52 protein-coding genes and 3 pseudogenes (2 of these 55 only partly in view) are annotated in these 57,671 nt (G+C 35.7%); 35 read left to right on the top strand and 20 right to left on the bottom strand.

What is annotated here, in order from left to right; genetic code table 11:
- Together AC3CAU_RS01355 and brnQ are read right to left on the bottom strand one after the other, a co-directional pair.
- Positions 1–162 carry the 5' portion of a hypothetical protein gene (locus AC3CAU_RS01355; RefSeq protein ID WP_131218468.1) on the bottom strand. 81 nt of this gene lie to the left of the window's left edge, so only the first 162 of its 243 coding nucleotides appear in the window; the start codon lies at positions 160–162; its stop codon lies off the left edge, out of view.
- A 484-nt stretch (positions 163–646) separates the two neighbouring features.
- A complete protein-coding gene (gene brnQ, locus AC3CAU_RS01350) occupies positions 647–1,933 on the bottom strand; it encodes a branched-chain amino acid transport system II carrier protein (protein ID WP_447053131.1) in 1,287 nt (428 codons plus the stop codon).
- A gap of 360 nt (positions 1,934–2,293) precedes the next feature.
- On the opposite strand from brnQ, the gene map reads away from it, so the two are divergent.
- On the top strand, positions 2,294–3,088 hold the full coding sequence (map, locus tag AC3CAU_RS01345; RefSeq protein ID WP_447053130.1) for a type I methionyl aminopeptidase: 795 nt from the start codon (positions 2,294–2,296) through the stop codon (positions 3,086–3,088).
- A gap of 408 nt (positions 3,089–3,496) precedes the next feature.
- On the opposite strand, the gene AC3CAU_RS01340 is transcribed toward map, so the two are convergent.
- Positions 3,497–4,396 (bottom strand): LysR family transcriptional regulator, encoded by a 900-nt coding sequence (locus tag AC3CAU_RS01340; protein WP_447053129.1) that lies wholly within the window; start codon positions 4,394–4,396, stop codon positions 3,497–3,499.
- 253 nt (positions 4,397–4,649) lie between these two features.
- Between AC3CAU_RS01340 and AC3CAU_RS01335 the strand changes: the two genes are divergently transcribed.
- Complete coding sequence (locus tag AC3CAU_RS01335) at positions 4,650–5,564, top strand: LysR substrate-binding domain-containing protein (protein WP_424622225.1); 915 nt, start codon at positions 4,650–4,652, stop codon at positions 5,562–5,564.
- Positions 5,565–5,582: 18 nt separating this feature from the next.
- Here AC3CAU_RS01335 and AC3CAU_RS01330 read toward each other — a convergent pair whose 3' ends face one another.
- Positions 5,583–6,485, bottom strand: coding sequence for an alpha/beta fold hydrolase (locus AC3CAU_RS01330; RefSeq protein ID WP_447053128.1), 903 nt, complete (start codon positions 6,483–6,485; stop codon positions 5,583–5,585).
- 18 nt (positions 6,486–6,503) lie between these two features.
- A complete protein-coding gene (locus AC3CAU_RS01325) occupies positions 6,504–7,052 on the bottom strand; it encodes a PadR family transcriptional regulator (RefSeq protein WP_447053127.1) in 549 nt (182 codons plus the stop codon).
- A gap of 137 nt (positions 7,053–7,189) precedes the next feature.
- Between AC3CAU_RS01325 and AC3CAU_RS01320 the strand changes: the two genes are divergently transcribed.
- The 7 genes from AC3CAU_RS01320 (at position 7,190) to AC3CAU_RS01290 (ending at position 13,693) form a co-directional block, all read left to right on the top strand.
- Positions 7,190–9,214: an FAD-dependent oxidoreductase gene (locus AC3CAU_RS01320; protein WP_447053126.1), complete on the top strand. Its 2,025-nt coding sequence runs from the start codon at positions 7,190–7,192 to the stop codon at positions 9,212–9,214.
- A gap of 124 nt (positions 9,215–9,338) precedes the next feature.
- The gene (locus AC3CAU_RS01315) at positions 9,339–9,749 is read left to right on the top strand and encodes a nuclear transport factor 2 family protein (protein ID WP_447053125.1); all 411 of its coding nucleotides are present in this window, start codon (positions 9,339–9,341) and stop codon (positions 9,747–9,749) included.
- Positions 9,750–9,832: 83 nt separating this feature from the next.
- Positions 9,833–10,924: a YheT family hydrolase gene (locus tag AC3CAU_RS01310; RefSeq protein WP_447053124.1), complete on the top strand. Its 1,092-nt coding sequence runs from the start codon at positions 9,833–9,835 to the stop codon at positions 10,922–10,924.
- A gap of 254 nt (positions 10,925–11,178) precedes the next feature.
- Positions 11,179–11,409 carry a hypothetical protein gene (locus tag AC3CAU_RS01305; protein WP_131218448.1) on the top strand — a complete coding sequence of 77 codons (231 nt, stop codon included), beginning with the start codon at positions 11,179–11,181 and terminating at the stop codon, positions 11,407–11,409.
- 1,377 nt (positions 11,410–12,786) lie between these two features.
- Complete coding sequence (locus AC3CAU_RS01300; protein WP_447053123.1) at positions 12,787–13,008, top strand: hypothetical protein; 222 nt, start codon at positions 12,787–12,789, stop codon at positions 13,006–13,008.
- 14 nt (positions 13,009–13,022) lie between these two features.
- Positions 13,023–13,232 (top strand): hypothetical protein, encoded by a 210-nt coding sequence (locus AC3CAU_RS01295; RefSeq protein ID WP_250697880.1) that lies wholly within the window; start codon positions 13,023–13,025, stop codon positions 13,230–13,232.
- 230 nt (positions 13,233–13,462) lie between these two features.
- Positions 13,463–13,693: a hypothetical protein gene (locus AC3CAU_RS01290; RefSeq protein WP_447053122.1), complete on the top strand. Its 231-nt coding sequence runs from the start codon at positions 13,463–13,465 to the stop codon at positions 13,691–13,693.
- A gap of 454 nt (positions 13,694–14,147) precedes the next feature.
- On the opposite strand, the gene AC3CAU_RS01285 is transcribed toward AC3CAU_RS01290, so the two are convergent.
- Positions 14,148–14,762 carry an SOS response-associated peptidase gene (locus AC3CAU_RS01285; RefSeq protein ID WP_447053121.1) on the bottom strand — a complete coding sequence of 205 codons (615 nt, stop codon included), beginning with the start codon at positions 14,760–14,762 and terminating at the stop codon, positions 14,148–14,150.
- Positions 14,763–15,799: 1,037 nt separating this feature from the next.
- On the opposite strand from AC3CAU_RS01285, the gene AC3CAU_RS01280 reads away from it, so the two are divergent.
- A complete protein-coding gene (locus AC3CAU_RS01280) occupies positions 15,800–15,928 on the top strand; it encodes a hypothetical protein (protein WP_447053120.1) in 129 nt (42 codons plus the stop codon).
- 122 nt (positions 15,929–16,050) lie between these two features.
- Positions 16,051–16,305 carry a hypothetical protein gene (locus AC3CAU_RS01275; RefSeq protein ID WP_131218205.1) on the top strand — a complete coding sequence of 85 codons (255 nt, stop codon included), beginning with the start codon at positions 16,051–16,053 and terminating at the stop codon, positions 16,303–16,305.
- Between the two features lie 64 nt (positions 16,306–16,369).
- Here the strand turns inward: AC3CAU_RS01275 and AC3CAU_RS01270 are convergent, their stop codons facing one another.
- A complete protein-coding gene (locus AC3CAU_RS01270; RefSeq protein ID WP_131218203.1) occupies positions 16,370–16,606 on the bottom strand; it encodes a hypothetical protein in 237 nt (78 codons plus the stop codon).
- A gap of 238 nt (positions 16,607–16,844) precedes the next feature.
- Entirely contained in the window at positions 16,845–17,015 is a 171-nt protein-coding gene (locus AC3CAU_RS01265) for a hypothetical protein (RefSeq protein ID WP_165494065.1), read from the bottom strand.
- A 661-nt stretch (positions 17,016–17,676) separates the two neighbouring features.
- Here AC3CAU_RS01265 and AC3CAU_RS01260 point away from each other — a divergent pair.
- Both AC3CAU_RS01260 and AC3CAU_RS01255 read left to right on the top strand, forming a co-directional pair.
- Positions 17,677–17,817: a hypothetical protein gene (locus AC3CAU_RS01260; protein ID WP_165494064.1), complete on the top strand. Its 141-nt coding sequence runs from the start codon at positions 17,677–17,679 to the stop codon at positions 17,815–17,817.
- A gap of 628 nt (positions 17,818–18,445) precedes the next feature.
- Positions 18,446–19,603 (top strand): MFS transporter, encoded by a 1,158-nt coding sequence (locus AC3CAU_RS01255; RefSeq protein ID WP_131218201.1) that lies wholly within the window; start codon positions 18,446–18,448, stop codon positions 19,601–19,603.
- 15 nt (positions 19,604–19,618) lie between these two features.
- Here the strand turns inward: AC3CAU_RS01255 and AC3CAU_RS01250 are convergent, their stop codons facing one another.
- The gene (locus AC3CAU_RS01250) at positions 19,619–21,109 is read right to left on the bottom strand and encodes an amidase (protein WP_447053119.1); all 1,491 of its coding nucleotides are present in this window, start codon (positions 21,107–21,109) and stop codon (positions 19,619–19,621) included.
- Positions 21,110–21,548: 439 nt separating this feature from the next.
- Here AC3CAU_RS01250 and AC3CAU_RS01245 point away from each other — a divergent pair, with 439 nt between their 5' ends.
- A complete protein-coding gene (locus AC3CAU_RS01245; protein ID WP_131218198.1) occupies positions 21,549–22,031 on the top strand; it encodes a hypothetical protein in 483 nt (160 codons plus the stop codon).
- 78 nt (positions 22,032–22,109) lie between these two features.
- On the opposite strand, the gene accC is transcribed toward AC3CAU_RS01245, so the two are convergent.
- The 4 genes and pseudogenes from accC to AC3CAU_RS01225 form a co-directional block, all read right to left on the bottom strand.
- Entirely contained in the window at positions 22,110–23,477 is a 1,368-nt protein-coding gene (gene accC, locus AC3CAU_RS01240) for an acetyl-CoA carboxylase biotin carboxylase subunit (protein WP_131218196.1), read from the bottom strand.
- Positions 23,478–23,495: 18 nt separating this feature from the next.
- A complete protein-coding gene (locus tag AC3CAU_RS01235) occupies positions 23,496–23,909 on the bottom strand; it encodes an acetyl-CoA carboxylase biotin carboxyl carrier protein (protein WP_447053118.1) in 414 nt (137 codons plus the stop codon).
- 16 nt (positions 23,910–23,925) lie between these two features.
- On the bottom strand, positions 23,926–24,381 hold the full coding sequence (gene aroQ / locus AC3CAU_RS01230; RefSeq protein WP_447053117.1) for a type II 3-dehydroquinate dehydratase: 456 nt from the start codon (positions 24,379–24,381) through the stop codon (positions 23,926–23,928).
- Positions 24,382–25,802: 1,421 nt separating this feature from the next.
- Positions 25,803–25,957, bottom strand: a pseudogene (locus tag AC3CAU_RS01225) (Y-family DNA polymerase); the annotation flags it as partial.
- Positions 25,958–26,286: 329 nt separating this feature from the next.
- Here AC3CAU_RS01225 and AC3CAU_RS01220 point away from each other — a divergent pair.
- A complete protein-coding gene (locus AC3CAU_RS01220; protein WP_447053116.1) occupies positions 26,287–26,424 on the top strand; it encodes a hypothetical protein in 138 nt (45 codons plus the stop codon).
- Positions 26,425–26,577: 153 nt separating this feature from the next.
- Here the strand turns inward: AC3CAU_RS01220 and AC3CAU_RS01215 are convergent, their stop codons facing one another.
- On the bottom strand, positions 26,578–27,186 hold the full coding sequence (locus tag AC3CAU_RS01215; RefSeq protein WP_447053115.1) for a LexA family protein: 609 nt from the start codon (positions 27,184–27,186) through the stop codon (positions 26,578–26,580).
- Between the two features lie 125 nt (positions 27,187–27,311).
- Between AC3CAU_RS01215 and AC3CAU_RS01210 the strand changes: the two genes are divergently transcribed.
- From AC3CAU_RS01210 to AC3CAU_RS01180, 7 genes are all read left to right on the top strand, one after another.
- Positions 27,312–27,668, top strand: coding sequence for an immunity protein Imm33 domain-containing protein (locus tag AC3CAU_RS01210; RefSeq protein WP_447053114.1), 357 nt, complete (start codon positions 27,312–27,314; stop codon positions 27,666–27,668).
- 316 nt (positions 27,669–27,984) lie between these two features.
- A complete protein-coding gene (locus AC3CAU_RS01205) occupies positions 27,985–28,242 on the top strand; it encodes a hypothetical protein (protein WP_447053113.1) in 258 nt (85 codons plus the stop codon).
- Between the two features lie 25 nt (positions 28,243–28,267).
- Positions 28,268–29,002 (top strand): ATPase, encoded by a 735-nt coding sequence (locus AC3CAU_RS01200; protein WP_447053112.1) that lies wholly within the window; start codon positions 28,268–28,270, stop codon positions 29,000–29,002.
- A 424-nt stretch (positions 29,003–29,426) separates the two neighbouring features.
- Positions 29,427–29,843, top strand: coding sequence for a YeeE/YedE family protein (locus AC3CAU_RS01195; RefSeq protein WP_447053111.1), 417 nt, complete (start codon positions 29,427–29,429; stop codon positions 29,841–29,843).
- Position 29,844: 1 nt separating this feature from the next.
- On the top strand, positions 29,845–30,267 hold the full coding sequence (locus AC3CAU_RS01190; RefSeq protein ID WP_447053110.1) for a DUF6691 family protein: 423 nt from the start codon (positions 29,845–29,847) through the stop codon (positions 30,265–30,267).
- Complete coding sequence (locus tag AC3CAU_RS01185) at positions 30,267–31,136, top strand: MBL fold metallo-hydrolase (RefSeq protein WP_447054316.1); 870 nt, start codon at positions 30,267–30,269, stop codon at positions 31,134–31,136. The genes AC3CAU_RS01190 and AC3CAU_RS01185 overlap by 1 nt, the downstream gene beginning before the upstream one ends.
- A gap of 328 nt (positions 31,137–31,464) precedes the next feature.
- The gene (locus AC3CAU_RS01180) at positions 31,465–32,229 is read left to right on the top strand and encodes an alpha/beta fold hydrolase (protein ID WP_447053109.1); all 765 of its coding nucleotides are present in this window, start codon (positions 31,465–31,467) and stop codon (positions 32,227–32,229) included.
- A 56-nt stretch (positions 32,230–32,285) separates the two neighbouring features.
- Here AC3CAU_RS01180 and AC3CAU_RS01175 read toward each other — a convergent pair whose 3' ends face one another.
- The 5 genes from AC3CAU_RS01175 to tssH all read right to left on the bottom strand — a co-directional run bounded on the left by AC3CAU_RS01175 (position 32,286) and on the right by tssH (position 39,700).
- Positions 32,286–33,239: a M15 family metallopeptidase gene (locus tag AC3CAU_RS01175; RefSeq protein ID WP_447053108.1), complete on the bottom strand. Its 954-nt coding sequence runs from the start codon at positions 33,237–33,239 to the stop codon at positions 32,286–32,288.
- A gap of 439 nt (positions 33,240–33,678) precedes the next feature.
- Complete coding sequence (icmH, locus tag AC3CAU_RS01170; RefSeq protein WP_447053107.1) at positions 33,679–34,485, bottom strand: type IVB secretion system protein IcmH/DotU; 807 nt, start codon at positions 34,483–34,485, stop codon at positions 33,679–33,681.
- An 11-nt stretch (positions 34,486–34,496) separates the two neighbouring features.
- Positions 34,497–35,861, bottom strand: coding sequence for a type VI secretion system baseplate subunit TssK (tssK, locus tag AC3CAU_RS01165; protein ID WP_447053106.1), 1,365 nt, complete (start codon positions 35,859–35,861; stop codon positions 34,497–34,499).
- Between the two features lie 5 nt (positions 35,862–35,866).
- Positions 35,867–36,985, bottom strand: coding sequence for a type VI secretion system protein TssA (tssA, locus tag AC3CAU_RS01160; RefSeq protein ID WP_447053105.1), 1,119 nt, complete (start codon positions 36,983–36,985; stop codon positions 35,867–35,869).
- Between the two features lie 36 nt (positions 36,986–37,021).
- Positions 37,022–39,700, bottom strand: coding sequence for a type VI secretion system ATPase TssH (gene tssH, locus AC3CAU_RS01155; RefSeq protein ID WP_447053104.1), 2,679 nt, complete (start codon positions 39,698–39,700; stop codon positions 37,022–37,024).
- Positions 39,701–40,074: 374 nt separating this feature from the next.
- Here tssH and AC3CAU_RS01150 point away from each other — a divergent pair, with 374 nt between their 5' ends.
- The 13 genes and pseudogenes from AC3CAU_RS01150 to AC3CAU_RS01090 all read left to right on the top strand — a co-directional run bounded on the left by AC3CAU_RS01150 (position 40,075) and on the right by AC3CAU_RS01090 (position 56,303).
- Positions 40,075–40,776 carry a hypothetical protein gene (locus AC3CAU_RS01150; RefSeq protein WP_447053103.1) on the top strand — a complete coding sequence of 234 codons (702 nt, stop codon included), beginning with the start codon at positions 40,075–40,077 and terminating at the stop codon, positions 40,774–40,776.
- Positions 40,777–40,791: 15 nt separating this feature from the next.
- Complete coding sequence (gene tssB / locus AC3CAU_RS01145; protein ID WP_447053102.1) at positions 40,792–41,295, top strand: type VI secretion system contractile sheath small subunit; 504 nt, start codon at positions 40,792–40,794, stop codon at positions 41,293–41,295.
- Positions 41,288–42,769 (top strand): type VI secretion system contractile sheath large subunit, encoded by a 1,482-nt coding sequence (gene tssC, locus AC3CAU_RS01140; protein ID WP_447053101.1) that lies wholly within the window; start codon positions 41,288–41,290, stop codon positions 42,767–42,769. Before tssB ends, tssC begins: the two co-directional genes overlap by 8 nt.
- A 51-nt stretch (positions 42,770–42,820) precedes the next feature.
- Positions 42,821–43,324, top strand: a complete 504-nt coding sequence (locus AC3CAU_RS01135; RefSeq protein WP_131218158.1) for an Hcp family type VI secretion system effector — start codon at positions 42,821–42,823, stop codon at positions 43,322–43,324.
- 75 nt (positions 43,325–43,399) lie between these two features.
- Entirely contained in the window at positions 43,400–43,876 is a 477-nt protein-coding gene (gene tssE, locus AC3CAU_RS01130) for a type VI secretion system baseplate subunit TssE (RefSeq protein ID WP_447053100.1), read from the top strand.
- A complete protein-coding gene (tssF, locus tag AC3CAU_RS01125) occupies positions 43,852–45,696 on the top strand; it encodes a type VI secretion system baseplate subunit TssF (RefSeq protein ID WP_447054315.1) in 1,845 nt (614 codons plus the stop codon). The genes tssE and tssF overlap by 25 nt, the downstream gene beginning before the upstream one ends.
- Complete coding sequence (gene tssG / locus AC3CAU_RS01120) at positions 45,660–46,655, top strand: type VI secretion system baseplate subunit TssG (protein ID WP_447053099.1); 996 nt, start codon at positions 45,660–45,662, stop codon at positions 46,653–46,655. The genes tssF and tssG overlap by 37 nt, the downstream gene beginning before the upstream one ends.
- Positions 46,652–48,091, top strand: a complete 1,440-nt coding sequence (locus tag AC3CAU_RS01115) for a hypothetical protein (RefSeq protein ID WP_447053098.1) — start codon at positions 46,652–46,654, stop codon at positions 48,089–48,091. The genes tssG and AC3CAU_RS01115 overlap by 4 nt, the downstream gene beginning before the upstream one ends.
- 44 nt (positions 48,092–48,135) lie before the next feature.
- Entirely contained in the window at positions 48,136–51,951 is a 3,816-nt protein-coding gene (gene tssM, locus AC3CAU_RS01110; RefSeq protein WP_447053097.1) for a type VI secretion system membrane subunit TssM, read from the top strand.
- A 49-nt stretch (positions 51,952–52,000) separates the two neighbouring features.
- A pseudogene (gene tagF, locus AC3CAU_RS01105) lies at positions 52,001–52,960 on the top strand (type VI secretion system-associated protein TagF).
- 71 nt (positions 52,961–53,031) lie between these two features.
- Positions 53,032–53,727: pseudogene (locus AC3CAU_RS01100) on the top strand (OmpA family protein); the annotation flags it as partial.
- Positions 53,728–54,040: 313 nt separating this feature from the next.
- A complete protein-coding gene (locus AC3CAU_RS01095; RefSeq protein ID WP_447053096.1) occupies positions 54,041–55,054 on the top strand; it encodes a site-specific integrase in 1,014 nt (337 codons plus the stop codon).
- 589 nt (positions 55,055–55,643) lie between these two features.
- Complete coding sequence (locus tag AC3CAU_RS01090) at positions 55,644–56,303, top strand: hypothetical protein (RefSeq protein WP_447053095.1); 660 nt, start codon at positions 55,644–55,646, stop codon at positions 56,301–56,303.
- Positions 56,304–56,342: 39 nt separating this feature from the next.
- Here AC3CAU_RS01090 and AC3CAU_RS01085 read toward each other — a convergent pair whose 3' ends face one another.
- Positions 56,343–57,671, bottom strand: partial view of a DUF262 domain-containing protein gene (locus AC3CAU_RS01085; protein WP_447053094.1) — the 3' portion only. 744 nt of this gene lie beyond the right edge of the window; only the last 1,329 of its 2,073 coding nucleotides appear in the window; the start codon falls outside the window, past its right edge; it ends in the stop codon at positions 56,343–56,345.

The raw sequence follows: 57,671 nt of genomic DNA, 5'->3' as shown, positions 1-57,671 counted from the left end.
AAAAGCATACATAAAGAATTCAGGTTTTAAATTGCCTTGAATTAAACCATGGAATATTAATGTCACAAGCAGAGCAACAGTAGTACTCAAATAGGTGACCATGTTCTTGTTTGCTTTTAGAGCGTTAATGAAGATTTCTTTATTGAAATGTAATGATAACATCTCCACCCCTCCTGTGGTTTTTTTGACCTAAACCTAATTGTTTTAGTCAGATTAGCTTCTAATGTTGTACTTCTTATTTATTAGAATTTCAATAGCAAATGTCATTAATTTGTCATAAAACTATGTTAGTGCATAAATTCATCTGCTAATTTTATTCAAAACGTCGATATTTGACATTTTTAGTCCATAAATCGACCAGATTTTATAGTAGCACTTTTTAATAAATAAGCTTTATTCAACAATAGTAGATATATAAGATAGCAATATTGATGCCAAGAGCATGCAATACAGCATATTGAAGGGAAAGGCACTAGGGTAAATAACGATGAATCGCTAATCTTTTTAGAATAAGATATATACAGAAAACTGTGTCAATTAGAGGATGTAAACAATAAAACTCTGCTTGGGTAAAACAGGATGTTTTATTGATCACGCTTAAAATCATGTTTGGGTAAAACTTGATTTTAACGACATCAGTTTTCGGTTACTTTTTAACTTTGTCGATCACAATAGCAATAATCAGCACAACGGTTGATGGAATAAGCCATGCTAAATTTTGTGCGTTTAAAGGTAAATGCTGAATAATTTCAGGTAAATTGAAACCTGCAACTTTAAGTCCATCCAGTATGCCAAATAAAAATGCAATCGCGGTTACAGGTGCAACCACGTAAGCAGGTTTATTGAAAAATTTCCAGAAGAAGCTCAGTAAAATGACGACAATAGCGGGTGGATAAATTGCACTTAATACAGGCACAGACACTGCAATAAGTTTGGTTAAACCCAGGTTTGAAATGATAAATGAGAAGCCTACCAAAATAAAAACCAAGATTTTATAAGGCACTTTAGTCAGTTCTGAGAAATATTCTGCACATGCACAGGTGAGACCAATGGCTGTAACCATACAGGCAAGAAAAATCATTCCAGTTAAGAACAGAGAGCCAGCATCACCAAACGCATGTTGCACATATGCATGCAGGATCACTGCACCATTTGCTGCATTTGGAGCCACTTCGTGACTGCCTAAGCCTAATTTAAACAGGCTTAAGTAAACTAGTGTTAAACCTACACCAGAAATCAAACTTGCGATCACTGCATATTTAGTCACCAGTTTTTTATCAGTTACACCACGTGAATGAATCGCGTGAATAATGACAATACCAAAGACCAATGCGCCTAAAGTGTCCATGGTTAAGTAACCATTAACAAAGCCTTCAGAAACAGGAGCAGTCACATAATTATTAATTGCGGGTGGAATAAACCCAGCAGGAATTGCAAATGCTGCGATACCTAACACAGCCAAAGAAATGATCTTTAAAGGGGCAAGGAAGTGACCTACCGTATCTAACAGTTTATTTGGGTATAAAGACACCACAGTCACAACGGCAAAATAAATTGCACTGTAAATGAGCAGGCTGCTACTTGCTGTACCAAAATAAGAGGAAAAACCGATTTCATAAGAAACCGTTGCTGTACGTGGAGTTGCAAACAAAGGGCCAACCGCTAAGTAACACACTATAGTTAAAATCAGACTCGCGATTTTGCCTAAAGGAGAACTTAAGTTTTGGATGGATCCTTCTACACGCGATAACGCCATAATGGTGATGACAGGTAGACCAACTGCAGTGATTAGGAAACCTAAAGCAGCTAACCATACATGCTCACCCGCTTGTTGAGCGACAATCGGAGGAAAGATAATATTGCCGGCACCAATGAAAAGTGCAAAGGTCATAAAACCTAAGGCAATAATATCTCTTGTACGGAGACTTGTCATAGAGGGGAGAGGGATTGATCAAAAGAGGCAATTTTAGAGGATAGAAAAGCATTTTGGTAATTTATTTTATTGAGGTTATGATTTTTATTTATATACATATACAGATATATAAACAAATGGCTAAATTCCGGTTGATTTATATTGTTGATTATTGGGTGGAAAATAAAAAAATAAGGAAAAATTGTTTTCTATTTTAAAGTCTTACGTACTATTTTAATTTTTTTGTAATGACAGTTTAAATGTATATAAGTTAGTCATTAAAACCTTGAAAGGTAGTACCATTTTCCTTTACGCACTGTAATTAAACAAAAAATTAGGAAAAGGTCTATAATCATAAACCTTATTTATGAGGATGATGCAATGAAAGCTTCCACTATTACTATTAAAACTGAGCAAGATCTCGAGAAACTGCGTATTTCAGGGCGTTTGGCTGCTCAGGTTTTAGAAATGATAGGGAAGTATGTCAAGCTGGGCGTAAGTACAGAATATCTGGATGATATTTGTAATGATTTTATTGTAAATACCTTAAAAGTAATTCCTGCTAATGTTGGCTATTATGGTTATACCAAAACCACCTGTATTTCACCCAATGAAGTGGTTTGTCACGGTATTCCATCGCCAAATACCATTTTGCAAGATGGCGATATTATCAATATTGACGTTGCAATTATTAAAGATGGTTATTTTGGTGATACCAGTCGTATGTATTACGTCGGTACAGTTAAGCCTGAAGCTAAAAAACTGGTTGAAACCACCTATGAAGCGATGGTAGCAGGCATTCATGCAGTAAAACCGGGTGCAACGCTCGGTGATATCGGTTTTGCAATTCAATCGGTTGCCCATCGTGAAGGTTATAGTATTGTGCGTGAATACTGCGGTCACGGCATTGGCAAGATTTACCACGAACAACCGAATGTTTTACATTATGGTCAACCGGGTCAGGGGCTTATACTTAAAAAAGGTATGGTCTTTACTATTGAACCGATGGTCAATGCCGGTAAGCCACGTGTAAAAGAGCTTAAAGATGGCTGGACAGTGGTTACAGCAGATCGCTCTTTGACTGCACAATGGGAACATATGGTTGCTGTGACTGATACCGGTTTTGAGCTTTTATCTCCTTGGCCAGAGGGTACGGGTTCATATCCTGAAATTTAATGAATAAGATTTAAATGAAATAGACTGTTTTATATTTTGTGAAAAGCGGTCTATTTTATAGCTTAATAAAGTTTTAAAAACTATTACTTACAAATATATATTATTGTTTTTTTTATAAAATATTTTTCTTCTATTTTTCTATAAGATGTATTAAGTATTAGATTTAACTTCACTTTTTTCGTACTATGTACCTATAGATTCTAGCTGTAGTTTCTTTTTCAAAGTTTATAGGCTTATCCAACTCGGGTAAGCTTTTTTTTATCGAAAATTTCTTACTACATCAAGTGATGTGTCATACTTTATTTTTGATCATCGTTTTATGTTTTGTTAATTGATGGCTGAAAATTGTAGGCAAGGTTGCTTTAAATATTCAGCCATTTTCTCTTAATAGATCAGACATGAGAAAAATTAATATTTACTGAGATGTTCTACTAGATAATCGATAAAGACACGTACAGCAGGTAGTAGTCCACGGCGTGAGGGATAAACAGCATGGAAAATACCATGCGGGGCTTTCCAGTTAGGGAGCACACGAACTAATTCACCGCTTTGGACGTAATCCTCCACAATAGTGTCAGGTAATAAGGCAATACCACAGTTTTGTCTTGTCAGTTGCGCCAGCATCATTAGATCAGATCCCATCACCAGCGGGTTTACCTTGATTTTTTTTTGATGATTATGTTCATCGTGTACCACAATATGCTGATCGAGATGTTCATCTACCATACTCAGGATGTGATGCTGGCTTAAATCTTCCGGTTGTCTTAATTCACCAAATTCATTTAGATAGGCCTGACTGGCAAATAAGTGTTGTTCGATGTTTTCGAATTTACGTATCACCAGACTTGGATCATCATCTAAATTTGAACGAACACGTAACGCAACATCAATGCCTTCATTGATGATATCGACACGGCGATTACTCACAATGAGCTGGATTTTGATTTCCGGATAGGTTTTCAGGAATTGAGGCAGAATCTTTGCAATTTCATTTTGCGCGATTGAAACAGGTAGACTGACCTTTATGACACCACGCGGTTGAATACTGAGATGATCGACCAAGTCGTGTGCAGCTTGGGCAGCATTGATCATGACTTGGGCATGTCGGTAAATATTCATCCCAATATCAGTGACTGCAAAATGGCGTGAACTGCGTTGAATTAACCGAACCCCCAAATGCTCTTCAAGATTATAAACGCGACGACTTAATTTTGATTTGGGGATATCGGTCGCGCGTTCTGCTGCACTAAATCCTCCATGTTCAACGACCAAGGCAAAGCAATAAAAATCATCAAGATCAGACAGCATTTAAGAATTCCATTTATGCAACAATATTTAGAATTAAAGGTTTATCGTTGCAGTTTGTCAATTTTAATTTGTTTATTTTTTCCAATTTTACTGCTCTATCTTATTGAGATTACAAGGCTAAAGTGGAATAGCGGGATATAAAACATTTGTTTATGTTAGCGGTTGAATATTTCTGGTTAAGCATTGCTTAATTGATAAGGCGTGGTTAGGCATCTTCTTATAAAAATGTAGATTGAAATAAAGGAAAAATGTCATGGAATTAAGGCATTTACGCTATTTTGTTACCGTAGTGGAAGAGCAGAGTTTTACCAAGGCTGCTGAAAAATTATTTATTGCCCAACCGCCTTTAAGTCGTCAAATTCAAAATCTTGAAACTGAACTCGGTACTTTGCTGTTTGAGCGTGGAAGTCGTCCATTAAAACCTACCGCAGTAGGACATTTTTTTTATCAGCAAGCGGTCAAGCTGTTATCCAGTGCAGAACAGTTAAAGTCGATTACCATGCGTGAAGGCGTGATAAAAAGAACCCTGACCATAGGTTTTGGGGGATCATTATTGTATGGGCTATTACCCCGAGTTGTGTATTTATTTCGCCAGCAACAGCCGTATTTAAAGATTAACATGATTCGAATGAATGCGATGGAGCAAGTGGAGGCGCTTAAAGAAGGCCGTATTGATGCCAGTTTTGGTCGGGTTCGAATTTCTGACCCCTTAATCAAGCGAATTTTGTTGCGTGAAGAACCGTTAATGATGGCTGTGCATGCCAGTCATGCGCTTGCTGAAAAAAAACAAGGAGTCAAGCTCGAAGAAATTGTCGATGAAAATTTGCTCTTATATCCCAATCGCCCCAAGCCAAGTTTTTCTACCCAAATGAAAGGATTATTTTCAGAATATGGTTTAGAACCAAAGAATTTAACTCTGGTAGACGACATTCACCTGGCTTTAGGGTTGGTGGCTGCAGGCGAAGGACTGTGTATTGTTCCGGAAAGTGCGAAAACCATACAGTTCAAGCATCTGGAGTATATTCCTATCTTGGACGATGCTGCGGTAAGTCCGGTATTTTTGATTATTCGCAATGCAGAGGACAATGAATATATCCGTTCACTATTCGACAGTGTTTATCAAGTCTATGATCTGGAAGCGATCAAATATGATCGTCAAATTTTTTAACATTCCGCAGTTTTATCGTTAATCTTGCAGAAAATGTGCAATTTCGCGACCGAATTTGAGTGGTTCACTGATTAACGGTGTATGCCCGGACTTCTCAAAAATAATCTGTTTGGAGCTTTTTACGCTATTGGCAATTATTTTTTGTCCTGCTGCTGGATAGAGCTTGGATTCTGCGCCAATAAAAAAAGTACTTGGACAAGCAAGTTGTGCAATAGCGTTACGATAGTCTTCGTTATGATATAAATAATTATTGATATACCACGCTAAATAATCCAAACGCTGCCTGGGTAAAATCAGGGACTGTAATTTTGGCTGTTTTAATGCCATGTTAAAAAGTAAAGGTGTGAACTTATTACTGGTTTGGAGCTGAAGAAAACGCAGCCAAAGTTCTAATAAGTGTTGTCGAGAGGTTGAATCGAGATCAGATAATTGAAGTGCATGAGATTTTGCCGAAAGCAGTTGCGAAATCTCCGTCAAGAGCTGTTTAAATTGAGGCTGTTGCTGGCTAAATAAACCGTGTTGCCAAGTGTCATCGACCGAAATCTTGGGTGTTTGATCAATATGCAGGTAACGCGTTAATTTTGCATTTAAGTTACTGTATTGCATACCATGCATGGCCGTTGTTGCCCCCATGGAATAAGCAATCAAGGAGAATAGATCTAACTGAAGTTGTTCAATCAAGCTGTTTATATCGCGCCAGTGACTGGAAATGGCATCCATTTCAGGAATGCGGCAGCTCTGTGAACCACCAAAACCACGCCAATCGGGGATAATGAATTTATGGTTCTTGGCTTGGGGATATAAGAAAGGAAGCCATTGCCAACTTTGCATGCCCAAACCGGATAGAACCAATACAGGCTGTCCTTGTCCAAATTCGCGGACAAACAGTTGTTCGCCGTCCGGCATGCGGTAATGGGGCATGATTAGTTCCTTGAGTTATTATTGTTGATCAAATGCTTTTAATTGCGGGATCATGGTTTCCAACCAATGTATCCAACCTACTTCTAAATCAATGCCAAGTTGTAGAATCATTTTATGAATAAATTGGGTCCGATCTTGATCTTGATCTTGCCCATTGGTGAAATCTTTTGCAAAAATAGTTTGGTAAATTTTTAGATTTTCTTTGTGTAAAATCAGATGCCGTTCTAATTCAGGCAGTACAGTGTTGCCACCCAATTGAGCTTCAGCACGTAGTCGAACCATTAACTCTTCGCGTAATTGTGCTGGAGGACTTTGTTTAACCATCCATTCCGCTAATTCAGTACGACCCAATTTTTCAACTTGATAGGTTTTTTTACGGCTAGTGGCATTATGCTCTTCAATGGTGGAGATCCAGTTTTTTTGTTGCATGCCACTAAGTTCACGATAAATTTGCTGATGCGTTGCATTCCAGAAGAAGCCCATGGAACGGTCAAAGCGACGTGCTAAATCAATTCCCGTACTTGGTTTTTCAATTAAGCTGGTCAATAAAACATGGGCTAAAGACATAAACGGCTCAGTCAGTAAAAATTTACCTAATCATTATGCAACATGTTGCATAAAAATCAAATCTAGAATATAAATTATGCAACAAGTTGCATTAAGCACCCTATTCGCTAGCTCAAATAGCACGCCAAGGAGATCATATGTCTAATTACCCTCATTTGTTAGCACCTTTAGATTTAGGCTTTACCACATTAAAAAACCGTGTCTTGATGGGATCTATGCACGTAGGCTTGGAAGAAGCACCCGGTGGTTATGACCGTATGGCCGCATTTTATGCTGAACGTGCTCAAGGCGGTGTAGGACTGATTGTGACTGGGGGTATTTCACCGAATGACGCAGGTCTGACCTTTGCTGGTGGAGCTAAATTAGACAGTCGTGAAGAAGCTGAAAAGCATCAAGTGATTACTAAAGCGGTGCATGATGCAGGTGGCAAAATTGCCATGCAAATTTTACATACCGGACGTTATTCTTATCAGCCCGATTTAGTTGCGCCATCCGCTATTCAAGCACCGATTAATCCAAGTAAACCGCATGCTTTAACTACCGCTGAAGTAAACCAGACCATTGCAGATTTTGCTCACTGTGCCAAATGGGCACAATATGCGGGCTACGATGGTGTAGAAATCATGGGTTCTGAAGGTTATTTGATTAATGAGTTTATTGCTGCACGGACCAACCATCGTGATGATGAATGGGGGGGGAGCTATGAAAAGCGTATTCGTTTCCCAATTGAAATTGTAAAGCGTACCCGTGAAGCAGTCGGTGAAAACTTTATTATTATTTATCGTTTATCCATGCTGGATCTGGTTGAGGGCGGTTCAACTTTTGATGAAGTGGTACAACTGGCGAAAGAAATTGAAAAAGCGGGTGCGACCATTATCAATACCGGTATTGGCTGGCATGAAGCACGTATTCCTACTATTGCCACCAAAGTGCCGCGTGCAGCATTTACCTGGGTGACAGAAAAACTGAAAGGTCTGGTCAAGCTTCCACTGATTACTTCAAACCGTATTAATACCCCAGAAATGGCAGAGCATGTTTTGGCTTCAGGGCATGCCGATATGATTTCTATGGCGCGTCCAATGCTTGCTGATGCATTTTTTGTGCAAAAAGCGGAACAAGGTCGTAGTGATGAAATTAATACCTGTATTGGCTGTAATCAGGCTTGTTTAGATCATATTTTCTCGATGAAAATTGCAACTTGTCTGGTCAATCCACGCGCATGTTATGAAACAGAATTAATCTTTAAAGAAACCGCCGTTGCAAAAAATATTGCAGTAATTGGTGCGGGTCCGGCTGGTTTAAGTTTTGCTACCTATGCGGCAGAACGTGGACATCAGGTCACTATTTTCGAAGCGGCCAATCAGATTGGTGGTCAGTTTAATATTGCCAAAACCATTCCGGGCAAAGAAGAATTCTATGAAACACTACGTTATTTTAAACGTAGAATTGAATTACTTCCTAATATTAAGTTACGTCTAAATCATCAAGCGACTTATAACGAACTGACTGAATCAGAGTTTGATGAAATCGTAGTCGCAACAGGTGTAACTCCACGCCATTTAGAGATTGAGGGTATTGATCATCCAAAAGTCCTAACTTATCTGGAAGTATTAAAAGAACGTAAGCCAGTTGGACAACGTGTCGCCATTATTGGTGCAGGCGGCATTGGCTTCGATACAGCTGAATATTTAACTCATGAAGGTGATAGTGCAAGTCTGAATCCGGAAAAATTTTATAATGAATGGGGAATTGATACCACTTATGAAAATGTCGGTGGTTTGAAAGCAGCTCAATTAGAACAATCCAATCGTGAAATTTACTTATTGCAGCGTAAAACCAATTCCGTAGGTGCAGGCTTGGGTAAAACCACAGGCTGGATTCACCGTACAGGTTTAAAACACCGTGAAGTAAAAATGATTGCAGGCGTAAACTATGAAAAGATTGATGATCAAGGTTTACATGTTTTGGTCAATGGTCAGCCAACAGTATTAGAAGTTGATAACGTGGTGATCTGTGCTGGTCAGGAACCGTTTACTGCCATGTTTGATCAGCTTAAAGCAGATGGTAAAAATGTACATTTGATTGGTGGTGCCAAAGAAGCCGGTGAATTGGATGCAAAACGTGCGATTCGTCAGGGTGCTGATTTGGCGGCAGTGATTTAACAAGAAATAGCCCTTTCCCTAAAGAACTCAAAATATATTTTGAAAATTCTTATCTCTTAAAAGGAGAGGGTTGAGGTGAGGGGATAAATAGAATGAAACAATGGATAGAAAGAGAGGAAATAAAATGGCTTTAACAAATACTCAAGCATCACTTCAACGCTGGCATGAAATGCTTGAAACACGTGATATGTCTATCTTGAATGATCTGCTTGCTGAAGATGTGGTTTTCCGCTCCCCAGTGGCATTTAACCCTTATCCGGGTAAGCAAGTGGTATTTTTTATCTTGACCAATGTCATTCAGATCTTTGAAAACTTTACTTATCACCGTGAATTCTATACAGAAGATGGATTAAGCGCGGTACTGGAGTTTTCAGCCAACGTCGGTGAAAAGAAACTCAAAGGCATTGATATGATTCTTTTCAATGAACACGGTCAAATTGTTGATTTTGAGGTGATGCTACGTTCTAAGAGTGGTTTGGAAGCATTGGCGGCACAGATGGGACAACGCATGGCTGCTTTTATGCCAAAAGCATAAAGAGTATAGTAAATAGACAAACAGTTAATGGACTGACATGTACGAAGTATTTTGAGTTGCATCATGATTAAGGTGGAACCAATATGAGATTTTTAGTCAAAAAAATTAGTGTTTTGGCACAAGAAATTGTAGATCAGATGACCGGTGCAGAATTTCCTACGCTGTATTTCAATCCACAAGGTGAAGCACGGCAAATGATTGATGTTTTGCCTCAACTGAAACAGAAATATCGTCCAACGCCGTGGTTGTCAAATACGCATTTGCATTTGATGTATTTTGACTTGATTAAAAAGAAAACCATTCAGCTTAAATATGATGCCATTGAACAGTTAAAGATGTCGGATGGTGGTGTCACAGGTATTGCCTGGTATGGGCTGGATCTCCCGGTAGATACCCCGACTATTATATTAATGCATACGCTGACTGGTACACCTGAAAGTATGTCAGAACTAGTGCGTGACTTACATCAACATACAGGTTGGCGTGTAGCATTGTGTTTGCGCCGTGGTCATGCCAACTTACCTATGCCGATACCGAAGATTTCTATATTTGGTTCAACGGATGATTTGCGTGAACAGATTCTACATATTCAAACAAAATTTCCAGCTTCTCCTTTATATGCCGTAGGTTCATCTGCGGGTACTGGATTGTTGGTGCGCTATTTGGGAGAAGAAGGAGAGCAAACTCCATTTAAAGCCGCTTTTGCGCTTTGTCCAGGCTATGACACTGAACATGGCTTTAAAAATGTCCATCCTTTCTACAGCAAGGTGATGACCAAAAAGCTTTTTAAGTCTTTTATTTACCCCTATACGGCGACGTGGGAAAAAACGGCATCTCTGTCGCAGGTCTTGGCTAGTACAAGCCTGTTAGAATTTCAGTATCAATGTTTTGAACTGGCAGGCTATAGCAGTTTTGAGGACTATAATCAGGCAACTAATCCGATTTTGGTATTTGGAAATGTCAGCATCCCACTCATGATTTTAAATGCAGAGGATGATCCAGTGTGCCATATCCAAAATTTTGATCCCTTTAAAGAAGCTATCCAACAGATGTCAAATATTATGGTGGTTACCACGAAAAAGGGTAGCCATTGTGGTTTTTATGAGGGTTTAAATCACACGAAATCATGGGCAGCGCGCTTGATTGCAGACTACTTCATTGCGCAACACCAGTAAATTTTAAAAGCTATAAATGAAGGGATGTCTTCACTTTTTGAAATATTTTGATGCAATTACTATTGGTTTGATCGATAAAATTTAGTATTTAAATCAGTATTTCTGTTATAATTGCATCAACAATAAAAATGACATGAAAGTGTTCTTTTTTTAAATTGATATAAGTCTTATTTAATCTGAGTTATCAAAATTAAGGTTGTTATTTTGAAATGCCAATGGTGGCGTTTCTGTATATGTTGAAAAAATTGGTGTAAATGTTGAATATAATTGAAAATTTAGTAGCAAAATCTGTAAATGGTAGTGAAATTATTGTATCGCTGGTTCCTTCAAAAAAAATGCAAAGTACTCGCGATGGGTTTAAATGGGTTGAAGTTGGAAAGAAAGTTTTACTTCAATCTGGTGTTGAAATCGATTTAAATCTTGATGGTCGTAGCTTCTATACAGGTGTTAATGAAATGTTCCGATTCACCTCACGTGTGAATTAAACATATAAATAATCACTGATCTAAATTAAAACCGCCTAAAAGGCGGTTTTTTTGCTATCTGATCATCTATTTACAGGTGTGGTTTTGTATCAATGAAAATTCTCTTTTAATGACTCATTTATATAATAAAAAATATGATTTGATATGTACAATGCTTGAATGTGCGTTACGGATTAAAAAATTTGGGATTTTATATTTATATAGAAATAGATGTAAAGAAATTAATTTTTACATTTTTGTAGTTTTGTGAGCGCTTTATGTCACTTTTTGTCATTTATTGGTGAGTATAATAGAGGTATAAAAAGTAATCCACTTTATATAGGGGGGTGGTAGATGATGAGCACACTAGAATTATTATTAACTTCCTCATCAGCTCTTATGCTAATGCTTGTTATTTATGCTTTTGGGCAAATGTTGAATTAGTCAAAAAATGTTGTATAAAAAGCACCTTAGGGTGCTTTTTTATTAATTTGAATTTTATCAACTTAGTTAAATACACCCTTTTACGACATACAGTATGAATGAATTCAAATAGATCATTGTCTAAGCTTTTACATAATTTAAATATTCTTGGTTAGTCGCTTTAACTAAGCTCACATCGCGATAGCCCATAAGTACTTTAGGTCAGGTTCACCGACTAATCCCGTGAGTAATGCGCATAAATTTTTAAAATCCCATAATCACCTTGGTTAAAAGGAATTCAGCTTAATTCTTTGGGGTGGAAACTCATTCTAATTTTGCCATTCGCTCCATTCACAATACCATCTTCGCTAATTAATTCCTCTAATTTCATCATTCACGTTTTTTAATTCAATTAATAAGCTTTTTAATAAATACCGTATTGAATATATAGAATTTGTTTAGTGATATTGTTTTTTATTTTAAAGCCTGATTTATATATTTATTTTTTTGAATGGGGATTGTAAATAGTTTATGTATCTAAAAATAATTGGTATATGAGTAACTAATTTTTATATATAAAATTTTTAATTAACATTTTGTTTTGGAATAATATTTAACTTCATAAATATACTTTTATTTTAATATTATATTTTGATACATCATTGCTGTTTTTATTAAGTTAACTTGAGTATATGCTGATATTATGATTAATAATTGAGCTGATATTTTCATTAAGTAAAATAGACAACAGGAATACTATTATGCCTAAATCGAAACCTCAAAATCAAACTGAGTCTACTCAACGAAATCAACCTATAAAACAACCTCATCACCTACCAGAGCATGACCATAGGAATAATGAGAAAAGATCGCCTGAAAAGCCAACACAGGGTGAAAAATAAGAATCGGCTCATTATGTCACTATTATATTGAAAGGGGTTCAGGCCCCTTTTAACAGGACAAAAGGAGTAAAGTATGCATATTAAACCCGTGAAAGTATATAAAATGAATGAGGATTTTAAAGTTTCACCCAAGCTCATTTATATGGCAGAGTACGATGACGATCATAATTTGATGAATGTCTATGACTCATCTCAAGAAAAATTAACCAGAATTATGGGGACTTATCAATGGATTTTAAATTCCACCGGGGAGGTTTTTTTTATAGAAGAAGATCTTCCTGATCTAACAGATTAACAGGGTTATGTAAAATGAACATGACAACAACATATCCGCAGAAATTAGTTACATTTTATAAATTAGACAGTCCTGATATTCAGCGAGGGGTTTGGGCTAATTATGATAAAAATGGAAATTTCATAAATCTTACCAATTATTATGGTAAAAAATTAGAATTAATTGGATCTGATCGTGTTCGGATAGATGGAGAAGTATGGGTGTGTAAGGATCATTTTAAATAGATATTTGATTTACATCGCTTTAAGCTGTTATAAAAAAAATATAGAATTTAAATATAATTTAATTAATAAGAAATAAAAATTAAGTCTTGTATTCAATAAAATAAACTATTTTAAATAAATTTAATCATGATGAAATATTAAGGAAAAGTTTAAGGAAATCATATATATTTGTATTTCTTATGCACAAGCTGTTATGGCAAGCAAAAATGATATCAAAACAATTTAGAATAATGAGCTCTGTTTTAGCCATTCTCGGTATCTCTGCATTTTTCATATTTCAGTATTTTTCTCAATCTGAAGAGTTTGGTGGTTTTAAAGAGGGCACTGAACAATACAATGGTTATCGCTATGCCCAAGATAATCAGCTGAACTCTGTAGATCAGTGTGATGATGAAAAACATGATCCAGCAATCAATTTTAATCCTGATTTTTTACAGGGCTGTAAGCATTACTTTAAGTAATAGGATTCACTGATTTCTCGTTGATCAAATTTGAGCGAAATAATGCTTTAAACTAAAAATAAGTCCTTTCAAATAAACGACTTTTGCTTTATGTGGCAGCTTTAACTTAAGCTGCGACCCACATTTTTATTTCTTCAGGTCGACATTGAAACGTATTTAATTATCTTTAATCTTCTTTATCCAGAAAAGTGGAATAAGGTGATGACTACCTTCTTCATTGTTTAATTATGAGTGGATAAATGTTTTTTAATTTATTAAATTCCTGAAAAAATATCTGTTTATTTTAAAAAATAATTACCGGGATTATTTACTAATTCCGAAATTTTATAGAAGCACACTTCTATCGCAATCTAGTTTTATTCATAAAATGAACAACATAATCTGGTGCGAATAAAAAGACAGAATTTTAAATATGTTATGCATCTAGAATATCGTTCTACTATAATTTTTCTGCTTAAGGACGTTTTGGTGCCGCCACATATTCATTTTTCATTTCTAAGAAAAATTGATTTGCTTCATTAGCGTTGCAATTTAGCCAATCCATTCTTTTGTCTTCTGGTATTACAACAACGGAACGCTTTTCATCATCAGCCTTATGGAATTGCTTCATAAAGGGATGATGATCTGCATTGATGGTTAACAGGCTCATTGATCTGACAGGTTTATTATTGATAACCGCATCTTCATAGATCGCTGCAAGAGTGAAAGGTAATCCATCTTCACGAGAAATTCCATACCAATGTGGCTTTCCATCTATATATTTGGGTTCAAAGACCGTTTCCACGGGGACTAAGGTGAATTGATTTTTATGCCAAGCATGTCGAAAGCTGGGCTTTTCAGCAACACTTTCGGTTCTGGCGTTATAGGTATGACGACCAAATTTTAACTCTTTAGCCCAAAAAGGAATGAGTCCAAATTTGGCGAGATCCCATTCGAGTTGATCAGCACCATGCATTAAAATTGGCGCGTTGTATAAAGGAAAAATATCGTCAGGAAATTCAAATGGAGGCTCCGCAAGATCCAGGAGGAATGCCCGATTTTTTTTGATGGCTTCAAAATTTGCACACATGAGCTGTCTCTTTATTTTTATTCATATTCATTAAATCAAAAATAATCAGCAATCATAATGAATCTTACAAATCTAGAACCATTCCTATTCAGGGCAGTTATTGGCGGGGCTTTAATTATATTACGCAAACGGATAAATAGAAGCGTTGAGTGATAAAGAGTTGATAACGTCAATTCGGAAAGTCAGGTTTGCAGATTGATCTGTATAAATGTAAATGTCAGGATGAAAAAAAATTATATTTCCAGTTTATTTTCGAGGGGGCTATTGAAAATAGTATGTAGATTATTTTGATAATGTAATCGTTTATTTGGATTAATTGATATAAGGAATTTTTTGCCAATGAGTTTGATTCATTATTTCTGGGAAATAAGTGATAGAAATTAGTTGGAATTTATATTATTTCATCTCGAGCTATATTTTAGCTAATGATGATGAAGTCAGGCTATAGAGCGCGCGCTCACTATAATTTTGTGTAGACAAAATATGCTTAATTCCTTAGCAAGGGTACACGCATAAGTGCCGAAAATGTGGTAAAGCTGATTAATTCGCTTTTTATCCAGCGGTAGTTAAAAGCTCATAAATACCTACTAAATACTCGATATTGGTAGGATTTTTCTTCTGACCTCATAATGAGTTGTAAAAGCACCCCTATACGTTAAAAAGATTTGCAGTTCTGTTGCAATGCGTTTGCGAAATATCAAGATTTTAAGTAGCAGTTTTTAAGAAACTAACCGTACTCCTTCGTCAGGGGAGATTTGAATTTGTATCAGCACGTGGGTGTGCTGAATTAGATCAAAACTTTTGGGAGGTAATGGAGCCTAAAATTACCTTGTTAGTGAAAATAATATTTCTCATACTTTTGGTAAATAATGTGAACTTGGATGGAAAGATTATTTTGCAAATCAATCATATGAGTGATTTAAACTTACATGGAAGCAAATTGAAACAGATACACTGTTGGATAAAAAGAATTAAGGAGTAGATTAAAAAAGTCGTAATCTTTATGACGTATTTCAAACTACAGGATGCAAATAACAATGGCTAATCAACAACCAATGCAGCAAAGCCAATATAATCAACAACCTGACCAGCAGAAACAATCGAATCAGCCACAGCCTGATCAGCCAAATCAGCAACCTGAACAGCCGCAAAAGCAACAGAAATAGAACTTTGCTTTACTTGGCTTGAATCTAAGTATTCAGGGTCTTTATTGTTTTAAAGTTCCCATACATAAATTCCGTTTATTTCTATTTATCATTATTTCATTCAAAGGCAAAAAATAAATATAATGAACTTAAAACCTTTCAAAACCATCAGCGCTGTATTAGCAATTATAGGAATTGTGGCCTTCATCTATTTTCAATCCACCATGAAACCAGAAGAATTTGGTGGCTTTAAAGAGGGCACTGAACAATACAATGGTTATCGCTATGCACAGGATACGTTAAAGTCCATAGATCAATGTGATGATGATAAAGATGATCCATCGATGAATTTTAATGAGGAATTTTTTGAAGGTTGTAAGAAGTATTTTGAAAAATAAAACAAGTTTTCTAAGTAGAGTTGATTATATAAGATTGCTTGTCACATATTGGTCACTGATGCAATTATAATTTAAATAAAATAACCTCTGCACCCTTTAAAAAATCATTTTCACTCTCTGTAATAAAAAGCTCAGCTTCTTTTTGACTCATAAAAATTTTTGATCGATCTTCATCGGACGTCCAGTGCCATTCACTAAATATTGCAATATGCAATTCTGATATCTCGCATGTATGTGAGTCATTAAATTGATCGCAGTAAGTTAAAAATTTTCCATCTCTTTTTATGCAATAAAGCGCCATCCGCTTTTCCACCTCATATAAGGTAAAAATAAAATTGTAGAGGATGAAGGAGACTTTAATATTGTTAAATTGTGATCTGCAAGTGAAAGTATGGTTAATACAGGATTAAAACTATGTTTTACATGGTTTATTCTATTTTACTATCCGATAAGCGGTAAATGATCCTAAATACCTACGAAGCAAACAGAACAAAGCCCTAATCAAAGGGCTTTAGGATAGTGCAAAACATTGATATTCACTAATGGGAATGTCTTTTTTTCTTGCCGCCGTCATCTTGCTTGTTTACTGTAGCCCAAGCAATACTTTCTGCTTCTTCTTCAGAAAGACCACGTTCTCTTTCACTCTCGAAAATATGTTTTGCCTTCCGCTTTTGCTTATCTGTATAAGCCGATTTTTCACCTGTAGGCATATTTTCATTCTCCCACAAAATCAAATAGATGGTATTAGTAATCTTAAATCAATTAATAAAAACTTAACAGACATAACTGATACTCGAGATGTATCCTAGATTTTTGAAAAATAATAGTTTTTAAGTTGTATACAAATTTTGAAATAATTAAGTTTTAAACTTTTTTATAAAGCTGAGCTGCTTTTGAGTTCTTTTTAAGCCTAACGCAATCCTACTCTTTCAATTTATTAATCTCTTCATACGCATCGCAAAGACATACCAAGCAGGATTAGGAGACGAAAATTAACTTAGTTTATAATTATTTTAGAGACTAGAAGTAATTATAGGAGGTTTTATGTGGAAAGCTATCCGATTGGTTGATGTGGTGGCATGAATACTTATGAATATGTTGGAAGTGGTTTTTACATGAAGTTGATCCTTAGCTATAGTAATTTCTACTGGAATACGTCATCCGTTCATTCTAGCTTTGGCTATAGGTTGAATTTCGAGTAGGTCTGATATATTCCAAAATGCCTGCTTATTGAAAAACTTAAATAAGAAACTTGGGAGGTGGATACGTATTTGCAGAGCGCAGGGAACAAAATGAGCAACATAAATATTATTGATGTTTAACTCTATATGTCATATTTATTTGCTAATCATAGATAAAAAGGAAATAGGCATGACTAATAAATTAGACCAACAATCAACTCCGCAAAAAGAATCTAACGATGATAAGGGCAACCAAGATTCTTATAAAAATTCAGAGCCACAGAAAAAACCAAATGAACAACCCGAGAATCCGCTTAAAGAGCAAAAATAAACGCTATAAATACAAATAGGCTCTAATTCCATTAGGGCCTATATTTTTATCAAACTCATTCACCTACTTGCACCAGTACGCAAATTTGCATATTTCTAAGGACCATTCTTCCCAGCGATCAATCCTATTCATCCAACTATGCATCAAAAATAGCGCGTGCTACCATATTAATCTGAGTGGCTCTCTATTTTCTAAAATACTATCTTAATACAGTCATCAAATGTGTTGATTCCATTGTGCCGCCTGCAAAAAATTAGGATTTTCAAAACTTGTATATTTGACTCATATTGAGATAATTAAGTTTTATGTCTAGAACATTCTAGCGCGCGATGGGTTATAGGAAGAAAAATATACAATAATATTAATTCATGCTCTAAGTCACATTGACTATTCCATTTTGTTGTAAAGATCCTCTAAAAATGTATTTATGCTCATTTATAAATTTTTATTCTAAAATCAGTAAGGTTAGGGCTGCTTAATATGAATCTACAAAAAAATGAAAAAATATTTATTTTAATTTTCGTAAACTGATTTATAGACTATTGAAGTGCAATTAGTGGTAAACCCCTGCAATATGGTGCAACTATTAAATATTTAAGCTATTGAAAATATGATGGAATGCAATTAAATGCTAAGCTTGTCAATCCAGCACAAACTGTCAGGATTCTACTTTTTCTACTATTCAATAGTAGGAACCTTCATGCCTTTTTGGAGTCTTTATCTTGAAGATCAGGGATTTAACTATCAAGAGATTGGGCTTTTATCTTCCCTAGCCATTGTGACACGCTTTTTTGCACCGTTTATTTGGGGATGGATTGCTGACAAGTCTGGCAAAAGAATGTTGTTGGTACGCATTGCAACGTGGATGGAAGCCTGCATTTGGTTCATGATTTTCCTGATCCCAAATACTTTTCAGTCTGTTGCATTACTTATGCTAATTTTTAGTTTTTTTCAAAATGCAATTTTAGCGCAATTTGAAGGAGTGACTTTATTTTGGCTGGGGGAAAAGCGAACGCAACTGTATGGCAAAGTGAGAAAATGGGGCTCGATTGGCTTTATTATAGGGGTTTTTGGGATTGGGGCTTTATTGGAAATTGTTCCTATTTCAATGTTACCTGTCATGTTGCTGTGTATTGCATTTCTGGCTTTTATTTGGTCTTTTAGCATTAAAGAACCGAGTACAGCGCCGCGTTCACAAATACAATTAGAACCGCTCTTACCCATATTAAAACGCCCTGTAGTGGCGGCATTTTTTGCAATTGAATTTGTGTTGTTATTTTCCCATGCGCCATTTTATAGTTTTTATAGCAACTACTTGCATCAAGTCGGTTTTAGCACCACAGAAATCGGTTTTTTATGGTCAGTTGGCGTGGTCGCTGAAATTATCATGTTTGCTTTTGCCCATATATTTTTAACTCAATTTTCTTGGCGTAGTTTGGTGATTCTATGTTTGGTGCTGACAGGAGCAAGATGGATCGTTGTTGGTTTGTTGCCCAATTCATTTATTGCGCAGTTTTTAGCCCAAACCATTCATGCCTTTAGTTTTGGCCTATTTCACATGATTGCCATGCGCATTATTTTTCAAAACTTCTCCATGGGGCAACAGGGTCGTGGGCAGGCGATGTATAGCACCATGTGGGGCTTAGGTGTAGCTCTAGGCAGTATCTTGGCAGGTAGATACTGGCAACTGATCTCTGGCGAGATGGTTTTTATGATTGCCGGGCTTTCAACTCTAGTGGGCTTGCTGTTTGTCCGATGGTTACCGAAACAGATTCAACAAGCCTAAAAGGCCCGATTAGTTTTATAATTGAATTTGGCTGTATCGGTTAAACCAAGGTTGTGCTTCCTCAAGTTGAGCCGCAAGTTGCAGTAACAAGTCTTCACGGGCAAAAGGTGCGATAAACTGTGAACCTAAAGGTAGGTTGTCTTGATTCCAGTACAGTGGAACAGACATTGCAGGAAGACCGGTAATATTGGCCAATTGAGTAAAGGGCACCCATTTTAAATTTTCTTTTACAATTTGGTCAACTAATTTTCCTTGAGCGAGTAGATGTGCTTTCCCCAATTTTAATAAACTTTTCAGAATTGGTTTTTGCCAGTTGGGGATTTTAATTTCACCATTTTTAGGGGCGACAGTAGCCGTTGCAGGAGTTAAATATAAATCATAGCGATCAAAAAAATGATTCATTTTTGTGGCGTAAACGCCCCAGTTATTCAGGTTGTGAATATATTCAATTGCCGTGGTTTGCCCACCGAATGCAGCAAGTGCGAGTGAATCCAGTTCAAAATCGCTATTTTTTGCCTGATGTTGTTGTTTAATTTGGTTCAGGATATAAGAAAATTGACTGAACCAGGTGGTAATAAAATCTTTGGCGAGGTCCATACCATCAATCGGTGGCGTATCTTCGACTACAGTATGACCTAATGACTCCAATAGTTTTGCCGTATGGTGCACGGCAGAAATTGCATCTTTAGAAACGTGGGTGCCAATCGGGGAGTGGGTACTAAAAGCAATTTTTAATTTTTTAGGCGGATGTTGAATAGCGTCTAAATAGCTACTTTGAGGATGTTCAATTTTAAACAAAGAGCTATGTTCAGCGCCGTGTGTCGCATCGAGCATTGCAGCGCTATCTCGTACTGTTTTGGCGAGTATGTGTTGAATGGCTGCTCCATGCATGGCTTCACTTAGTTGTGGCCCCCAAGGTGTACGGCCACGGCTCGGTTTTAATCCAAATAAGCCACAGTAAGATGCTGGAATACGAATAGAACCACCACCATCGCCAGCGCCGGCAATCGGAACAATGCCTGCTGCAACTGCAGATGCCGAACCCCCTGAGGATCCGCCACTATTGTGTTTTAAATTCCAAGGATTGTGACAAGCTCCCCAGGCATCTGGCTCGGTAATGCCTTTAATACCAAATTCTGGAGTGTTGGTCCGTCCAAAGGTGACAATACCGGAATTTTCCCAACGGTTTACAATTTCAGAATTTTGCTCAGAAATATGATTGATGCGTTTTAAGCCTTTGCAGCCATAGGAAGTGGGATAGCCTGCATATTCTTGAAATAAGTCTTTGACTAAAAAAGGCACACCCGCAAAAGGTCCTGTTAATTCTTGTTGAGTACGTTTCTGTGCATAATCATGCATGGGAATAATTATGGCATTTAATTTGGGATTGGTATGGGTTGCACGCTCTAGTGCTAAATTCAGTAATTCTGAAGATGAAACTTCTTTTTTGGCAACCAATTTGGCCAACCCTAGGCCGTCATAGTGTAGATATTCAGAAAGATTCATTAAGGCCCTTGTTTTATTTTGATATGAACTTTAGTTGTTGTAATAGATTTTATATAAAGAAGCAACATAGACTTGATTAGGCTTCAAGGCTTTTAATTGATAAAGCGTTTGGTTAACCTTTAGATATCGAAAGCAAAACTTTGTAAAAGATAAAAATCACCGCAATTTAGCAATGAGATAAGTATTACCTACCCAGAACAAGCTATAGATAATTCCATTAGGGGCAAAAATAGCGACGCTTTTAATGTTATTAGAAGTCAGTTTAAGTAGATCGTTATTATTCAATTTCATAATGAATAATTTAATATTTTCAAGTCGCTATCTTTCCATTTTTTAGATAAAAATGGGCAAGTATATTGTTGTAATATGGTGATAAATACTGGTTTTTCATAAAAATATGCTAAGTTATAGAAAGAGATTTTTAGCATTGAACTCCTGTATGAAAAACGCATATCTAACAATTTTACTTATATTATGCTCATCTGTAACGATGGCAAATGACAATAAAGCAGTTGTGGCAACAGAAGATGACACAGCTGAAACAGAAAGTTCAAATACTATTCGTATTGCAACTCGTCCTGAAATTGTTGGCCTATGGGGAATGCAAGTGGCCAATAATAAAAAATGTATTGAATACTATAATTTTAAAAGTAATAACAATGTCATCATAAAAAGTGGGCAAGAGTGGTCGTCAGGCATTTATGACTATCAGCCATCCCAAGAGGAACGTACTTTGTTACCTGCACTGGTTTTGCAAGTAAAGTATGATAATAATGAAAAAGATTGTTCGGGTCTTCAGGAAGATCAAACAGGCGAGATTTCTCAGTATTTTGTGCAATGGAAAAATCCATCAACAATTAATTTTTGTAGTAATGAAAAAGCAGAACAATGTTTTGCGACATTACGCCGTGTTTTACCGTAACAGCTAAAAACTAAAGAATAAAAGTAAAGAAATAAAAAACCGCTCATTAGGAGCGGTTTTTTATTTAAGAAGTTAGTATTAAGAGGCTTCTTTTTGCTGACCTTCTAATTTCTGAAGTAAATGCTTTTCAAGATAATGAATATCCATGGCTTGATCGCAAAATTTTTCATCTTGTAAGATCAGGTCTTTATGCAAAGGAATATTGGTCTTAATTCCCGTTAAGATCATTTCTTCTAATGCTTGTTTCATACGCGCAATACAAGTTTTACGATCTTTACCATGTGCAATGAGTTTGGCAATCATTGAGTCATAGTAAGGGGGAATGCTATAGCCTTGGTAGATGTGCGAATCCAAACGAATACCTGCACCACCTGGCGCATAATAATGTTCAATTTTTCCAGGAGATGGCAGGAAGTTAGTTGGATCTTCCGCATTAATACGGCATTCCATCGCATGACCATGACATTCAACATCGGCTTGTTCAATATTAAGACCAAGACCGCCTGCAATAAGCAGTTGCTGTTCAATAATGTCAATACCAGTTACCATTTCTGTCACTGGATGCTCAACCTGAACACGGGTATTCATTTCGATGAAGAAGAATTCACCATCTTCAAACAAGAACTCGAATGTACCGGCACCACGGTATTGCATAAGTTTACATGCATTAACACAAGCTTCTAAAATATCAGCGCGTGCCTGTTCCGGTAAGCCTGGAGCAGGTGCTTCTTCCAGTACTTTTTGATGGCGACGTTGTAAAGAACAGTCACGGTCAAAAAGATGGATCGCATGACCATTACCATCACCCAAAATCTGTACTTCAACATGCCGCGGCTTCTGCAAGAAGCGTTCCATGTACACGGTATCATCACCGAACCACATTTCTGCGTCACGCTGTGCTGCCTGAACAGATTCAAGTAAAGTGTCTACACGTTCAACAATACGCATACCACGACCACCACCACCTGATGCCGCTTTAACAATCAGCGGAAAGCCAATTTCTTTTGCTTCAGCAAGAGCATTGTGAATGGTTACAGCATGGTCACAGCCTGGAACGGTGGGTACACCTGCTTTTTTCATTGCAATAATGGCAGAAACCTTGTTCCCCATTAAGCGAATATGTTCTGGACGTGGTCCAATAAAGATAAAACCGGAATTTTCAACAATTTCTGCAAATTCGGCATTTTCAGACAAGAAGCCATAACCTGGGTGGATGGCATCTGCACCAGTAATTTCTGCAGCAGTAATAATTGCTGGAATGTTTAAATAGCTTTCACTACTTGAACCCGGACCAATACATACAGCTTCATCAACAAAGCGAAGGTGCATGAGGTCTTTATCGGCATCGGAATAAATACCAACGGTTTTAATTCCTAAAGTTTTGCAAGCCCGGGTAATGCGTAAAGCAATTTCACCACGGTTTGCAATTAATACCTTTTGCAACATTTATAAATCCCCGTGGTTTTACGCGCGATAGCGGAAAAGTGGTTGACCAAATTGAATGACTTCACCATTTTTAACTAGAACTTCTTCAACCACACCGCTTTGAGTTGCTTCAATTGGGTTCATGATTTTCATGGCTTCAATGATGCCTAGAGTGTCGCCAGCAGAGATGGTTTGACCCACTTTAACAAATGGTGGTTCGCCAGGGCTTTGTGCAGCATAGAACACACCAACCATCGGTGAATTTTCTACAGCGCCACGTGGAGTTTTAGCTATAGGAGCTGCTACAGCAGCAGGCATGGTTGGAACACCTGCCGCAACCACTGGATTGCGACGAGTTAAGGCAATGGATTGATCACCCTCTTTAACTTCTATCGCTTGTAAGTCAGATTCAATCATCAAGTCGATGAGTTTCTTGATTTTACGGATATCCATGAGACAGTATTCCTAATTATGATTGCGTAGAAAGTTGAATTTTTTCGATGGCGTAATTTAGTGCAGTGGCATAGCCTTGAGCACCTAAACCGCAAATTACGCCAACGGCTTTATCGGACAAATATGAATGATGTCTAAATGCCTCTCGAGCATGTACATTCGATAAATGAACCTCAATAAACGGGATTGCGACACCCAGAAGAGCATCACGTACTGCAACAGAGGTATGTGTCAATGCAGCAGGATTAATAATGATGAACTGTATGCCTTCTTGTTGGGCTTGATGAATTCGGTCCACAATTGCACCTTCCCAATTACTTTGGAAAGTGTCTAATGAAATAGATGCATTTTGAGCTTGTGAGATGAGCTTCTTATTAATATCTTCTAGGGTGAGATATCCATAAACTTCAGGTTCTCGCTTTCCTAACAAATTTAGATTCGGTCCATGAATAACCAAAATGGTCGAGCTCATTCAGCTTGCTCCAATTATAAGTCTGCAAATCCACCTTGCAAGATGTCAGCAAAGTTTGCGTATTATGGCATATATTTCCACATTGTTTTTATAAACTGTTTGAATCAATGCGGAAGCTATCTGTCAAAACTGAGCTATATAATGAAAACTTTGCAAGGAATTGGCAATGTTAAAAAATGACATTTTTTATAATTTTTTATAGTTATTACTATTTTTTACATTGTAAACCCAATTGACCAAAACAGTTCATTTATTTTGTATAACAGTTACTACTGAATCATTAATTATCAGAAGTTCCTGCCAGCAGGTAGTGTAGAGTGGAGATCGGTGATGTTACTTCATTTGCCATGCTTGACTGCTGCAATGCTAACCAACTTGTATATAGTCCGAACCGTATCGCTGCTTCATTTTTAATAAGGTTTTCATCAAATCCTCACGTTATTGAATCAATTCTGATGGCTGCCATAAGTCATGAATATATTGCTGCTTTGATTGTAACGTAGTAAATATAACCTCGAGTTTAACATGTTTTTTATTTTCCTTAATTAAAACATCTATTTACTTTAATTAAACGGGGTTTAAATTCAGGAAATCATCTGCTCCAGATTCCAAACCATAATACATGGGAAGCACTCTTTTTATAGGGATGAAGGGGTGTTTTTCCATACAGCATGACATGCACATATGCGCAAAGTTGCTGTTGTGCAGTTAAGCGTTTTATGAGCAATCTTTACATAGAAAGTAACCGCTTGTTTTATGATGCTCTTTTCACTTAAAACTAACTCAAAGCTACGGGAGGAAAGGATTCTTTTTGAAGCAATTGAAGGATCCTCCAGATCAATACAGGACTGACCTTTTAGCTCACGGATAGTCTGTGCAATGACTACTGAAAACTGCTTGGCAAGATGATGTTCATTGGCAAAAGTTAAGTCATAGCTATTATAAATTTTATAACCTTGAAGTTGCTTGCTGATTTTACGATCAATACCCCCGAATATCTGCTACCGGTCTTCCTTGAAGTAGGTTTTTATAACTACATATATGCCTATATAAATCTAAGTCGGATAAAAAGCAGACCAAATTAAAGAGAGTCTTTTTTTACAAAATGATTTGCTAGTTTGACTTTTTTGTAGAATGGTTATGTCAATTCCTATACAGCAGAGTAAACCAATTCATTAATCAAGGATGCTTATCAAATCATGGCAATGTTATCCAATGTCGAGGCTTTTTGCATACGGTATTAAACAGATAAATCATTCATCTATTTAAGGGGTAGTTGAGGTGCTATGGACATTTAATAAGCTAATGATTTAACTTCAAATTGAAAAATTTTTATGTCCATAGATAATCCCTAATTTGAGCTAGTAATTTAAGGAAAATACTTTTACCTGCCTGCAAAGCCTTTTTTCAATTTCATACTAAGCACTAGTCATTCCAATATTTAAAGTTTTATTACTACGTGAAACCACGCAGCCGTCGTTATTAGAGAGTACAACTACAGGTTTTCATTCTAAAGTGAATTAAATACGCGCTCACAGCAGACCCAATAATTATTAATATCTATTAAAGCAAACAATTATTGTTCCATTATTTTTAATCTTGATTTTGTAACTTTATCAAGTTAAAGATAAAGAGATGCTCAAAAACTCAAATTAAAAATTTGTGAATAATCAATAGGGGATTAGATAAGGAAGTTTAACCTCATGTAAGCTTCAGTGTAATTACAGTTAATAGCGTAAATAGGAGCAAGGCTTACTTACTACGAATCAATAAATTAATATTTTGAATATTACAATGAATTAACTCGATACAGTTTGGGGGTTGGTGAAACGGAAATATCCGCTAGATTAGTAAGAGTCGTAATTAGTACGGCATATCCCTAACAACTAAAGGATGGATATGGAAATGGCTAATCAACAACAACCTAATCAACAGAATGACAATCAACGTCAACAACAGCAAAACAACCCACAAAGTGACAAACAGCAACAACAGCAACAAGACAAACAGCAACAATCAAATCAACAGCATCAACAACGCTAAGGGTTAAACAAAAAGCCTCAAGGTTTTCTTGGGGCTTTTGTCTGTTTATAGACTTCTACAGCGAATGTAAAACTGAATACCGAGTGAATGGCTTTAATTTAAATATGAAAAAAGTGACTTTTATTTTTTATTTCTGCTCTGGTTAAACTTCCATTATCTTAATTTTTTTAAGATACAGGTCACAACTCCCCAAATAATCAACTGGTCTTCACTACGTAAATAAATATCAGGATATTCTGGATTTTCTGCTTTTAACCAGATCTTAAGTTCGGCATTTTTTTGTTTCTCTTTCATCAGTCGTTTTACGGTGAACTCATTATTGATTAAGGCTAAAACAATATCGCCGTGTTCTGCAGTTAAGCTGCGATCAATGAGAATCTGGTCATCTATATCTATCCCTGCATTTTCCATCGACAAAGAATTCACCCGTAATATGAATGTGCTAAGTGGGTTATGTATCAAGTATTCATTTAAGTCGATAAAGTTTTCTGTGTAATCCGGAACGCATGAGGAAAAACCTGCGTCATCAGATTCTAAAGGATAAGGAATATTTAACGGTGTTTGGATTTGAATTGGTTGGAGTGCAATATTCTTAATACGGTCATCTTCAGGCTTAGGGGTTAACCATGCCTTGATTTCCAACACTTTTGACTCTGGAACACGCATAACTACCGTTTTTTCTTGATATTGTGTTTTTCGCCCTGCATTTTTACGTCTGCCGCCGTGGCTATGTTCGATTATCATTATATCTTTAAGTTTCATTGTTGTTTCTTGAATTTGTAACCTTTTCAAGTTTAACAAAAAACACTGAAAATAAAAAGATTGCCTACCTATTTATGATCTAGGATAAAATGCACTATTCAGCTCAATTTACCAAGGTATAAGCCATGAACCAGAAATCTCCTTTAGAAGAATTAATTGCGGAACAAAAACTATTGTGTGAGGAATTTGACTCTGCTTATATCCAAGTCAGTGGGGATGATGTCGTTGCAGTTGCTGTAGAGACATTAAATCAGGAACCCATTGTCGGAATTCGTAAAAAGCCTGAAACTGAAGAAAATGTCGCTTGGTTTATCTATGGTGGGAAAATGGGAGAGGGCGAAGATTTTTTTCAAACCATGACTGTTCGAGAGTTACAGGATATTTTGCCCGAAGTTCTTCCGTACCTGGCTTTGGCTGAAGGTTTCCGCTTTATGATTGATCGTGAAGACTATGAAGATGTATGGAAAGAAGGCCAAGCTTAAGTAAGAATAACCGATCAAATTGATGATATGAGCCACTAAATAAGTGGCTTTTATTTTTTAAGCACCTAGATTTAAAAGTAACAGTATTTAAAATATGGATGAAGACTTTAATTCAATCCTTCTGCATGATTAAAGAATGACTAAAGCAATTCTGGTAAGTCAGTAAGTCACTTAGTCGTTCCAAATGAAACAGCGTGACTAAATTAAGAATCCATCTATCCACGCGTTACATTTCTATGTTGGTGTATAAATAGACAATTATTTGTACTATGTTAATATGAGATAGAAATATACCTTGTGTAACGGGAGTTGTTCCATGACAGCTTATACCATCATGAAAGCAGGCAAATATGAGGATGATATGATTCCTAAACTTGCTATACATGCATTTCGTCATGCCTTTGACAAAGCATGTGCGGTCGCGACAGTGGTTTATGCAAAAGAGCAGCAACTGCTACAACGCGAAGTGAATGGACAGGAAACCGTGCTTCAAGACTTGTCTAAGGCTTATGTGAGCGTTAATGATCTTCCTAAAGTGTTAAAACGCAAGAGAACCCAAGAGGCAGCTGTATAATTTAATGCCTCAACCAAGAATAAGGATGTTTGCCGGTCCCAACGGATCTGGAAAAAGTACAGTCAAAGAATATTTATTGCCCCATCATATTGGGGCTTATTTAAATGCCGACGAATTAGAACAAAACCTTAAGCATAGCCATCAACTCGATTTGATGACTTATCATCCTGCTTTACAAGCACAAGATCTTATTGATTTTCTAAAACAGAAAAAACGTCCTACTGCGGGACAGCTGGTTTCGTTGCTAAAAATGGAACCGGTGATATTAGATGATTGTAATATTATTCAGTTTGACCCATCAGAAATAGACTCCTATCTCTGCGCGCGTATCATTGATTATATTCGTTTAGAATTTTTACGCTTAAAGATTAGTTTTACTTTTGAAACGGTGATGTCGCATATTTCTAAAGTAGAGTTTTTACAAGAAGCAAAGCGGCAGGGTTTTAGAACCTATTTGTATTATGTATCGACTGTCGATCCGATAATTAATATTGCTCGAGTCAAGTATCGGGTCAGTGTCGGTGGCCATCCTGTACCTGACAAAAAGATTGTGGAACGTTATTACCGTAGTATGGATTTACTTATGCAGGCTGTAGATGCCAGTGATCGAACCTATTTATTTGATAACTCTTCTAATGGGGAAAAGGCAGCGTTTATTGCAGAAATTCAATCGGCAGAAACTTTAAAAATGAATCCTGAGGTTCAGCAATTGCCATGGTGGTTTGCAGACAAGGTTTTGAAAAATTTCACTGAAGAATAAAAGACTAAAAATAAAAGACTGTATATATATCAATAAGCTTTTGAGTAGAACTGGCAAGAAATTAATGAACAAAGGTCTGACAAATCATCTGATCCCAAGAGATATAACAAGCCAGGGTATTGATTAATAGCTTAAGGAAGCTAAGGGTGCACTCTATCTGGACTGTTAAAAAAAATTTGAAATAAATCAAACAAGACTTAAACGTTATCTCATAGTGCATACGCCATGGATTAGATATAATAATTCAGTATAAAAATGTCGATCGATGGATTTTTAATTTCCAAAGACTACTGTTGAAACTCAACTGCATTGTTAAATGATCTCGATAAAATAAACCTTTCAATTCATTATCCACAAAATTCCCTTAGTTGATATATTTTAAAATATATTATATAAATATATATTGTTTTTTGGAGCAGCGATTATGCATGACTTTCTACTCGCATTTCTCGGTGGGATTCTGCTCGGTCTATCTGTAGTGGGATACCTATATGTGAATGGCCGTATTGCTGGGGTAAGCGGCTTAATTGCGCAAGTATTAAGCCCCCAAACTCTCTTCAAAACGCCTGCCTTATGGTTTTTGCTAGGACTGTTCGTCGTGCCATTTTTCTATGGCATGGTTCAAACTCCCAATATTGTATTGGAGGCTAGCCCGATGATGATGATCATTGCTGGCTTGTTGGTTGGCTTTGGTACGCGTATGGGTTCTGGCTGTACCAGTGGGCATGGCATTTGTGGCATAAGCCGCCTGTCTAAACGTTCGATTGTAGCAACCATAACTTTTATGTTTGCAGGTTTTGTAACGGTTTATATTCTTCGCCATATCACAGGAGCATTCTGATATGAAAAATATATGGGCTTTTGTATTTGGCGGATTGTTTTCGATTGGTTTAATGCTTTCAGGCATGTCTAATCCTAAGAAAGTATTAGATTTTCTAGATTTTTTTGGTCAATGGGATCCAAGTCTTGCATTTGTCATGTTAGGCGCAATCGCCGTGGCATTTATTCCGTTTCAAAAAGCGATACATCAACAGACTCCAAAAACAGTTTATGGTGATGCCATTGATTTACCTAAAAATAATAAGATAGATTCTCATTTGCTGATAGGGAGCTTAATCTTTGGAATCGGTTGGGGGATTGCAGGAATTTGTCCTGCACCCAGCTTGACTTTAATCGGCTTAGGACACTACCAAGTGATTTACTTTATTATTGCGATGTTTATCGGTATGTTGCTTCAGCGCCAATTGATGGGAAAACATTTATGATGCAATATCCACACGTTCAGCATTTTTTTGATCAGCAGACCAATACCTTTAGTTATGTGGTGACAGACCCTGTCAGCCAGCGTTGTGCCATTATTGATAGTGTTTTGGATTACGATGCGCCTTCAGCAACCACCAAAACCACACAGGCTGATTTAATAATCAAATATGTTCGTCAAAATAGCCTAAGCGTAGAATGGATTTTAGAAACCCATGTACATGCTGACCATCTCACAGCATCTCAATATCTAAAAGAGCAATTAGGTGGAAAAATCGCAATGAGCAAGAAGATTGCCATTGTACAAGAGAGTTTTAGTGCAATTTATAATCTGGATATGAAACACTTTAATTCGAGCCAAATTTTTGATCATCTTTTTGAAGATGGAGAACAGTTTCAAATAGGGGGGGTGGCAGCGTATAACATCCCCACTCCAGGACATACACCTGCGTGCTTAAGCTATGTAATCGGAAATGCTGTGTTCGTAGGTGATACCTTGTTTATGCCAGACTATGGAACAGCACGTTGTGATTTCCCCGAGGGTAGTTCCGAGACTTTGTTTGATTCAGTGCAAAAACTATATCAGTTAGATGAAAAGTTCCGGGTTTTTCTGTGTCATGATTATTTACCTACAGGCAGAGAAGAATATCAAAGTGAAAGCAGTATTCAAGAACAGAAAAAAAACAATATTCATCTGAATGAGCATACAGGCAAAACAGAATTCGTAGAGATGCGAAACCGCCGTGATGCAACACTTTCAATGCCTAAGCTAATTTTACCTGCAATTCAGATCAATATGGACGGGGGGAGATTTCCTGAACCAGAAGCAAACGGTATTCGCTACTTAAAATTACCTTTGAATTATTTTAAATAGCTCAAGAGTGGAGCAGATTTAAAACAGTTAATGCATAGATGGACTCGGTAATAGCGGGTTTTATAGCAGCTTATTTTAGAATATAGCCTAAGTAAATATTATAATTAATCTTATAAATATTTGTTTTTGATTATTTATTTATGAGTACGTAAAGACGGTTTGCCATATTTAAATACTATTAAAACGTAAAATGTTGAATAATAAACAACATTTTTGATATTCTATAAATAGCCTAAGCAAAAAAAATAAGTTTTCAAAAAATGACAATTGATTAAATCTCAATTATCATCAAAAATAATTACAACTAAAAGTGTTATAAAAGATATTTATGATTTTAAATTACCAAATTCATCTAAATGAAACCACTTCAATAAAACCCCCTCTTATATTTATACATGGTCTGTTTGGAAGTTTAAGTAATTTGGGTATGTTAGCGCGTACATTTTATGAATCACACTCGGTTGTTCAAATTGATGTACGTAATCATGGACATTCAACACATTCACTAGAAATGAATTATGCGGATATGGCACAGGATATTTTAAATACTATAGATTCTTTAAATATTTCAAAATTTTCTGCTATTGGTCACTCAATGGGTGGAAAAATTGCCATGCAATTGGCGAATAGAGCAGGTGAGCGATTAGAACAATTGGTTATTCTGGATATTGCACCCTTTGCTTATACGGAAAATCATCATGATCAAATTTTTAAAGCATTATTTGCTGTACAAAATGCCAAGGCTGAAAACCGACAACAAGCAACTCAAATCATGCGTGAATATTTAAATGAAGAAATGGTTATTCAGTTTTTAATGAAATCATTTAGCCAAGGGCAGTGGCTATTTAATGTTGAAGCCTTATTTAACCATTATTCAGATATTCTAAGTTGGGAAACTATTCAGCCATGGCAAAAACAGGCACTATTTATTCGTGGTGATAAATCTGCCTATATAAGTAAAGCTCAACATTTCAATGCAATTCAACAGCAATTTCCAAATGCCACAATTAAGATGATAGAAGGTGCAGGGCATTGGTTACATGCAGAAAAACCTCAGCAAGTACTTGATGAAATTAATCAATATTTAAACTAAATTAAAGTATTAACAGTAACAGCTCAATGAAAAAATTGAGCTATTACTTAAAGTGATTAATTTATATGATTTGTCAATAAATTTCCTTCAGAAGTTAATTGCTCTGCCATTTCAGCTGTTTTTCTGAGCCCTGGTATACGATACTCCGTATGTCCATAATCCTGAATCGACTTCCAGCGGCCACCCCAAGTTAAACCAACCGATTCTGCAACTACTCCATATAATTGGTAGCCTTGCATTGCCCATGGATCACGTTCAGAAATAACAACTTTTCTACTTCTCTTAAATGCAACATCGGCAGCTAAACCAAATTGGTGATAGCTTTGAAAACCTCTGGCACGGGTAATATTACTATTTCCAGCCAAGGTGTTCTGACGTTCAGGACTGCGATAGCCCTCTAATAAAACCATTTCATATCCATGACGTTCTTGCATGATTTTAAACACCATCAGTAAACGCTGTTTATAACGCGGATTCATTTTATGCCATTTTCGATCAGCTGATGCAAGATCACCATGTGAATATTGCATATGTACATTTGCAACATTTGGGTTAAACACTTCTGCCAGAATAGTAGTCTGAATAGATTCAATATTTGTCGCAGCAATAATGGCTTCTTCAATTAATGATTCTTCCACTTCTGGTGGTGATGAAAGCATCTGCCCATCCAGCAAGGCATAAATTTGAGGATCTGCTTCTCTTAAATAATCCGCTTCGATTTTTGTTGGATTAATCGGTCGCGTAAAAGTAAAAATCAAGATACTGGCGAATAGAAAAAAACCTGAAACCAGAATCCACCATTGTTGTAAATGCCAATGTGACTGGATCTGCTCAGGTGCAGCAGCCTGATTTAACTGTAGAGCAAATTGCTTTGCAAAATTAAATTGTTTCTTACTTTGAGGAATAACACCCAAAAAAAATTGTTGTACTTTGTCCCGCAACTCATAGGAGGATAGGAATGCTAGACTACAAGAAACTAAGATGAATCCAATAAGAATAATGATACTCATGGAGACACGGCGGTTTGTTTAGATACTAATGGAATTTTATTTAGGCTTTTTACCATAGACCTTAGCTGATTCTGATGTATAAATACATTACTTAAATCATCCTCTTGGAGTTGAGGAAATTCAACAGGAGATTCCTTACCCTGCATAGGCTGATTGATTTGAATATTGGGTGAAGTGACATGGATTTCTAACCCTTTAGCGAGCTGCTGTTTCTTTTTTAAGAGAGTTTTTTCTGAATAGTGGGTATTAATAGGTCTCAAGTTTCGCTCAATTTCATTTTAAATTAAAGTATTTAAATACGCATAGCCCACAATCGAGCTAAAAACTAACCCATTACAAAAACCTAAAATCAATAAAATATCGGTGCATGGATTATTGTTGTTAAGTATTTAATATTATTAAATAAATTTATTTATTTGTTCGCCATTTTTATATTTCCTTAGGGTAAATGTATGGTGATATATGCCTGTTCAGCAGGTGAGCTAATAATATTCTGATAGCCTGCTAATGCTTTATTATTTTGATGTGAAAGCATAAAATTTAAACCAATAAATGACGATAAGGCAAAAATCGCTAAAAAGATTAAAATTCCAAAAAACGGTAATTCACGATGAATAATATGTTTGATTTGGTCAGGTAAACCTGAAAAAGGGGAGAAAGATGCTTTTTTTCCTTTCAGGAAGTCGATTTCATCTGCGACACGTGCGACCAGATGATTTAAATTTTGTATAGACTCGATTCGAAATTTGCCATGAAAACCGAGCAACATGCAATAGTGAAATACTTCTAACGCTGCAAGTCTTTCTTTACCACAGCTACGGAGCAATTCTAAGATTTCAAAAAAACGATAACCCGCAAGTTGCGAACCAAAAAGACTTAACTGTAAAGGACTAATCATCCAAGTGTTTTGCAAATCAAAAAACTGAACATCTTGTTGGGTTACAATCGTTTCATCCAGCAATGCACAATAAGCATATTTTGCATCATGAATATCATCCGCTGAAAATTGCAGTTTTTTTGCCTGATTTTCAAAGCGGTTTAAAAGATTTAAAATTTTATCCCGAAACTCATCTGCATTAGAAGGGATATATTGGTTCTTCAGTAAAAAAACGATATAGAAAGCATCATGTAATAGATCAACAAGATTAGTCGTACTGCTAGCTTTGAATTGAATTGTGGTTGAGTTAGAACCTAGGCCTATTTGTCCATCATCAAAAAGTGAAGGCGCATTATCATTTAGATTCATCTGAATCCTCCTTAGCTCTTCATTACTGCAATCAGTTCAATCGAAATATCCTGAAAACCTGCAGGAATATAAATACAGATTGATTCAGCATCGAGCATCCGTTTATATAGGTCATTGTTCGGTTCAATTTCAAAATAACTTACACCAGAACGTACCGGAATTGCGGTTGGAACCTGCATTAAGTGATGTAAAGGAATAACTGGAAGTGCGGCAATAACGCGTTGTTCAACATCGCGAGAATTACCTACTTTAAAACGCAGCGGGACGAGCTTTACCAGTTCATGGGTTTGCATCATGCCACTTGAAACTGCAATATAAAGTCGCGTGTCACGCGTAATTTTGTCGGATTCAAAACTCCCTATCCAATAAGATGGTCGAGCTTCTTTCAACGCGATACTGAGATAGCGATTTGAAATAATTGTGTCCAGCAAATCACGTAAAATCACATCGAGTTGATAAAAGCTCTCTTGTAACTGATGATGCTTATACTGCGGTAATTGATCAACTTCATATGCTGTTGAAAAGGTAAGTAATGATCCGGTTAAACGCAATAATTCAAAAAACAATCGTTCCGGGTGGCTATGTGGATACTGCAAGAGATGATTTAAAGTAGTATATGCGGTATTTAAGGCATTGACTAACCAAAAAGAGACAATATCGCCTGAACGGAATTCAATCAGTTTTTGTTCGTTTTCACGATTATTGCTTTGAATGGTTTTTATCTTGGCTTTAATTATATTTAAGGTACGTTTTAATCCTGAAATCAGCGTTTTACATGCGTCAATATGCAAGATTGGTGGAATAAACTTGTGATCGAGTTCAAAATTTCCAGAACTTTGACGTTTAACTTTAGCCACAGGTAAATATAAAAAGCCATCCAGTTCATGGTTAGGCTCAATACCGAATTCAAATAATTTAAATTCCGCACGGCGTCGTAATAAAGTGATATCTGCTACGCTTGCATCAGTAAATAAATCATGTGTTTCGCTAAGATGTGAATGATAACGGCTTAGTTGGGTACTCTCCTCAAAAGAGACATTGCGTTTATTAGGTTGAATAATCGGTAAGGCCAAATAGACTGTCATTTCACCACGTAAACTTAACTCATTCAGTTGAATCGGTTGTGGTAATAAGTCACGTGCAGGTGCGTGGTAAATATCACCATCTTGCCAAATCATATTCACTTTTTCTAAAGCCAAGACATGAGTGCTTAATTGTACTTCATCAAACTGGATGGATTGCACACCATAAGCAAAAGGAATAGTCGAGCGAATGGTATGATTTAAGCGCTGTTCATGATAGGCATCTTGTAATTGAAAATGTTGTGGGCGTAAAAATAAGCCTTCGCCCCAAAGAATTTTTTCTGCTTTAAACATGTAATTTACCAATTATTATTTGTTTCATGATTATTTTTTTGTACACCTAAAAGCTCATGTACAGTTTCTAAAGGATTTTCATTTTTTATGACTTGGCTTAGCCATTCATGTAATGGCATCTGACTCCACTTTATGGTTTTTTGCAGCATATAGCTGACTGGACTATGCGGTTCATTGGCCTGAAAATAATCTACGAGGTCTTGTAGAACTTGCATGGCGTGTTCACGATTTGCCACATGATTTTGAGCTTGGGGTTGAAATTTTTGTGGATGCGTTGTGGATGCAATTTCAATGGATGAATGAATAGCTTCAGGTGAAATTTTTATTCCTGCTATAGTATTTGGCTGACTCATTGCTACTAATGGTAATTCGAAAGCCTCTGTTTTATATATTTTTCTCAGACTGTTATGAACTGATTCCATTTGCATATCAATTGCCGCAAAACTTGGTGCATCTAAACCTAGTAGACCATCCAGCACATTTTTTAAAATATTCCACTGCTTCAAAATTTCTAAAAAATTCTGATAGTTTTGATATTGAAAAGATTGAGTTGTGTTGATGAGTGCCTGTTCAAATTGCTCAAGTGACAATTTTTCTTGCACCTTTTCATTATCTTCAGGTTGTTTACGGCGTAAATTTTGTTGGTGCAATAAGCCGTCATAATCCATTAAAGAATAAAAAGGTGACACATTCACCACGGGGGTGTTTTTGATTAGCGCTGGCAGTTGATTAATCAGTCCCTGCAGCAACCCCAGACGTTGATCCAAATCATCATCGTCAATTTTTGGATGTAATAACATCCAGAAATCATTTAAGCTACGTTGTATCAGCTCTAGACCTTTGGCTATGCCTTCAAAACCATATAGGTTTGACCATGCCTCAATCAACCAGCTATATAACCGAATATCTTTCGTTTTCTCAGTCAGTAATTCAGTTGATTTGGAATTTACAAAAATCCAGTCCGCCTGTTTAGGTTCAGCAATCCAATCACCCTGATCTAATAATGGATCATCCTGAGTTTTTGCTTTCTTAATGGCATGAAACTCATTTGAAAATGAACAATCCATCCCGCACGGGGCTTCATCTGAAATTGCTTTTAATAATACTTCGAGTTCTAAACTCATGTTATGCCTTTTATTTTTTTAAAAAGTTTTTATAAATTATGCTTCTGTAGCTTTGGTCTTTTTTGTTCGTTTTTTTGTGGTTTTCGCAACAGGATCAAGCTGATAAATAATTTCTCCATCCTGAACATCAATATAGATTTGCTTTGGTAATTTTTGTTCTGCTAAGCAAACTAAAATGTGTGTGGCTAAGGCAGGTAATATCGAAGAATTAAGAATATTATCTACATTGCGTGCGCCACTGTCTACTTCGGTGCAACGGCTAAGCAGTAATTCAATCAAGTCTTCACTGTAGGTAACTTTAGTTGCGTATTGTTGTTCTAAACGTGCAACAATTTTCCCCAATTTATACTTAATGATCCGTAGCAGTAATTCATCATGCAGAGGGAAGTAAGGTACAACACGTGTACGACCTAGAAATGCAGGTTTAAACTGTTTATATAAACTAGGTTTTATTTGAGCTGTTAATTCTTCTGCCTCAGGCCATTCAGTAACAGGTAAGTTCAAGCAGGCTTGCATGATGGCATTGGAACCTGCATTGGACGTTAAAAGAATAGTGGTATTTTTAAAATCAATTAAACGACCTTCACCATCTTCAAGCATGCCTTTATCAAAAACCTGATAGAACAATTCCTGAACATCACTATGTGCCTTTTCAATTTCATCTAACAAGACAACGCTATAGGGATTATGGCGTACCGCTTCAGTTAAAATACCCCCTTGACCATATCCGACATAGCCGGGAGGAGCACCTTTAAGCGATGAAACGGTATGCGCTTCCTGGTATTCAGACATATTGATAGTAATCAGATGAGATTCACCCCCATATAATTCATTAGCAAGGGCAAGTGCAGTTTCAGTTTTCCCTACACCACTTGGACCCACCAATAAAAATACCCCTTGCGGCTTATTTGGATCTTCGAGTTTTGCTTTCGAAGTTTTGATGCCCTGAACCAGTTGCTGCAATGCATAATCTTGCCCCATGATGCGTTCAGCCAACTTGCCTTCTAAAGTCAGAATCTGCTTAATTTCATTATTGACCATTTTTCCTACAGGAATACCCGTCCAATCCGAAATAATTTCATTGATTATTTGTGCATTTACACGTTCATAAACCAAGGGGAATGTTCCTTGAATGTCAGCCAATTGCTGACGAAGGGCAGTGATAACGCCTTTGTTTTGATCTACGGGTTTATGAGACTGTTCTTGTTGTTCTAGAGATTGAATCTGTTGAACAAAGTTAAGTTCAGCTTGCCATTGTTGTTCTGTAGCTTTAATTTCAGATTCAAGTAATTCAATTTTCTGACGTAATGCTTCTAAACGTTCATGATGAATAGGTAGGTGCTTATGTTCATTTTCTAGAATTTCACGCTCCAAATTTAAATTATGTTGTTGTGCTTTGAGCTGGTCTAGCTTGACTGGTTGAGCATTCTGCGTGAGTGCAACACGAGCGGCTGCAGTATCAAGTACGCTAATCGCTTTATCCGGAAGGTGACGTCCACTGATATATCGATGAGAGGAGTGTACTGCCGTCACAATCGCTTCATCTTCAATCTGCAAATTAAAATGCTTTGCCATAACAGGAATCATGGCACGAAGCATATCTATTGCGACAGCTGTCGCTGGTTCTTCCACTTTGACAACCTGAAAGCGACGACTTAATGCAGCATCTTTTTCAAAATATTGCTTATATTCAGTCCAAGTGGTTGCAGCGATAGTTCGTAATTCACCACGAGCCAAAGCGGGTTTGAGTAAATTTGCAGCATCATTTTGACCCGCTTGACCACCTGCACCAATTAAGGTGTGTGCTTCATCAATAAATAGAATAATTTGGCAGCTTGAGCTTTGAACTTCCTGAATGACTTGTTTTAATCGATTTTCAAACTCCCCTTTAACGCTCGCACCTGCTTGTAATAACCCCATATCAAGCACATGCAAATGGACATTTTTTAGAGCATCAGGAACCTGATTGTTGGCTATTTTTAGGGCTAAACCTTCAACAACTGCAGTTTTTCCAACTCCAGGCTCCCCTGTTAAAATCGGATTGTTTTGACGACGGCGCATTAAAATATCAAGCATCAAGCGAATTTCAAACTCGCGACCAATGACGGGGTCAATCGCACCATTTTTTGCTTTTTCCGTTAAGTTAATGGTGTACTGATCCAGAGCAGGGGTTTTTAATACTGGCTCGGATTGCTGCTTTGTTTTTATTGTATCTTGCTGATCTCCATTTTGTTCATTCTTACATTCAATACTGTGTGAACATATATCTAAAAACTTATGTTTTATGGTATCCAAAGGGAACAACTCAAATAAACTGGAAGCGCGAACTGCAATTTGATAAAGATCCGGCCCAGTCAACAATGCAATCAGTAAATGCCCACTACGAATGAGTGGTTTTTGTTCTGCTGAGGCCAACAACCAGGCTTGTTCTAATAGACGTATAATTGATTTTGCAAAAATAGGGGTTCGTGTATTGCCTTTAGGTAAATGTGAAATACTTTCTTTTAAATCATTAATTAAACGATCAGCCGAGATTTTGTATTTTTCTAATAACCACTGTAAATCATTTTTTGAATTATTCTGTAGAAGTTCTAAAAAGAAATGTTCAATTTCTATTTCATAATTTTGTTGAGAAATACACATATTGGCTGATTTTTCCAAGGCTAAACGGGCACCAGAAGATAGTTTTGTAATTAAAATTTTTAAATTATTCATATGTTACTCAACATGTTAAAAGAACAATCAGTTTTTATTTTTATCTCAATACTGAATTGATCGGATTTTATTTTTATAAATTTATATTAAAAACAATAGCTTATTTTTTATTGGTTAAAGCATCTGACACATTCTACACATTTCTTTCGAAATATTAAAAAATATTTGATAAAAATTAGTCTCTTTTACATAAATAGACAATAAAAATGATAAAAGCATCATTTTTTGTTAATTACCTGTTGACTTTAAGTGGTTATTTTTTGTTAAATTCGCAACGTTGATTTGAAATTATAAAAATTAAACTAAAATGAGAAAATCGCGGAATATGATTTAACTCAGCTAAACAATAAAATTAGAATAATTAGAGGCATCTTTTGAATAAAAATATATTTTTTATCCCCTTGATTGTAATGATCTCGGTGAGTCAATTAACTTTTGCTGATGAAAAGCCAGTCGAGCTAAAAAAAGGGTGTATGAAAGATTATCCTTTAGTTATTGGCGAAACTGACCCAAACTTACTCAATATCTATAGCCAAATATGCGATAAAAAGAATAAGAAAAATATTGCCTTGCAAAATGAATTATTAATTCAAGCTGCACAAAAATATCAACAACTTGGAAAGAATCTAAAAGCATTACAGCTCATAGAAAGTTTAGGTCAACAAAATGTTCAACGTACTGCACTGACGGATATTGCTTTTCTTGCAGGAGTGGGTATTGCTGAGAGTTCTTTGCAGCATATGCGTTCTAATGAAATGCGTTATTTAAGTGCGCAAACGACTTATCCTGCAGCGAAAAAACTGTCTGAAAGTATTTATACCTCACTACCTGAACCTGACACATCTGATGCTAAAGCAATCACGGAGGCATCTATTAAACAAAAAAGATTAACTAAAACTGTTTCATTAAATCGTTCAGGCAATAAGACAACACGAATAGACCGCGCAAAAAATATTAATGTTCATCCAACACCAATAAAAGCAAGCACCAGAAAGACAATAGTAATGATAAAACCACAAAGCGGTAATACAGCAGCTTCTGGTTCAAGTCCTTTTGCTTCATTTAATAAGAACTAAAATAGGGAAATATTCATGGCTAAACGTGAAAGTGTGCAAAAGAAATTACAACGAATTCGCCCACCGCGTGTACAACTGACTTACGATGTGGAAGTGGGGGGTGGTAAAGAGGTAAAAGAATTACCTTTTGTTATTGGAGTGCTAGGTGACTTCTCAGCGGCTTCAGAATTAGAAAAAACAAAGTTAAAAGATAAAAAATTTATCAATGTTGATTTGGATAATATTGATGAGGTCATGGAATCACTTGCGCCACGTGCAAATTTTCAGGTTGAAAACACTTTAACTGAAGAAGGTGGGCGTATGTTGATCGATTTAACTTTTAACTCAATGCAAGATTTCCGTCCAGAAAATGTGGTACAGCAGGTTGATCCTTTACGTAAATTGGTAGAAGCGCGTGAGCGTTTAACCGAGTTACGCAACAAAATTTCGAATAATGAACGTCTTGAAGACGTACTTGATGAAGTTTTACACAATACCGATCAAGTTCGCAGATTAAGGGCGGAGGCAGAACATGAATAATTTACAAACTGCTCGTATGCCCCATACAGATGTTGACGAATTTACTTTGCTTGACTCTATTGTAGAGCAAAGCCGTATTGCCCGTAATGATGAAGAACATGACCGCGCAAAAAGCTTAATTGGCGAATTAGCAAAGGAAGTCATGGCGGGAACTATTACAGTTTCTGAAAACATGGTTTTGTCGATTGATAAGCGAATTGCAGAAATTAATGCTTTAATTTCAAACCAGTTAAGCAAAATCATTCATCATGAGCAATTTCAAAAAATCGAATCAACATGGCGTGGTTTATATTATTTCTGCCAAGAAACACCTTCAAATTCTCTAATCAAAATTCGTATGCTCAATACGACTAAAAAAGAACTGACCAAAGATTTTCAGGGTGCGACAGATTTTGACCAAAGTACATTATTTAAAAAAATTTATGAAGAAGAATATGGTTCATTTGGTGGGGCACCGTACGCAACTTTAATTGGTGATTTTGAATTTGATCGCACGCCATCAGATATGTATTTGTTAGAGCAAATTTCTCATGTTGCAGCTGCGGCCCATGCCCCCTTTATTTCAGCAGCAAGTCCTAATATGCTTGGACTTGAATCATTTACTGACATTGATCGTCCACGTGAAGTTTCTAAAATTTTTGAAACAGCTGAATATGTACAATGGCGTTCATTCCGTGAAAGTAATGACGCGCGCTATGTCGCATTAACCATGCCACGCGTATTAAGTCGTCTACCATATCATCCTAAAGAAGGTACTGCGACTGAAGGTTTTAACTTCGTAGAAGAAGTTTCGGGCCAAAATCATGAGGAATATTTATGGATGAATGCAGCCTATGCATTTGCGACGCGTTTAACCAATGCCTTTGATATGCATGGCTGGTGTGCAGCCATAAGGGGTGTTGAAGGTGGAGGCTTGGTTGAAGGCCTGCCGGTACATACTTTTAAAACCCATGATGGTGAAGTTGTTGTTAAATGTCCAACTGAAATTGCCATTACCGACCGTCGTGAAAAAGAACTCAGTGATTTAGGCTTTATTCCGCTGGTACATTGTAAAAATACAAATTATGCCGCTTTCTTCGGTGCGCAATCGACTCAAAAACTGAAAAAATATGATAGCGATACTGCAAATGCCAATTCAGCTTTATCTAGCCAGATTCAATACATTATGGCAGTTTCTCGTATTGCCCATTACTTAAAAGCCATGATGCGTGACAAAGTTGGTAGTTTTGCCTCTGCTGGAAATGTTGAAGCATTTTTAAATGAATGGTTATCGCAATACGTTTTGTTGGACGATGGAGCATCGCAAGAAGCGAAAGCACAATATCCGCTTCGTGAAGCTTCAGTAAAAGTTGTAGAGAACCCAGCTCAACCTGGACACTACAAGTCTGTGGTTTTTTTAAGACCACATTTTCAATTGGATGAGTTGTCGGTTTCTTTACGACTTGTTACTGAGTTACCTCAGTCCTCTCATTAATCAGAGTGCAATTTATAATAACTTAAAATTAAAATAGGAAAATTTATAAAAATGAAAGATATATACGTACAATTTCGAGGAAAATATAAAGTTGATGGCGAATCTCGTGACTCAGAGCATAAAGATTGGCTAGAAGTGAACTCTTGGGCACACAATATCCGCCAACCAAAATCTGCAACATCTTCAAGTGTGGGTGGTCATACTGCTGAACGTGTTGAACATTCAGATATGCTGTTTGTTAAAGATCTGGATGCAACAAGCCCAAAACTTTGGGAAGCCTGTTCAGCCGGTTATACCTTTGATGAAGTTCAAATCGACTTTTATCGTGCAAATGGTGATAAACGTATTAAATATCTTCAAATAAAACTAAAACATGTTCTGGTATCAAGCGTAATACCACATGTAAATGAAGAAGGTGTACCTACTGAATCATTCGGATTGAAATATGCAGCGGTAGAGTGGACCTATAATCAACAAGATATTAACGGCACACAAAAAGGTGCTGTAACTAAGAAATGGTCACTTTCAAATAATACAGCATCTTACGCTGCATAATTTGATGATAAGGATAATGGCTAACCTATGTTGGCCTCTATTTTTTCATCAATCACATGAATAAATAAGAAAAATATGAATCCAGATCAACTCTATCCATATGGTTTTAGAACAACTTTATTTGACCGTTTATTGCCTGAAACAGAGAAAAATTATCAGGGGATATCGCTTCAACAACTACGGGAATCTATTGCTTCTGATCTCGAGGATTTACTCAATAGCCGCATGGCTAAATTAGATGACTTCATTGAAGATTTTCCGTTAGCGAAACAATCTATTTTGCGATTTGGGATTATTGATTTTGTTGGGTTATCGACCGCTAATCCAACCGATCGGGATAAAATTTGTCAATCGATTGAACAATCAATAGCTGCACATGAACCGAGGTTAAGAAAAATTAAAGTAAAGATTTTGCTCGATAGTCATAATATGGGAGCTTTATGTTTAAGCATTCAAGCCTATTTAAACATTCATCCTCTATTTGAACCGGTTATTTTTGATGCTTCATTAAAACCAACAACACAACAATATGTTATTTCCGCGCGAGCTTAAGTGGGTTTTCCGTTATTGAAGAACTATTACCGTATTATGAAAAGCAATTACAAGAATTTGGGCAACAATCGCGTGAATTTGCACAAAAATACCCAAAAATTGCTCAACGCTTATCGCTTAATCAGGAACAAATTGATGATCCGCATATTGAGCGGTTGATTCAAGCTTTTTCACTGGTTGCTGCTCGTATCGATAAAAAACTAGCGGACAGTTATGATATTTTTACCTGCTCATTATTCGAGGTCATGTTTCCTCAATATCTTAAACCTTTCCCTGCATGTTCAGTGGTGAGTTTTGAGGATATCAACAAGGTCAAACAATTGACTGAAGCACATGAAATTCCTAAATCAACTGCATTAAAGTCACGTAGTTTTAAAGGGGTACAGTGTGAATTCACGACGACGGGGCCCATTAGATTGCTGCCTATTTTATTGAATAATTTAAGCTTTAAAACTAATCCTAGTGCGCATATGCATTTAAATCAAAATGCGACCTTGAGCTTCAGCTTTGAAATTTTTAATCACAGTAAAAAAAATTTAATGAATGAAAAATTACCGATTTATTTGGATGCAATTTCAAGCTTTCCGTTACAGGTTTTAGATAACATATTCAATAAAAGTACTGGATTTTCATTAAAAATAGGGAATGATTTTATTGAAATCACCAATCCATTTGAAGTGGTGGGTTTTGATGAAACAGAAAGTTTATTACCCATTGATCAGCATACTCATCATGCTTATCGTTTGTTAATGGAATATTTTTGCTTTCCTGAAAAATTTAATTATCTAAATCTCAATTTAAATTTTTTAAATCATTTACCCGCTGAGCAAAACAAATTTGAAGTGAGGATTCATTTAAAATTAAATCTGAATGATCAGGCTTGTATTCGAAATTATGCTGAATTAAATGTCGCTAACTTTAAATTGTTTTCGACGCCAGTGGTGAACCTATTTAATAAGCAAGCAGAACCCCAGAAAATCAATCATAAACAACTGGAATACTCCTTGGTGACAGATGCTCATCATCCCGACTTTTATCAAGTTTATTCAATTCATGAGATGAATATGATTCGGGAAAAAAGCAATCAAGACCAGGTCATTTTTCCTGTTTTGCCATTTTTTGCGATGAGTCATTATCATCAGGAGAGTATTCAGTTTTTTTATAGTGTGAATCCCATCCAATTACAAAATAAATCGGTTGAAACGAGGTATTCGATTATTTCGAAACACTTGTCACCTCAAAGCACCAAGTCTGATTTTATCAGTATCAGATTATTGTGTTGCAATCGAGATTTACCGCATGAGGCTTTAAGTCAGGCCAATAATATTCTTCATGTAAATGATAGTAATTTAGCACGGCGTGCGCTTATGTTAAAAAGGCCCACTAAGCCCTATTATTTTGAACAAAATAAAAAGGAACAATGGCGCATTATTTCTCATCTTTCTCTAAACACATTGTCATTCATGAAAGGCGATGCGATTAGTCATATGAAGGAACTTTTGGAGTTGTATAATTTACCTAAATTAAAAGAAAATCATCTCATTATCGATTCCATTAAAAATATTGATTTTTCTTTAACGCAAAAGCTTATTCAAACTAAGCCATTTCCTTTATTTGTGCGAGGTGTCAAAGTCAATTTAGCCATCGATTCACAGGTTTTTAGAGGACATAGCCTATATGTTTTTTCGCAACTTTTAAGTCATGTATTTAATTTAAAAGTTCAAATGAATAGTTATGTAGACATTATCGTCAGTGATGCAAACACACAACAGGAGTTATACCAATGCGTTCAGAACGTTGGTGGAAAGATGCTTCTGTAATTGATGATCTGATGAATACACCTACAGCTTATGAGTTTATTCAAGCTACACGCTTATTAAGACACATGCCTTATACCGCTACAACGCAGTATTGGGCAAATGACTTTAAATTTAACAGCTCTTTAAACCTTAATTTTCCTGCTTCTGAAATCGAAACACTAACTTTAGAAAATGGGCAGATTCATTTAACCAATCTGATTTTTGGCTTAACAGGGATGCAAGGTGCTTTACCGTATACCTATACCCATAAAATGAAACACAGTAGTCGACAGCAGAAATTAGAAATCATTAACTTTCTGGGATTGTTCAATCATAAGCTCACTGCACAATATGTAGACGCAAGCTTGACCTATCATTTGCCGATACGTTATGAAATTGAAAAAGAAAATGATTATCTTGATATTCTGCATGCGTTAAATGGTTATGTCAGTTCGCAACAGGATCAAGCTGAATTAGATGATTATTTCGCTGAATTTTCAGGTTTAATGCAGGGACAAAATAATACGGTCTATGCTTTAAAGACAATGCTGAATTGTATTTTTAAAGCTGATTTTGAAATAAAAGAGTTTATTGAAGAAAAATTCAAATTAGATGAGACACAAAAAACAACTTTAGGCAGTTTAAATACCAGTTTATTAGGTATTAATACTTTTTGTGGAGAAAGTATTCGACAAATCGACGGGAAAATAGAAATACAAGTCGGTCCATTATCTAAAAAAGATTATTTTAATTTTATGCCTAAACAGAAGCTGAGTGAAAAGCTTAAATTTTTTTTATCGACTTGGTGCAGTCCAACCGTGGTGGTGGATTTACGTTTAATTCTAAAAAAAGAAGAAATGCAGCCTCTTTGTCTAGATTCCAACTCGCAGTTTGGCTTGTCACAGGGGGCTTTTTTAATGCCTAAACTTGCTCAACATAATTCAGAAACCTGTTATGCATTATTGGGAGATATGCAATGATTAAACTCATTCTAGGAGCATTGAGCAGTATCTTTCTAATTGTCAGCATAACGATTATTTATTATTGGCGTGACATCCAATACGATCCATCCAGCCTGGATTTATTGTCATATTTTATCGTTTTACCTTTAGTTTTATCTTTAATCCTGCTTGCACCCTATCTAATTTATCAAGCTTACCATGCATATAAATTACGTAAACAACAACAAGCAATAGCTTTATTAGAGCAACAATCGAATAAAGAAATACCAGAAGCCAATGAAAAAGTTGAAGATGTTAAATGGTTAAATCTACATATTTTCTCTTCATCGGCATTTAGTGCATTTGGTGAAAATGAAGCCATTATTGATGAAATGAAAAACTTTAAAAGCCCAGAATTAGATCATAGCTTAACCCATGGTGATGGCTTACCTGTCTTATCCTATAGAATTACGGCATTGGATAATGTATTGGAACAACAGAACGATGAAGAGGAAATGGAAGAAAAGCAGGAGCGTTTGCAACGAATCCTGGCATTAATTCAACACCCGTTAGAGCAACAAAGCGAAATTTTATTGCAAGTGGGAGAACATTTAAAACAGTCTGCATTTTTTTATGATAGTGAACTGGCATACCAGTATCATATGCATCCTGCCTGGAACAACTTGGACTTCTCTGTAAGCGATCCGACTAGCAATGAAGAGAAATGGGAGCTTCAAGTTGAGCAAATACCACGTTTAAATCGACTAAATATTCATATTTTATTATCAGACAGTTTATTGCATGTGTGGGATGAACATTTTAGCGAAAGAATGTTGCTTAATTTTATGCAGTCATTGGGCATTATTTTGCAGCATATACATATCCAACATCACTTTATAAATCAGCAAAGTTCCTATGAAAATTGGCTGCATTTATTGGATCAAATATCAACACAATCACATGAAGTGTCATTGGTGATCAATGTGGATTCTGAAATTGATCAAGAGTTACTGGATGAAAAAATATGGTTGTCGAATGACTATTTGGCTGCAGAATTTGCATCTAGCTGGTGCGTAGCTGCTCAGGACCTAAACATCAATCATGCAGAAGCCATCAAGTCACTTAAAATTGCACTTAATGTCCATGATCTAGCGGCGTGTCTAGATCAGGCCGTACCTCATCATACGAAATACACCCAGCAGGAACAGCCTTTTGTACTGGTTTTAGATAATGCAACTGATATCAAAGTGATTAAACAAACCAACCAGATTTTTGTCCCCACTTTAATAGAAACATATCATCTTTTATATACACAACAAAATTTTGGCCATACACAACCACTTGCAAAAATTTTTGGCTTTATGTTGGGTGTACATATGCCAAAGGATCTTATAGCAATGATACACAGTATCGATCAAGCCTCAACTCATGCTATTTTTCAAGCGGTTGCTGGATCAAATCAATTCGAAAAATAAGCCATTTAAATATTAATAAAAATGAATAGAATAACGAGAACCGTATGTTTTATAACATCTTAGCTTATGTCTGGCAGTATGTAACCCATCCTAAAGCCATTATTGCACTATCTTTTTTAGTGGCACTGGTTTCTTCATATAATGTCATTCCCCGAAATATTTTTTGGGCGTTGATTGCAGCCTATGTTTTGATACTCATCGGCTATGGCATATATTGGCTGAGGAAAAAATATCGTCATTCTAAACAGGGTGAAGCACTTGCTGAAGCCATAAAAAGTAATACGCATGCGGAATATGGCAAGCAGAAAGATAAAGATGAATTACAACTGATTAATCAGCAAATAAAAGAATCTATTCAACTGATTCGTAAGTCGAAGTTGGGAGATAGAAAGGGTAATGCTGCCTTATATGAATTACCTTGGTATATGGTGATTGGTAATCCGGCAGTAGGTAAGAGTTCAGCGATCTATCATTCAGGGCTTAAATTCCCTTTTGAACAGTCGCATCAAAAAATGGTTTCTTCAAGCTTAAGTGGCACACGTAACTGCGACTGGTTTTTCTCAACTGAAGGGATATTACTCGATACGGCTGGGCGTTATTCGGTTTATGCTGAAGATCATTCTGAATGGTTAGGCTTTTTAGGTTTATTAAAGAAAAGCCGCCCTAAAGCACCGATTAACGGTCTTATCGTGATTGTCAGTATTGCGGATCTGGTCAGTCAAAGTCCTGAAAAATCAATCAAACTGGCTAAAAATTTAAGAGCACGAATTCAAGACTTAACCGAACGATTAGAGATTTTTGCACCTGTGTATTTGGTGTTTTCTAAAATGGATTTGATCGCAGGATTTACCGAATTTTTTGAGTATTATGAAGTCAATGAATTTGATCAAGTATGGGGTGCAACCTTAAAATATGACCCGAATTCTGCAAATAGTGCAGTTGAACTTTTTGAACAGCATTATTCTATTTTATATGATGGTTTAAAAGGGGTAAGTACCACACATCTCAGTCGACGTCATTCACAAAATATCTCACCGAGTGTAATGACATTTCCTTTAGAGTTTAAGAGCCTAAAACCGGCACTAAAAACCTTTATTGGAACTTTATTTGAAGAAAATCCCTACCAGTTTAAACCTATATTCCGGGGTTTCTATTTCACCAGTGCCTTGCAAGAAGGCAGGATCGAAAGTCCAATGACAGAGCAGATCGCACAGGATTTTCTTTTATCCAAAAGTCCGAACAGTGAAAATAGCATACCGACCAATTCGATTTCCCAAAATCATGGTTACTTCCTGAAAGGTTTATTTTCAGAGGTAATTTTAAAAGATAAGAATCTGGTTAAACAGCATATTAATCCAGGACGTAAGCGACAACGCAACCTTGCTTTTATTGCCGCATTATTCGGTATGTCGTTGATCCTAAGTTTATGGGTATGGTCATATCGTAATAATCAACAGCTGATTGCTGATGTTCAGGCAGATCTATACCAGGTTATTCAACTTGAAAAACAATCGGGACAAGAGCTATCAACGCAATTGAACGCTTTGTTGATTTTACAGGATCGCATGCAACAACTGGATCAGTTTAATGAAGATCGCCCCATTAAATTTAGTTTTGGTTTGTATCAAGGCAATGAATTGCGTGACAAGTTAAAAGCGGAATATTTAAAAGGCGTGAAGCAAATTGTTTTACAGCCGACACTGCAAAATATTACCCAGTATTTGCAACGGGTAAAAAGCAATGAAGTGACTTTAAAAGCCAATCATATCAATGTTGAAATAAAGCAAATTGCTAAAAATGAACAATATTTAGAGCCATCTGAAACCAATCCTCAAGATGCTTATAATGCATTAAAAGCTTATTTGATGATGAGTAATCCACAGTTTATGGATTCAAGTCATTTAAGTGATCAAGTCACACGTTTCTGGCGCTCTTGGCTGGATGCAAACCGTGGTCAAATGCCGCGTGGGGAAATGATCCAGAAAGCGGAGCAAATTTTATCCTACAGTATGACTCTAACGAATGAGCAGAAATTTCCTATTCTTGAATCGGATACCTTGCTGGTAGATCAAACTCGCCAAGTTTTATTGTCCGTGATTCGTGGTATGCCTGCGCGTGATCGTGTATATAACGAAATAAAAATGCGTGCAGCAGTGCGTTATCCTGCAGTCACGGTGAAGCAGTTAGTTGGGGAAAATAGCCAAAATACACTACTGGGCAGTTATGCCTTGCCTGGCATATTTACCTATAAAGCATGGTCGGATTATGTAGAAAAAGCCATTGATGTAGCTGCAAACCGTCCAACGGATAGTAAAGATTGGGTATTAAATAGCACGCAATCGGATGATCTGACTTTTAGTGGAAGTCCAGACCAAATTCGCAAGCAGTTGACTGCCCTATATAAACAGGAATATATCGCTGAATGGCATAAATTTTTGAATGGCATTTATGCAAAGCCTCATGATTTCAAACAACAGGCAAAGAATATAGACACTTTAGGTGAACCAGAAAATTCACCGATTCGTTCTATTATCAATCATATTGCTAAAGAAACCAGTTGGGATAATCCAGTCGTTCAAGCAGAACTCGCTGCACCGCAAACAGGTTTTGTGGCCTGGTTTAAACGTAAATTTTTAAGTAATGATGATGCTCACATTGCCCAACAGGCATCGAATCAAGCTCAAACTGTGATTTCAAAAGAATTCTCGATGTTCTATCAAATGGTGCGTAAGCGGGATGATCAGCAGAATAAATCTTTATTGGATGAATATATGCAATCACTTGCGCAAGTTCGTAGCAAGTTTAATGATCTAAAAAGTGCAGGGGATATTGGTCCTTCAGCCATGACCTTGGTCAAGCAAACCATTAATGATCAAAATTCAGTCTTTAACGCTACCCAAAAAATTGTTGATGAAAAAATGTCCATTGGACTAAATGAACTGGATCAACAGATTTTGCAAAAACTATTGATGGGTCCATTAACGCAAGCATTTAATAGTTTATTGATTCCTGCACAGGATGAGCTTAATAACTTATGGGGACTGCAAGTCAATCAACCGTTTACAGCAAATTTAAGCCAAAAATATCCGTTTAATTCCTCTGCGAGCTTGCAGGCGACCAGCAATGAAATTAGCCAAATATTTGGTGGAAATGGCAGTATTGCACGCTTTGTGAAAGATCATCTTGATCCATTGGTAATTCGTCGTGGATATACCTTGACCTCTAAAACATGGAAGGATTTAGGACTGAGCTTAAATCCTCAATTTGTCATGAATTTCCAAAGTTATGTTGCACCGAGTAATGGAGTGGCGACAGGAGAGTTGAATCCAGCTTCAGTATCCGCTGCAACGAATCAATCAAATTTCCAATTTTATCCCTTGGAAAATACCCAGCTATTTTCTTATACGATTGATATTGATGGACAAAGAATGGTCTACGAAAATGGCATTCAGCAATGGGTAAATTTTGTCTGGCCAAACCAAGGGGCTATTCCGGGTGCACGTATTACAGCTATAGATTTAGAAGGGCAGACCCATACGATTTTTGATGAACCGGGCGAGTATGGAATAAACCGTTTAATTGATCGTGCGCAGCGTACTCAACGCGATGGTAGTTTTGAAATGATTTGGAAAAATCCACAAAATCCAAACTTGGCTGTGAAAGTGAATTTTCGTCTGATTAGTGGCAATTCAGGTCAAATTGGTTCGAGCCGTGGTTATGCTGGCATGCAATTGGTTGATCAAGTCGTAAATCATAAATCCGTGCGTGTTGTCGCTGCACAAGCAGCATCGACACCTGTCGCATCAGTTAAAACCAATGCAACATCTCCATTATCAGATTTTAATGGAACAATGCCATGATTGATCACAAACGACTAAGCAGAATAATAGAAAGAGGAGGAGATTTTTAATGTATGAAATGAAAACTTTCCCACTTTATTATGGTAAATGTCCTGCACGGGGTGATTTCCTGAAAACTCGAGGCCAGTCTTCTTTAATTCAATCGATAGATCAATGGATTACGGAGGCACTTGAAGATGCCATGCAGTCATCAGATTTTAGTGCCACGTATGCAAAAATACCCTCATTGGATTTTTTTATTGCTAATCTACAAGAAAGTAAGTTTATGGTAGCTAATTTGATCGCCAGTGAAGATAGTTCAGGTCGTCAATTTCCGATGTTACTGAGTCATTTATTACAGGTTGATTCGGCATACGATCATATTTTGTATGCACCTTATAATCATAAGCAAACTTTGATTGATTTGTTTCAAAAAAATCGGATGATACATTCTGTACGTGATCCAGACGTTCTGCTAGATAAATTAGAAAAATTAAGTAATGAAATTCAAATACTTACCAATGCGGAAAGTGCGGAATTTTATGAACATCATACGATTCATTCATTTTCACAGTTAATCAGAATAAGTACTTATGATTTTGCTCAAAGTATGATCGGTTTAGGATTATTGTTGCAACCCGTAATTAAACAAGGAACAAACAGATTAAAAAAGGTACTGATTTTACCGGTAAATAATCCAAGTTATTGCTATGAAATTGCCGCTTTTTGGGTCAATTTAATTACCTGTTTTGTGTCTAAACAAAATACTGAATTGTTCTTTGGAATTTTACACAGTGATTCACCGGTATTGTTATTTGGATTCCAAGGTGCTGATATTATTGCATTAAGCGAAATATTTAATCAAAAAATGGATTCAAAGCATTGGGTTTCATTGCTTAATGCAGACTGGATTGATCCGTATTTAGAACAAAATGCCGGTTTAGCAGCTTTGGAATAATGCCTAAGTGAACGCCAAATGAGCTTAAGCCAAGCTATGAAATTATTTAAACAAACATTTATTAATGAATAAAAAATATGAAAAAACAAATAATTAGATTTATTTTTAATATCATTTTCTTGATGTTAAATGCGGTCGTCATTGCATATGCAGAACCAATCGTAGCTGAAGGCGCTGTACCTAATGAAACAAGTAAACAAGCGATTTTAAATAAAATGTATGCTATTTACGGTGCAGATCAAGTAATTGACAAAATTCAGGTTCGTACTGTATCTGCACCTAATGGCTGGAGTGATTCTGTTGCAAAAATCATTACATCAGATTTAAATAAAGTTAAACAAGGGAAATTATCTATACGCAGTACACAGCTTGAATTGATTGGAAAAGTCTCAAATCAAAGCGATATACCGCAAACTACAGCAAATTTGCAAAATTTGGTTCAAGCACCATATCGTTTAAATATACGGTTAACTGTAAATCAGGCGGAACAGAAAATTCTTGATGATACTTTAAAAAATCGAATTATTGAGTTTGAATCTGGCAGTGTAATACTAGCTGAATCAGGTACCAAAATTTTGGATGAAATGGCAGTTGCATTAAGCAAGGTTACTGGAAAGAAAGTCAAAATTATTGGACATACGGATAGTTCAGGTGACGCGGCTAAAAATTTAACTTTAAGTCACGAACGTGCAGCTGCAGTAAAAAATTATTTAATTGGAAAGAATATTCCAATAAAAAGTTTAAGTATCGAAGGTCTAGGTTCAAACAAGCCAGTTGCAGATAACACAACATCCGAAGGACGAAAGAAAAACCGTAGAATCGAATTCGAAGTTCTATGAAGTATATAAAGAGCTACATTTATGTGGCTTTTTATAAATAATCTTTGATTTCGTATAATGTATATTATGTTAAATCCGATACACCTAACCATAACTTCATATTTCTTCTACTCTAACCATAATTCAATAACTTAAAGCAGTATTCTTTTTATTCTGAATTGTGATATGTTGACCTAAACAATACTTCATAAACTTTACTATGTTTGCTTTAAAGACAATTCATTTAATAAAAAAAGTTTCAAATGAAAATCAATTGATTCTATTGTTTGATATAGATTCTTCTTGCCCATGTCTTTACCCAATGTTGTACACAATGAAGTCTCTTCGCTTTCAAAGCCAATCTACTCAGCATGCTGATTTAATTTCATTAAAATTTTGGTATGAATTTTGGTTTGATAAATTTTCTACTTCTTTTTGTGAATCGTTCTATTCTTCAAGTTATAATTTCGAAATTATCCAAAATGAAATTGACAGTTTCATTATTTATCTGGAAAACAACAATAAAAATGATGATCACCTTATTAGGCTAAGGAATAATCAAAGCGTTAATTACACTACAATTGGTCATCGAATTAAATCATTCTTAAAGTTTTATAGCTTTCTAATAGATGAATACTTGACTATTCATTCTCAGCCACAACTTACAAGAAAGGAAATCGATAGGATTAAACTTAATCTAGATAAATACATGATAAATAAGAAGAAAATTTTAAATAGGTTTTCAAAGACAAATAAAACAATTAAAAGTGAAATTAATTATTCTTTTAAAAGCATGACAGATGAAATGCTAAGAGCTTTATATCAAATTATATCTCCAAATAACTCAAATAAGACTAATGAATTAAATCCATTTAAGCTTAAACAAGCTCAATTAAGAAATTTCTTAATTGTTCATCTAATGGTCAATTATGGGCTTAGAGTTGGTGAGTTAATGTTATTAACTATAAATTCAATTAAAAAGTCGATTCAAAGCCATTCTTACAGCCTTATCATCACAAATACAGATGATGAGTACGATGATAGATTGAGAAAACCGAAAATCAAGAATGAGTATTCTTATCGCGTGATTACATTGCAAGAAAGAGACTATAAAATTTTGAAAATTTATATAGATGAAATTAGAAATGATATTCCATCAAAAATTTTATTTACATCTTTAAAGCCTCCCTACTCTGCCTTAAGTTATTCTGGCATCAATAAATTATTTGATAAAATTGACTCAGTATTGAGAAATACTGCTCCATCATGTTTTGATGAAACAAATTACGATTCAATTGAAAGGTTAACTCCTACTGTCAATTTTTTTAATCTTGTCAATTTGGGATGAATGTCAGTTTGTGTTGAAGTAATCACTGATATATCAGAATTGGCGTTAGACCAACTAGACTGCCCTAAATCAACTATTTTTCTTATACGTTGTCCACTCGTCGTTGTTAGTGGTATTAAAACATTCAGATTATTCAAGACAAGATTGGCGACTTTTCTTACTGAAGCCAAAGTAGGATCTTCCCCTAATGTTTGTAGAAAATTCAAATATTCAGTTCTTATCATATACCCCACCTAAATTGTAATTTGATCACTGTTATAGAAGTTATTTATCTTCTTTGATTGAACACTATTATAACTAGATACCGACACTTCTAAGTCAAAAAGGTGTTTACAAATTTGTTGACTATTCAAACATCCTTTGATATTTTGAATATCTTAGTATGTATTTGATTTTAAATGTATTTTAAGTATTAATGAAATATTTTTCATATATTGGTAAACAGAATCAGATTATTTTTTAATTATATTTATACAATATTCTCAATTGGTTGTTTTTATTATATATTTGCTTTTAATTTATCTGTTTTGGAACGTTTTTTGCTTCTCTCATTTCAACTAATAAATTATTAATTTAGATAAGCGACATCATGGAAAACCAAGACAAATACACATTAGATGTACTAAAGTATCTAAATGATGATGAAACCTTTCAATTATTGAAAAAAAGATGGGGCTATGAGAAGAATACAAAACTTATAGTAATGGGACAAATTGAAAGGAAAGATAAAGAATCCTCTATACATAGACTTACGAATCTTAAGAATATAGAAGAAATACCTCTTCGATATCCATTAGAGAACTATAATGGATATCATAATATTTATATTGGTTTGACATTATCAGAAGATTTTAAGAATGGGCAATGGGTTCAAGCAAATCTGAAACTAGCTCCTAATAAAGAACGTGAAAAGCAATTAAACCCATTTGAATTAAATGTTCAGATTTCATCTCTGATGAAATTAGATGAAATTCCTATAAAAGTTATAGAATCTGGAATACATAATAATTTTATTGAAAACTGGATTGTAGAGCACCTTGCTGAAAAGAATACGGAAGAAATAAAAGAAAATAATAAATCAATTTTAGCGGATCAAGAAATTCTATTAAAAAGACAAAATAAACTCGAAAATCAATTAAAAGGTTTGGAAGAAAGAGAAATCACGTTTATTGAAAAATTGGAAAAGCATCAAGAAAAAATCGAATCATGTACACTTGAGCTAAAAACAATTAAACAAAATCCAAAGTAAATTAAAATTAATTGATTTATCTAAGATTTATACGAAATCTTATATACAATTTAAAGCAGTTCTAATTTTTTCAAAAATTTCTTTTTCATGGTCTTTAATCTGAGACTTGTTCCACTCTTCTTCTGTACCTAGAATTTCAAGCATTACTGATTGCTTTATACTTTCTTTGCTATTTGAATCCTTGTAATGATCAGCTTTTGCTTTAGGCATATAATTACTTAATGAAGAATTCTTAGATGCAGAAATTAAGCATAAATTACCTATGCTATCGAGTACTTTATCCGCGATCTTATTTTTATCACTCATCGGATTCTGAGGATAAAAATGTTCTACCGAACTTCTAAAACTAAATTCAAAATCCTTACGTTTAGTCGGTTGTTCTAGCCAGTATAAGTAGTCTATATAGTTAAAAACTAAATTATTTCTAATATTTCCATATCTTAAATAATCTTTCCAATTAGTAGCATAGGCACAATCATCCATATCAAAGATGATAATGTCATCATACTCATAAGGTTGTTCATTCAAATATCTGTAACCAAGAAAATGAGTTGCCGTATCTCGCAAAAAATCACGGTAATCCGTTAATTCAATGCCATTTGGTTTGTCCGCTTCTTCAGATGAAGGTTCATAACTATATGCTTTATTTAAATAGTTAAGCACCGCAAATAGCCAGTTTTTATAAATTACAGTCGGATTTGAAACATGAAACATTGACAACAAAATCAAGGTTTCATCATGTAATGAACGTCGAATATTGTGTAGTGTGGAGAATCTACGTTCATTAAAAGTATTCACATAATTGAATGAAGCATTAGTACGTCCGTTTTCCCCTTTCATATAGTAACGAACCATTTTTAAGCACCAATGATCCTTATTATTGGCATACTCTCTTTTCAAGACATATTGATCGAATAAGAATCTCAATTTTAATAAGTGAAAGATAAATTTTTTCGAAAATCTATTTTTTTCTTCAATAGACATATCTTTCGTATAGCTTTCAAAGTTCGTTAACAAGCGTTTGTCATCTAAAGAAATATTTTTAATAAGATCATCAGCTACATACGTTTTTAGGGCATGAAGTAAGAAATTTTCAAAATTAATAATACTATGAAATCGATCATTATCTCTTTCATCAAGTTCTTGATTTTGTTTAGTTCCATAGTTTATAGCTGATGATTTGCTTTTATTATGTACCAAGTCAGTAAAACTAATGAATATTTCAGTATTATTATTTTCTTTAAAGTTTAAAAATAAAGATTGATAGTTTTTAGGTCTGAAACTAAACCATTTTTTTCCAAAAATATTATTTCTTAAAGCTGTGCTAAAATTTGGGTGAGTCTGCACGTAATTATGTATGTCAGAGCA

This window comes from Acinetobacter sp. GG23 (assembly GCF_057766365.1).
Note: the sequence above shows the minus strand (reverse complement) of the source record. Positions and strands in the feature narration are given on the sequence as shown.

What these genes read in the sequence shown, in the direction of transcription:
- brnQ (WP_447053131.1), bottom strand. Translation starts at nt 1,933, where the DNA reads ATGACAAGTCTCCGTACAAGAGATATTATTGCCTTAGGTTTTATGACC.
- map (WP_447053130.1), top strand. Translation starts at nt 2,294, where the DNA reads ATGAAAGCTTCCACTATTACTATTAAAACTGAGCAAGATCTCGAGAAA.
- AC3CAU_RS01340 (WP_447053129.1), bottom strand. Translation starts at nt 4,396, where the DNA reads ATGCTGTCTGATCTTGATGATTTTTATTGCTTTGCCTTGGTCGTTGAA.
- AC3CAU_RS01335 (WP_424622225.1), top strand. Translation starts at nt 4,650, where the DNA reads ATGGAATTAAGGCATTTACGCTATTTTGTTACCGTAGTGGAAGAGCAG.
- AC3CAU_RS01330 (WP_447053128.1), bottom strand. Translation starts at nt 6,485, where the DNA reads ATGCCCCATTACCGCATGCCGGACGGCGAACAACTGTTTGTCCGCGAA.
- AC3CAU_RS01325 (WP_447053127.1), bottom strand. Translation starts at nt 7,052, where the DNA reads ATGTCTTTAGCCCATGTTTTATTGACCAGCTTAATTGAAAAACCAAGT.
- AC3CAU_RS01320 (WP_447053126.1), top strand. Translation starts at nt 7,190, where the DNA reads ATGTCTAATTACCCTCATTTGTTAGCACCTTTAGATTTAGGCTTTACC.
- AC3CAU_RS01315 (WP_447053125.1), top strand. Translation starts at nt 9,339, where the DNA reads ATGGCTTTAACAAATACTCAAGCATCACTTCAACGCTGGCATGAAATG.
- AC3CAU_RS01310 (WP_447053124.1), top strand. Translation starts at nt 9,833, where the DNA reads ATGAGATTTTTAGTCAAAAAAATTAGTGTTTTGGCACAAGAAATTGTA.
- AC3CAU_RS01305 (WP_131218448.1), top strand. Translation starts at nt 11,179, where the DNA reads ATGTTGAATATAATTGAAAATTTAGTAGCAAAATCTGTAAATGGTAGT.
- AC3CAU_RS01300 (WP_447053123.1), top strand. Translation starts at nt 12,787, where the DNA reads ATGCATATTAAACCCGTGAAAGTATATAAAATGAATGAGGATTTTAAA.
- AC3CAU_RS01295 (WP_250697880.1), top strand. Translation starts at nt 13,023, where the DNA reads ATGAACATGACAACAACATATCCGCAGAAATTAGTTACATTTTATAAA.
- AC3CAU_RS01290 (WP_447053122.1), top strand. Translation starts at nt 13,463, where the DNA reads ATGAGCTCTGTTTTAGCCATTCTCGGTATCTCTGCATTTTTCATATTT.
- AC3CAU_RS01285 (WP_447053121.1), bottom strand. Translation starts at nt 14,762, where the DNA reads ATGTGTGCAAATTTTGAAGCCATCAAAAAAAATCGGGCATTCCTCCTG.
- AC3CAU_RS01280 (WP_447053120.1), top strand. Translation starts at nt 15,800, where the DNA reads ATGGCTAATCAACAACCAATGCAGCAAAGCCAATATAATCAACAACCT.
- AC3CAU_RS01275 (WP_131218205.1), top strand. Translation starts at nt 16,051, where the DNA reads ATGAACTTAAAACCTTTCAAAACCATCAGCGCTGTATTAGCAATTATA.
- AC3CAU_RS01270 (WP_131218203.1), bottom strand. Translation starts at nt 16,606, where the DNA reads ATGGCGCTTTATTGCATAAAAAGAGATGGAAAATTTTTAACTTACTGC.
- AC3CAU_RS01265 (WP_165494065.1), bottom strand. Translation starts at nt 17,015, where the DNA reads ATGCCTACAGGTGAAAAATCGGCTTATACAGATAAGCAAAAGCGGAAG.
- AC3CAU_RS01260 (WP_165494064.1), top strand. Translation starts at nt 17,677, where the DNA reads ATGACTAATAAATTAGACCAACAATCAACTCCGCAAAAAGAATCTAAC.
- AC3CAU_RS01255 (WP_131218201.1), top strand. Translation starts at nt 18,446, where the DNA reads ATGCTAAGCTTGTCAATCCAGCACAAACTGTCAGGATTCTACTTTTTC.
- AC3CAU_RS01250 (WP_447053119.1), bottom strand. Translation starts at nt 21,109, where the DNA reads ATGAATCTTTCTGAATATCTACACTATGACGGCCTAGGGTTGGCCAAA.
- AC3CAU_RS01245 (WP_131218198.1), top strand. Translation starts at nt 21,549, where the DNA reads ATGAAAAACGCATATCTAACAATTTTACTTATATTATGCTCATCTGTA.
- accC (WP_131218196.1), bottom strand. Translation starts at nt 23,477, where the DNA reads ATGTTGCAAAAGGTATTAATTGCAAACCGTGGTGAAATTGCTTTACGC.
- AC3CAU_RS01235 (WP_447053118.1), bottom strand. Translation starts at nt 23,909, where the DNA reads ATGGATATCCGTAAAATCAAGAAACTCATCGACTTGATGATTGAATCT.
- aroQ (WP_447053117.1), bottom strand. Translation starts at nt 24,381, where the DNA reads ATGAGCTCGACCATTTTGGTTATTCATGGACCGAATCTAAATTTGTTA.
- AC3CAU_RS01220 (WP_447053116.1), top strand. Translation starts at nt 26,287, where the DNA reads ATGGCTAATCAACAACAACCTAATCAACAGAATGACAATCAACGTCAA.
- AC3CAU_RS01215 (WP_447053115.1), bottom strand. Translation starts at nt 27,186, where the DNA reads ATGAAACTTAAAGATATAATGATAATCGAACATAGCCACGGCGGCAGA.
- AC3CAU_RS01210 (WP_447053114.1), top strand. Translation starts at nt 27,312, where the DNA reads ATGAACCAGAAATCTCCTTTAGAAGAATTAATTGCGGAACAAAAACTA.
- AC3CAU_RS01205 (WP_447053113.1), top strand. Translation starts at nt 27,985, where the DNA reads ATGACAGCTTATACCATCATGAAAGCAGGCAAATATGAGGATGATATG.
- AC3CAU_RS01200 (WP_447053112.1), top strand. Translation starts at nt 28,268, where the DNA reads ATGTTTGCCGGTCCCAACGGATCTGGAAAAAGTACAGTCAAAGAATAT.
- AC3CAU_RS01195 (WP_447053111.1), top strand. Translation starts at nt 29,427, where the DNA reads ATGCATGACTTTCTACTCGCATTTCTCGGTGGGATTCTGCTCGGTCTA.
- AC3CAU_RS01190 (WP_447053110.1), top strand. Translation starts at nt 29,845, where the DNA reads ATGAAAAATATATGGGCTTTTGTATTTGGCGGATTGTTTTCGATTGGT.
- AC3CAU_RS01185 (WP_447054316.1), top strand. Translation starts at nt 30,267, where the DNA reads ATGCAATATCCACACGTTCAGCATTTTTTTGATCAGCAGACCAATACC.
- AC3CAU_RS01180 (WP_447053109.1), top strand. Translation starts at nt 31,465, where the DNA reads ATGATTTTAAATTACCAAATTCATCTAAATGAAACCACTTCAATAAAA.
- AC3CAU_RS01175 (WP_447053108.1), bottom strand. Translation starts at nt 33,239, where the DNA reads ATGAGTATCATTATTCTTATTGGATTCATCTTAGTTTCTTGTAGTCTA.
- icmH (WP_447053107.1), bottom strand. Translation starts at nt 34,485, where the DNA reads ATGAATCTAAATGATAATGCGCCTTCACTTTTTGATGATGGACAAATA.
- tssK (WP_447053106.1), bottom strand. Translation starts at nt 35,861, where the DNA reads ATGTTTAAAGCAGAAAAAATTCTTTGGGGCGAAGGCTTATTTTTACGC.
- tssA (WP_447053105.1), bottom strand. Translation starts at nt 36,985, where the DNA reads ATGAGTTTAGAACTCGAAGTATTATTAAAAGCAATTTCAGATGAAGCC.
- tssH (WP_447053104.1), bottom strand. Translation starts at nt 39,700, where the DNA reads ATGAATAATTTAAAAATTTTAATTACAAAACTATCTTCTGGTGCCCGT.
- tssB (WP_447053102.1), top strand. Translation starts at nt 40,792, where the DNA reads ATGGCTAAACGTGAAAGTGTGCAAAAGAAATTACAACGAATTCGCCCA.
- tssC (WP_447053101.1), top strand. Translation starts at nt 41,288, where the DNA reads ATGAATAATTTACAAACTGCTCGTATGCCCCATACAGATGTTGACGAA.
- AC3CAU_RS01135 (WP_131218158.1), top strand. Translation starts at nt 42,821, where the DNA reads ATGAAAGATATATACGTACAATTTCGAGGAAAATATAAAGTTGATGGC.
- tssE (WP_447053100.1), top strand. Translation starts at nt 43,400, where the DNA reads ATGAATCCAGATCAACTCTATCCATATGGTTTTAGAACAACTTTATTT.
- tssG (WP_447053099.1), top strand. Translation starts at nt 45,660, where the DNA reads ATGCGTTCAGAACGTTGGTGGAAAGATGCTTCTGTAATTGATGATCTG.
- AC3CAU_RS01115 (WP_447053098.1), top strand. Translation starts at nt 46,652, where the DNA reads ATGATTAAACTCATTCTAGGAGCATTGAGCAGTATCTTTCTAATTGTC.
- tssM (WP_447053097.1), top strand. Translation starts at nt 48,136, where the DNA reads ATGTTTTATAACATCTTAGCTTATGTCTGGCAGTATGTAACCCATCCT.
- AC3CAU_RS01095 (WP_447053096.1), top strand. Translation starts at nt 54,041, where the DNA reads ATGAAGTCTCTTCGCTTTCAAAGCCAATCTACTCAGCATGCTGATTTA.
- AC3CAU_RS01090 (WP_447053095.1), top strand. Translation starts at nt 55,644, where the DNA reads ATGGAAAACCAAGACAAATACACATTAGATGTACTAAAGTATCTAAAT.